This window comes from Pedobacter borealis DSM 19626 (assembly GCF_000708285.2).
GTDB classification, from domain to species: Bacteria; Bacteroidota; Bacteroidia; order Sphingobacteriales; family Sphingobacteriaceae; genus Pedobacter; species Pedobacter borealis.
On sequence record NZ_JAUG01000055.1, the window covers coordinates 1 to 46,564 of the forward strand.

Below are 46,564 nucleotides of genomic sequence, written 5' to 3' on the forward strand. Positions count from 1 at the left end.
TACAGGAGAGGAAACATTTAGTAGAGATGCTAAATGCCTCAGTCAGAATTCAGCAGCGGTCGTAGTACTGCATTTTCGGATGCAGAAAGGACCAAATGTTAGGATGGCAAAGGAAACAGGAAGTTTATGGCAGAGCGTTTACAGCGGAACCACATTAGAGAACTGCTTATATGAGGGTAGGACGGCATCCGAGAGTAAAATATAAGAGGAGCTGAGCCGAGCCGTGCAACCAATGTGCACAATGGCTGGGAAGGAGTTTTTTTTTAGTATTATGCTTGAAGAAATATTAGACATCCGAAACGTACAAAGCGCCTTTAGGCGGGTTACTGCCAAAAGGGTGCTGGTGGTATTGATGGTATGCAGACCGATGAACTTCGCGACTACCTGAATACGAGCTGGCAGAGATTACGGGCTAATATTTTAAAAGGCGATTACCGGCCAAACGCTGTGAGAAAGGTAGAGATACCCAAAAGCAGCGGTGGTATGGGGATGCTTGGCATCCCAACGGTCATTGACCGGTTGATCCAGCAGGCCATCTCTCAATGGCTGAGCCCCAAGTACGAGGGCGACTTTTCCTCTGATAGTTATGGTTTCCGGCCAGATCAGTGCTAAAGGCTCAGGAATACCTTAACACAGGCTATAGCTGGATTGTAGAACTTGACCTGGATAAATTCTTTGACCGGGTAAATCATGACAGACTTATGTACCTGATCTCATTAAAGATAAAAGATAAGCGGACCTTGAAGCTTATCGGTCTTTACCTGAATGCGGGAATCATGGAGGATGGATTGGTCAGCCCAAGAAGAGAAGGTATGGCACAAGGGGGTCCATTAAGCCCGTTATTATCAAATGTGATCCTTCACGAACTTGATGCGAAGCTCGAAGAGCGTGGGCATCGGTTCGTACGTTATGCTGATGATTGCAGTATCTATTTAAGAAGCAGGAAATCGGCACAGCGGGAAATGGCAAGTATTTCAGTATATCTGGAAGACGGGCTGAAACTGAAGGTTAACAGGATGAAGAGTAAGGTCAGCAGGCCGAGCCAAAGTAGTCTGCTTGGGTTTTCATTCTATGGTAGCAAAGAGGGATGGAAGATGCGAATTTCATCCAAATCTCTAAGAGCGCTCAAAGAGAAAATAAGGGAGCAGACCAAACGGAATCAGCCCGTTCCATTGTATCAACGGATATCAAAGCTTAAGGAAATCATTCATGGTTGGGTCAACTACTTCTCTATTGCAATTGCAAATGCAAAGGGATACATGGAAAAACTGGACGGGTTGATGAGAACCAGACTGCGGATTGTGTTGTGGAAACAATGGAAGGGTATAACGGGCAGAGCGAGGAACCTGATGAAGGTGGGGGTAGTGAAATCAAGGGCTTATCAGCTGGCTAATACCCGCAAGGGACATTGCAGGACTGCAAACAGCCCGACACTACGTACGACACTTGAGAAAAAGTTCTTTTTGAGGCTTGGGCTTGACGGATTTGGTCATTATTACTATTGGAAAACGACATACCAAACGAAGTTATTCTAGCAAACCGCTGTATACCGAACGGTACGTGCAGTGGTGTGAGGAGACAGCAGGGAAACTAATTTCCTGCTTCTTACTCGATTTCAGTTTGAAAGACCTTTTTAGCTTAACCTCGCTTTTCCCAGGAACCTTTCTCGCCAAGAATTTTTAAATTCGGGCCCATTCAAAAATGAAAAAATAAGGATTGAGGTTAAGCAAGAAGATTATAACCGTTATAAAATTGGATCGAAAGTTATTGTTACTTATCTGAAATTTAGCAAGAGGGCTATTGATATCGCAGACTTTTAAATTTGAGATCAATAAAAATGGGTTTTCTATTCTAGGCGATAAATGTTTTTCTGCTGATGGCAGCATCGCGGCATTTCGTTTTTTAAAATCTACGTATATTGAAAGATATCAGTCCAGTAATGTTACCAATACTTAAATTTTTTGTAAAATTTAATAAAAATGTAAAATGATTGTTTGGTTAGATTCCTTAATATTTGAAGAAAATTCTGTTAAATACAAAAATGGCACAAGATTCTTCTTAGATGAAGATAAATGTCATTAAAATAGCCCATTTTTAAATAAATCATCAATTTTAAATGGCATCTAAATTAATAATTATATATTTGCAGCCTTGAAAGTAAGCAATGTCTAATCCTATTAATCAGTGATTTGAATATTACTTTTAACAGAGCCATAGGAATAAGGCTTTTTTAATTTTTGAAGACAACCTAAACAACTTGAATGCTTAATTTAGTTCTCTTTGGCCCTCCAGGGGCGGGTAAAGGCACCCAATCTGAAAAGCTGATTGCAAAATATCAGTTGGTACACGTTTCAACAGGCGATCTTTTTAGAGCACACGTTAAAGGAGAAACCGAATTAGGAAAAAAAGTAAGTCAATTGTTAGCTGATGGAGAATTGGTTCCAGATGCCATTACAATTGCCATGCTTGAAGAAGAGGTAGATAAAAATCCTGATGCTAAAGGATTTGTGTTTGATGGATTTCCGCGTACCGTTCCACAAGCAATAGAGCTTGATCTATTTTTAGAGCGTAAAGGCAGTAAAATTGCTGGCGTTATTGCTTTGGATGTTGACCAGGACGAGTTAACAAAACGTATTGCCGAACGTCACAAAACCAGCGGCCGTCCTGATGACGACGCTGAAAAATTAAAAAAACGGATTTCAGAATACTTTGATAAAACCATCCACGTATTGCCTTATTATGAAGAGCAAGGAAAGTTGAATAAAGTAAACGGAATAGGTGAAATTGAAACGGTATATAGTGATCTTTGCGCTGTAATTGATCAGTATAAGGTATAAAGTTCAAATAGCGGATATAAAAGAGACGGTTTTAATTAATTCCCGATCCAATATTCAAAAACATAAAAAGAGTTATAATGTTAAAACGTTATAACTCTTTAATTTTAAAGGAATTGTTGTTTTCGACGTTCCAGTATTAACATTTCAATATTAAAATATGTCACAGGGTTCGAATTTCGTAGATTATGTAAAAATTTGTTGCCGTTCTGGTAAGGGCGGGGCGGGTTCGGCACATTTGCATCGTGATATTTTAACATCAATGGGTGGCCCCGATGGTGGTGATGGCGGTCGTGGTGGCCACATTATCGTTAAAGGCAGCATCCATATCTGGACATTATTGCACCTTAAATACCGTAAGCACATTATTGCTGAAGATGGTGGAGCAGGCGGTAGTTCCCATAAATTCGGTAAACAAGGTAAGGATGAAATCCTGGAGGTTCCGCTTGGTACCATTGCTAAGGATGCTGAAACCGGAGAAATCCTTTTCGAAATTACCAAAGATGGCGAGACTAAGATTTTAACAGCTGGTGGCCGTGGTGGTTTAGGGAATGCACACTTTAAAAATTCGGTTCAGCAAACACCACGTTTTGCACAACCGGGTGAGCAAGGGCAAGAGGTTTGGAACATTTTAGAATTAAAAGTTTTGGCCGATGTTGGCCTGGTTGGTTTTCCAAATGCAGGAAAATCTACATTACTTTCAGTAGTTTCGGCTGCTAAGCCGGAAATTGCCGATTATCCTTTTACTACCATTGTTCCTAACCTGGGTATTGTAAGTTACAGGGGTGGAAAATCTTTTGTAATGGCTGATATTCCTGGGATTATCGAAGGTGCGTCAAAAGGTAAAGGTTTAGGCTATCGTTTCTTACGCCACATTGAACGTAACTCGGTATTGTTATTCATGGTCCCGGCTGATACAAGCCGTTCAATTAAAGAAGAATACGAAATCCTTAAAAGCGAACTGGAATCTTACAATCCTGAATTAATGCAGAAACCGCATGTTTTAGCCATTACCAAATCAGATATGTTAGATGAAGAACTGATGGAAGAAATGAAACAGGATCTGCCAAATATTCCATCTATATTTATTTCGTCAGTAGCTGAAAAAAATATTTTAGAGCTGAAAGATATGCTTTGGAAAGCAATTGAAGGATAATATAAATAAGTTTTAATAAATAATTTTGGTGTGCAGAACATTGCTGCCATATTCTGCATTTACCAAAATTAAGCCGCCAATCAAAGTGCTATATCAAAAACTTACTTCGAATATGTTCTGTAGGTAGCATACAACTGTCTGTATGCCCAAATAATGCATAACGGTTGTTGGCGAATGCTTTATACAGGCAGTTTCTTATAAAACCAGGTATCAAATAACCCACGTTAGTTAACGGAGCCCACCAAGCATTTAAATTTTTTAGGATATAAGCTACTGCATTAGATTGGGTAAGAAACTCGTTGTTGCGTACCACAATAATGCTATTTAGTTTTATAAAATTAACCTGATGGACTTTACCCAGTTGCAATGCGGTTTTACTGTCAAGCGGAGCAAAACAAAACCTGTTTGCTTGATCATGAGTGATTATATAATTGATAAAACCATTGCAAAAATTACAGACACCATCAAATAGAATGATGTCTTTTGTTGTGTCTAAAATAGGTGCCATGGCATTTGGTGGTTAATAAAATAAATTGCTGGATAAGTAGCCATAAAAGCCCAGAAAAACGAATTCAAACCCATAATAAGTGCTGTAAAGAAATGGAATATAAATCCCCATATCAGAAATACTATGGCATATTGCCAGGGCAGAATAAGACATAATGGAAATATGGTTTCCATAATAATAACGTTCCAGCACAGAAAACGGTTTGCAGAAGGATATTTTTGCAATAAAAGACTTGCTTTTTTAGAGCCATATGTTTTGGTCGAGAATACATCTTTTATTGCTGTTCCTGAACGCCACTCAGCAGATACAAGTTTGGCAATACCCGCAACAGTATAAGAAAGACAGGCCTGTAGTCCGATAAACCATATACCAATATCTCTCAATTTACCAGTTGTAAAAGCAGGAAGATTGCATAGAATCAATGTGATAATAATGAGCATGCTCATCTGGTCTGAACCATCACTTCCATAATAAGTAACCAGTGATGCCACTAGTAAGCTGACTCCCAACAAACTGATCAGTACCCATCCTGTTGTACTCTGTAATGGAAAGAACAATAATCCAATAATAAGCAGGCACCTGATGATAAAAAGAGCAGCCAGGCCTGGTGCGCTGAACAGTTTAAAAAGAGGTTTGAAAAAAGACTTTTCATCCTGTTTGGTCCATTTTAGCTGCATTACATTCCAGGATAACAAACCATTAGGAGAAAATATCTGTACTTTCTTGAGATACTCCAGCGTAGAAATTAATAAACCTATACTCAATATAATAAGTACAGTTTGTGATATATCATTTAATAAAATCATGACTTTTTATATTTGATGAAAAACGGATAATAGAATTAATGATGGCGCAGTTTCTTTTTGATAACCTGATGATTCTGCAAGCATAAACTGCCGATAGCAATTTTGTGATTGTTTCTTGTATTGGCTAACCGCATGTAATACTATGATATAAGGCATAGAAAACATCAGTAAATTTAGGCTCCCTGCTTTTTCACGGTAGGAAGGGATGCTTGATACCAGGCTTTGTACTACGTCTGATAATATTTTTTTATCACGTTTTTCCGGATTCCAAAGCCATGACCATATTGTACGTTCTTCGGTAATTTCCATTTCCTGCCAATCGCTATAATCGATGTCGGTTATTTTATCCCGATACAGTAGATGGTAATCCCTTTTACCGGGGTGGGGAGCAAAGAATGTCCATAATGGAATCAGGTTAAAATAATCAATTTTATATCTGATAAATGAGGATATTTTAGTTTCCTTAAACTGACACAATATGGTTGCTAAAAACCAAAAGGCCAGAAAAAAAGTTACTACGAGCTCGTAAATAACTATAGGGTTTAATTTCAGCATCATAATTTCGAATTGTTGAGGAAAAGGAGGGTAGGTATACTTGCCCTCCTTTTCAAATTGTTAATTGAATTTTTTACGAAGTTCGATCAGCTTATCTAAAGATAAACCATCTTTGGCTTCTTTAGAAAGCGCACCAATTTCAGCTTCATTTAAAGCATTAGCAGCACCGATAGCCTCAATTACCTGAGTAACTACCGGGGTGGCTTGAATGGTTACCTTAACAGCTTGGAGCGCTGTACGGGCTATTGCAGCAATAAAAAGTGGTTCTGCTGAATTCGCTTCAACAATTTCGTTGTCGCCTTTTAAATTAGCGATTAATGCATCAAGAATTGCTAATTCTGATTTTGATAAACTTGACTTTGCCATTTTGTTTTCTTTTTGAGGTAAATAAAAAATTGTTTAGTGTGCCTTGTTTTGAAGCTTCGTTGCACAACATAAAGTTCGGTACACCATATTTTTTTTACCAGAGTGGTAATACTCATTTAAAATATTGAGTATTTCTACGTAGTTAGTAGGATAAAATGACCTTTTGGGTTTATGCTTAAAATAAGATAGATACTGATAGAAAGGCAAAAGAATGTTTTAGCCTTGTATTTAACTCAAGAAAGAGATTTGATACGGCTATATTACACCGTTTTTAATGGCAAACATTACCAGGCCCGCAGTATTGCGAACGCCTGTTTTTTCGATAATGCGCATTCTGATACCTTCAACTGAACGTGGACTCAAAAAAAGTTCTGTGCCAATTTCAGTCGCGGTTTTCTCATCACAGATCATTTTTAAAACATCCAGTTCGCGTTCTGAGAATTCTATATTCTGATCGAGCGAGGGCCTGCTAGAGCCTTTAATTGTTAATTTTTTTAATAATGCTTTGGTTACAATATCGTTAAAGTAGTAGCCGCTTTCGTGTACCGAATAAATAGCTTTCCTGATTTCTTTAGGATCTGTATTTTTTAATAGATAGCCGTTAGCTCCATTTTCCATTAAATGAATAATAAATTTAACCTCATCATACATGGTTAGAACAAGAATTTTAATATCCTCAGCATATTTTTTGCGGATTAATTTCATGGCTTCCATCCCATCCATTACAGGCATTTTCAGATCCATTAAAATAACGTCTGGCTGTACATCTTCGAGTTTGCACATCAGTTCTTCCCCGTTTGATGCCTCAAATATTACTTCCAGATTTTTATCACGGTTAAAGCCTACCCTTAAACCATCTCTAAAAATGCTATAATCATCTGCTATGGCTATCCTTATTTTGAGCATTATTATTTTAATTGAGCACTTAAAATTACTTAATATTTTATATTAATATACATGAATTGTCTATTAATACTATCTTATTTGTATTTATTATTTATTTTTTTTAGTTTTTAATTTTGTGTGCTATGAGTTTTATTATTACATTTTAATATAATTTATATTACATAATAAAGAGTTTAACTTGCGGGAATGGTAATTTTAATAAAATACCGACCCCCATACTGTGAAAAAACAAGGTCTGCTTTTAGCAGGATCATTCTATTTTGAATATTTTTTAGTCCTAATCCATCTTTTATAAAGCGCAGTTCTTCAAATTGATTTTGTGTAAGACCATTCCCGTTATGCGAAATGGTAAATACCAAATTACTATTAACACTCACAGATTGAATATGGATAAGGCTGGCTTTTGCATGTTTGGTTATGTTATGGATAAGCTCCTGGATGATCCTGTAAATACTGATGTCGTTCCGGCTTACCTTTATGCTGTAATCGTCTGTTAAACTTAAACTGATTTCGGCAACATTACTATGGCTGATTTTGCTACAGAAGTGTGAAATGGCCTCTTTTAAACCTAATTCTTGTAAAATGGTGGAGTGGAGGTTGTGCGAAATACCGCGGATTTTGTGAATTCCGTCGTCAAGCAAACTTTTCCCTTTTTGATACATTTCTTTACTTATTTTGTCGCAGCTATTGATGTCGGTTCCGTAGAAATACAAGCTGGCTGATCCTAAAATTGCACCAACCTCATCGTGTAATTCTTCAGCAATACGGTGCCGCTCAATTTCCTCGCTTCTTACTGCTGCTTCGATCAATTGATTTTTTTGTATATTCTGTAAGGTTTGTAGGTTAAGTTTGTATTGAAGTTTTTTGCGCTGCATGAATATAAAGATGAGCAGTAAACTGATAAATAACATAAGCATAGCAGCAATGCCAACCATTAATATCTGCATAATCTCATTATTTACCTGATTCATAAAATCCTTTCGCTATAAATAGGTTAAAAATGATGTAAGAGATATTGTGCACACTCCACAAGCTAATGGCAAAATTTTGAAAACGCAATGTAAGCTCGTTGTATAATAGAAAAATGAAAAAATTTAGGGTAACAAAAATGCCAAGTCCGGTGGTTATCCAAAAATCGCTGTTCGTAATTTTGGTAGCTGTGCTATCATTTATTTTGAATAAGTAATATTGCAGCGTATAGAACAAAAGAAAAAGGGCCTCGGTTGAGAGCAAACGGCTGCTTAATTTCCAATAATCAAAAAAGTTTTCGTAAAAAGTAAAATTGATGATGATGAAAACCGTAAAACAGATAGGGATAATTTTCTTTATGGTAACTAAAAAAACTTGGTTTAACTGAATAAAAAATGCACAGAACAGATAGAAACGGATAACCGAGTGTAGGTTGTAGAGGAAATTATTAGAATTGTATGCTGCAGGCATCATGCTCCTGAATTTCCAGATCAGATCTATTCCCAGGTTAATAATCAGCGCCGCCCATACATAAAAAACAACCAGCTTAAGGCTAGCCGGTTGTTTTTTTATTAGCAGTACAGATATAGGGATTAATAACGCCCAGACTTCAGACCAATCGATAATAAATTGGAATATTTTAAGCATTTGGGATAAGGGTGTTAATTAATCAATTTATTGTAGCTGGCGGAGATGGATTGGTAACAATTGGCGTCTCATCGTCGTAAATTAATTCAACATCTCCTGTGTCAATTCTTTTAAACCGTTTAACATTGTAAAAAACGTGTCCACGGTTAACATCCGGAACGAATACCAAATAATCAGGTTTATCGCCGTTAGCATCAGGATTGTTAATCAACAATAAGATATCGGCAAGTGAAATGATATTATTGCTTAGAATAATCGGACCGCTTAAATCTAAAGCACTATTGTTGTAAATTTCCAATCTGTCGAAATAACTGCTGTACTGGTTGCTTGGTGCCATGTAACCATAAGCAATCAATTGTAAAGGTTTAGCTGGCTGGTCAGTTTCTGGGAAAAAATAACAAAATGTGAAACGATCAATGCCTGGAGAGCTAAGGATTAATGCCTGGATGGAACTGATTTCGTACTTTAACCAGTAGAGTTTTTGTGTTTGTTTTTCTGTGAGCATGTTTTTATATCTAGATAAATATTATATAAAGATATACAATTGTATAAATAAAAACATTCTTAAAAAGTAATTTTTAAAATACTTTTATTGATCTTTTACATTTACTGATGTTTATACTGATTATAAATCAATAGTTGATCTGTATTTTGATTGCTGTTTATATTGTGCAATTATATAGCTGCCTGGAATTATAGGCGGTTCCATTATTATCAATTTTCAGCAATTAACGACACAAACGATTAACCGATTTGTGCAGGTTAAGCCCTCAAACGGTCTACAATTAAGCCAGTCCATTCTTTAAATAACAATTCCCATGTTACCAAAGCTGTAGCACTTGGGATGATGAAATCGCCAAATTCAAAGTCGGTATTTCCGATAAAATTGGCTGGAAAATATTCGATTTTATGCTTAGTCTGCCGATCAAAAATCAGCTTTGCCCTTGGGATGTGCCAGGCACTAGTAATCACTAAAATTTTAGCTTCAGGGTTGTTTTTCGCGATGAGTGCCAAACTGTTCCTGGCATTTTCGATGGTATTTCTACTTTGGTTTTCAATCAGGATTGCAGAATCAGGAATTCCGATCAGTTTTAAGTACTGAATGGCTAAATCAGCTTCTTTTATTTTTTGGTTTATTAAATTTGCGCTCCCACCACTAAGTAATATCTGCTTAATCTGTCCTTTTTTATAAAGCGCAATTGCTTGGAACAATCTATCTCCTGCCCAATTAAAAGCAATTTCATTATTACGTTTGTTTAAACCTGAAAAACCGCCAAGTACGATACCTACATCATATTTCTGCGGTTTGGGGTAGCCAGCTTGATAATCGTTCATCACTTTGCCTACGATAAAAGCATTAGTGAAAAAGAAAGAAAAGATTAATGTTACAATCAAATATCGTTTCCTTTTTTTAGGATTTTTAGATGCAATTGCAAAAATCAAAAGTACAAAAACCCATAATATCGGTTTAATAAGGAAAAGCAAAATTTTCGAGAGGATAAAAATCATATACAGGATATTATCCTGTAAAACTAAGAAATTACCCTAGCAATGCTGTCATTTCAGGCGGAGTGCAACGTAGAGAACCACGAAGTACTAAGCGAACCTAAATCCATCATAGATCTCTCCATTCCACTGCGCTTTATCCGATAGCTATCGGATCGAGATGACTACTTTTCTTTTATACATTTAAGTTTTTTATCCTTGTCCTTCTTGCACTTGACCGTTCTCATGTGCGTTTTCTAAAATTTCCTGAACATCCGATTTACGTTTCTTAACAACCTTATGTTTAAAATGTGGTACTTCATGTTCGATAATATCTTCTTCGATAGCTTCTACGCCAAAAACCTTCTCTTTTAAAAGATTGTATTTGTCTTGAAAACCATAACGTAGATTTTTAGCTCCTCCAACAATTTTTCCACGGGTACCTGCGCCGCTATCAGGAGCAAATAAAATACTAATTACCGCACCCGCCGCTAAACCAGCCACTAAAGCAAGTGCTATTTTTGCACTGTTATCCGATTCGTGCTTTAAATATTTTCCAATTAACTTTCTGTACTTCATGATCATATGATTTTATAATTGAACAATTCGCTTGATATAATGTTTGATGTTTTTTGCTTTGGAAAGCAATCAATAGCTTTTTGTTAAAGCTTCCGACTTCTCAATTCATTTTCAAAAAAAGACTAGACTATTACCTAAGTTTAAAGTTAAAGCACAATATTTGGGATACTAAAATCAATTACATGGTAAAAGCAACAATAAATAAAGAGCATTATGCATGTTCTGTAACCAATGGTTCTCATGATATTATAGTAGACGAGCCTTTAGAATTGGGTGGTACACATAAAGGCTTTGCCCCAAAAGGATTGTTAATGGCCTCTTTAGCGTCGTGTGTAGCCATTACCTTAAGAATGTATGCCGATAGAAAGGAATGGCCAATTGATAGAATTGAGGTAGAAGTAAATATTGATACCGAAAATGGGGAAACCATATTTTTTGAAGAAATTGTATGTACAGGAATACTTACCGAAGAACAAAAAATCAGATTGGAAGAAATTGCCGCAAAATGCCCGGTAAGTAAAATTTTAGCAGCCGGTCACGAAATCAGATCGAAGGTACTTTAATGGCAATGGTGCAAAACTCGTTTGTACAATGATAAAAAGCTTTAATATCTTTACCAATAAAAAAACCTTGGTGTGCTTTGCGCCTTGGTGGTTAAATAATAATCAATGCCTACCGAAATAAAATGCCCCAACTGTGCCCATGTTTTTCCGATGGAAGAAGCCATGGCCGAAGATTATAAGAAAGAGTTACGTGAGAAAGCGGCTGCTTATGCAAGGCAGAAAGATGAAGAATATCAACGTAAACTGCAGGTTTTTGAATCAGAAAAACAACAGCAATTGAAAGCTTTTGATGCCAAACTTGCTGAAGAGAAAACCAAGCTTAAGGATAATCTGGAGGAAAACCTGCGTAAAAGCATTTCGGCCGATTTTGAAACCAAATTGCAAATGCTGGAGGGTAACGCGAAAGATAATGCTGAAAAACTAAAGTTGGCCCGTGAAAAAGAACTGGAGTTTTTACGCCGCGAGGAAAGCCTTAAAGTAAAGGAAGAAGAAATGGAACTTGCATTTCAACGTAAAATGCAAGAACAGCGTAATGAGTTGGTAGAACAGATCCGTAAGCAAGAGGCAGAAAAAAATAGTATTAAAGATACCGAACACCAATTGCGTTTAAAGGAATTGGAAAAACAGCTCGACGACCAGAAAAAATTGGCTGAAGAAATGAAACGTAAGGCTGAGCAGGGCAGTATGCAATTGCAGGGCGAAGTTCAGGAACTGATTTTGGAAGAATTGCTTCGTACCAATTATCCTTTCGATTTAATTGAAGAAGTTGGCAAAGGCGTGCGTGGTGCAGATTGTGTACAGGTGGTACGGAACCAATTTGGGCAGGAATGCGGTAAAATTATTTATGAAAGCAAGCGTACCAAAGATTTTGGTGGCGATTGGATCGAAAAACTGAAGAAAGATATGCGCAGTATGGGTATTGATGTAGCGGTAATCGTAAGTCAATGTTACCCAAAAGGCATGGATTGTTTCGGACAGCGCGATGGGGTTTGGATCTGCTCTTTCGAAGAAGTAAATGCTGTAGCATACGTTTTGCGCGAAGGTATTTTACGTTTGGCCGGTGCAGTAAAATCGCAGGAAAACCGCGGCGAAAAAATGCATATGCTTTACGATTACTTAATGGGAGCAGAGTTTTCAGAACAATGGAAAGCCATTAGAGAAGGTTTTATGAGCATGAAACTATCCATACAACGCGAGCGTGATGCAATGGAACGCTTATGGAAAGCACGTGAAAAGCAATTAGAGAAAGTATTGTTAAATGCGACCCATATCCGCGGTTCGATAGAAGGCATTGCCGGTAGCGATAGTGTGCAGCTGAGCTTAACCGATGAAGATGATGATACTTTGTTTTTAGAATAACTTATATATTATCATCATTACCCTGATTTATACATCGAATCGTCATCCTGAACTCGTTTCAGGATCTATTTTAAATGGACCAACGTTGCTAATCGCCAGGTGTGAACTGCAAACTGCCAACTGATTTGGGCGTTACCCAATCCCGTGAAAAACCTATCGTGTGGACACATCTTTTGTTAATTCTATATTTGTTTTTAGTGAACATTCATTAAGGCGGTCGTCATGCTGAATTTATTTCAGCATCTTTCTAGCTACTAAAGGCATTTATTTGGAAAAAAACATTAATTACCCAAACATTGTCTTTTCCGCTCTTTGCCGCGGGGGCATGGTAGTTTTTCGCAGATCATGTTATTTTTATTTGTGCTCAAGAATGCTGGCGCATTTTGGAGCGCCAATTACCCAAAGCGCTTTGTCAATCCAGCAATGGGCCTTTTACACAATCCTTCACGCATCAAAAAAACAGCGGCACTTCGTTTAATCAGTTGTTGTTTGTGTTTTCTTTGGGCTGATTGAGCCCTCCGGGGTTTGTGTTCAATACTTATTAAAGCTTTAATCAACCTCTATGAACACAAAACCACTGCGTTTTAGGTTTGGCAATGCTATTTGTTCTCTCCTACAACTGTTTTTTTGATTTCTCCGGCCCTTGGGATTGACGGCGTTCTTCGGTCAAGACAAAGTGTTATTTGAGGAAGCTAGCAAAACGCCTAAAAATTCACCTCAAAAAGATGTGTCCACACGATAGGTATTTAACCGGTTATTGCTGGTGTGAAAGGGTTATATTGAGGTAGCCTCCTTGATGAATTTCCACTTCATAGGGATCATGGCCTGGAGCAACAAAAATTAAGGTATCTCCTTCCCGGGCTTTTATCTCATATTCCCCCCCTTTTCCGGATACAACTTTTCCACTTTTTCCTTTTACAGATACCTTTACACCCGAAAGGCCAGAAGCCTGAACATCTCTTATGATTCCCTGAATGACAAACACCTTGGCAGAGCTGCGCTTTTTGTACACCACAGGATCAGTCACATTGGAAATAACAGGCTTTAAAGCCGCTTTTACGCTTTCGCTACCATTACTTACGGCTATAGTTTTCGTTAGGTGTATATCCTGCGAAGAAGATCCGATCATTAAGTCGAATAAACCGGGTTCGACGGTTTTTACACCTTTTTTATTATAAAAGGCGAGTTCACTAACCGGAAGTGAAAAGTGTACTGTAGTTGTTCCGCCTGCTTTCACCAGTACTTTTTGAAAGCCCCTTAGCTGCTTAACAGGAGTGGCTATTGAGCTTACTTGATCCCTTACGTAAAGCTGAGCCACTTCCATTGCATCTAGCTTACCTGTATTCGAAATATTGGCGCTAACCTTAATCGTATCATTTACGGCGAACTTATCGCTGCTGACCTTTAAGTCGCCAAATTGAAATGAAGTATAACTTAATCCGAAACCAAAGGGCCAAAGCGAGCCTGGCGAAGAAAAGACATAATCCCTGCCCGGATGCGCTGAACTGCCTGATTTTTTGTAAAAACCCTTATCAGTAGGCAGATAATTATAAAAAACCGGTAGATTTCCGCTGCTCTGCGGGAAAGAAACCGGGAGTTTACCTGAAGGGACTACATTTCCAAAAAGAACATCCGCAATTGAGGCGCCTTCCTGTTCTCCTGCGTACCACTGTGTTAAAATTGCCGGAACATTTTCCTTTTCCCAGCTCATCACAAACGGCCTCCCGGTAACAAGTACAACAATTACAGGTTTTCCAGTGGCTTTTATCCCTTTTATCAATTCTTCTTGTGCTCCGGGTAGTGTAAGATCTGATAGGTCGAACCCTTCGCCACTGGTGCTGTTGCTATAGTCTCTTGCCAGAGAAGCGCTTTGCGATCCTACAAAAACAACAGCCACATCACTCTGGGCTGCCATTTGTACAGCTTCTTTAAAGCCAGTGGTATCGGTCGTAGTGAGATCGCAACCTTTAGCATAATTAACTTTCAGTTTCCCGTTAGTCAGGTTACGGATGCCAATCAATGGCGAAATTCCGTCTTTATTATTTCTGCTCCAGGTATAATCGCCAAATTGTACCTGATCGGCGTTTGGCCCTATAACTGCTATGGATTTTAGCGACCTGATGTCAAGGGGAAGGAGGTTATCCTGATTCTTGAGCAAGACCACACTTTCGTCTGCAATTTGCTTTGCGAGCAGCTGTGATTCTTTACTATGGATATATTTTTTAAAAGACGCATCGTATACTGGTTTCTCATCAAATAATCCCGAAGCAAATTTCACATATAAAATACGGCTAACTGCAGAATCTATGTAGCTGATATCGAATGTAGCATTATTTACCATTGGCGCAAGTTTCGAATAGAGCCGACCTGAGGCTTCCAGATCAAGACCGGCCTTTACCGCTTGAGCTGCAGCGTCTTTTTGATCAATGGCCGTTTTATGAAAATTATATAGCATTTCTACAGAACCCCAGTCTGAATACACATATCCTTTAAATTTCAGGGTATTTCTTAACAAATCCGTCAGAAAAAAAGAGGAACCAGTAACGGGCTCTCCATCATACGAACTATAGCAGTTCATGATAGAAAACGGAGCAGTTTCCTTAATTACCTTTTCAAAAGGAACCATATATAAATTGTACAAACTGTTCATTCCACCTGCTACAGATGCCAGATTAAGTCCCCCGGAGGGGCTGCCATGCGCAACAAAATGTTTAGGGGTGGTAATAATCCGGTGCTCATGGAAACCTTTTATATAAGCTATCCCCATTTGAGAAACCAAATAAGGATCTTCACCAAAAGTCTCCTCTACCCTACCCCAGCGCAGTTCGCGTGCCAGATCCAGATCAGGAGCAAGTACCTGTTTAATCCCTATTGCCCTGGCCTCCACACCAATCAAACTAGTCATTTTGTATGCAAACCCTGGATTGAAAGTGGCTGCCAAGGCAATAGATTGGGGATAAATGGTACTTCCGTCCTGAACAGCACCATGGAGTCCTTCCATAACCGGAATTAGCGGAATTCCAAGACGCGTTTCTTCGCGCATATACTTTTGCGCATCAAAAATCAGTTTTGCATATTGCTCGGCCGAATAAGGTAAACCTTCAATACAGCCATAACTGATTCCTTTGCTAAAATTAATAAGCATGCCCATATCCGGCTTTTTATCTGTATCAAAATCGTTCGAATGAATATGTTGCATCTGCGCCAGCTTTTCATCCAAGGTCATACGGCTTAGTAGATCTTCTACACGTTTATTTAGATCAAGTGCAACATTCTGGTAAGGCAATTGCTGCGCAAAGCAAAAAGCAGGAACAAAAAAAAGAATTAAAAGAAAATATTTAGTTAACATAAATTATATTTTTAATGACACAGTAAGACCAGGCAGATGTAACCTGGTACACTTGCAAAAATGTATTTATAGAAAAAGAAGCCAGGGAAAAAATTTCCGTATTTAGAATAAAATCTTCCTTTTTTCAATGCATGAATGTATTTTAGCGCTGAAGTTCAAGAAATTGGATCCGCTGTTTACGATTTCATGGGCTTATTTTTTTTATAATTGACGAAGGAATTATTTTAAATTGATGTGATCACTTATTTCAGTTCTACATCAATTACCTGAACCAGGGCAGTGCTTTGTGATGCGGGTAAAACAGTCAGGGCACCATTTTCCAGATTAAATTTAAGCTTTTTTCCACCGTCTAATAACGACACTTTTTTTACTTCATGCGGCGTTTTAAACACTACTTTCTCCTCATTTAGGGATTGTTTTTGTTCTTGTCCCAAAATAAACAGAAGCAGACTCCTTATCTTCAAGGGAGTGTGTTCCTTTAACAGACTTGCTATTCACTTTCATCCATTGTGCGAAATCGTCTAAGTGGCGGTACATATCTGCGGTAAGAATACCATTCTTTGTAGGACCAAAATTTAGTAACATATTGGTATTGGCTGCCCTGCATCTGATCAGGTTGTTCAATACCCGAACGGTTAATTTCCGCTGTTAACCTCTACCTCAGTTGTTATGGAGCCAACTTTTTTATGATCAGCTCCATATCCGTCATAATGAAGGCTCTGGTATGCCTTTCCATCGTTTGGTAACGGGGCTAAGATATCCATCTCCATACCAGCAGTTCGTAGACTGCCGGCAGGATTGCCCATATTAGGACATAGTAACCAAAATGCCGCCATTGTAAACTAGTTTTACCTTCCATTTTCTTGTGCTTAGATAAATTACTATTTCTTTAAAATTATTTAGCCTAGGGCATTAAAATTTCTGCCCACTAGGGGGCAATTTTTATTATTTTTACTGTGGCTACTGTTGTGTTTTCTGCTTTGATTTTTAATAAATATAAGCCTGAAGCGAATGACGATATATTTAATTGGGCATTATTTCCGGTTGTTTTTTGGCGTAAGAGTGTACTGCCATATAGATTAAGCACTTCAATTTCTGCTCCATTCTCGTAACCAGACAGGTTGATATTCACGAAATCTTTTACAGGATTCGGGTAGGCACGTACGATGTTATTTTCTTTTGCAGTTATTAAGTTTTCGCTAACGAGCCCATTATTAGCTCTTGTTCCTGGCGAAACTGCTAACATTGATCCGGGTTGCATCGAATTTCCTGAAGTTAACAATAATTGAGGGCGAAGTTCTGAACTAGCGGCTTCTTTCGAGTTAAACGATGCATCGGAGGTAGCGTTCATAACTGTTGAAACGATACGAAGCGACAACGTTTTATCTCCCGTAAACTCTGATAACGCTTGAGTGCTGATATTCCATTCAGCCCATCCGGAGCCTTTGCCGTTAATGGTTGCCAGTAAAGTACCTGATGCTGGTTTATTGGTCCAGTTAATGCCGGTTTCTGTCCAGGTATCTGAGGGTACATAGTACACCTGCCAGGTTGTACTGGCTACATTGGTATTAGCAGACGCTATATTTAATCTTAGGGTAGCATCGTCAAAATTATCCACACCGTTCAGATCAAATTTCAAGTACACCTCTCTGTTGTATCCTAAGCCATCTTTTTTTACTGTCAGTGTATTAGCGGTTCCAAAGTTGCTGTTTGCAGAACCACCATCACGCACATAGTCGTCTGCTATTGAAGTAATGGATGTATTAACAATCAGTGTTTGTTCTATTGGTGTAGCAGCATCATAAATATCATTACCTGATTGGGAAGCTGTAATGATACTGGCACCTTTTCCTATAATGCTTACCGTATTGCCACTTATTGTAGCTACTGCAGTGTTACTGCTAACATAACTAACTGGCAGGCCTGAGGAGGCTGTGGCGGTTAAATCGAAGGTGACATCACGGGTAGTTTTGGCAGGTAAAGCATTAAAAGTTATCGTTTGCGGGCTCAGCACACGGTTCAGTGAAATTTCTACTGGTAACCCATCTATCGTTGTAAACTGAATTTTGCTTTCCCCATTTGATGTACCGGTTATGCTGGCATTGGCGTTAGGCGTTGAAATTGCCCAATTTGTTCCTTTTATGGTAATGTTTATTTGTTTGTTTACTGATGGGGTATTCGCCCGCCAGGTAAATCCCAGATCAGGATTAGTAACTGCGATTTTAAGACTTTTTTGAGTTGAATCATATTTAGACATCACCAGGCAAGGATAATCGGCGCCAGTAAGGTTCCCTGCATTGTTCAATCCTGAAAGGGCACTGAAGAAAGCATATCCAAATACAGAATTTGAGTTGACTGTTGGCTTATACTCTACTATATGGGCAAGGCTATCTTTACGGTGTACGGTATAGGGTTTGTTACCTGCAGCTATCTGACCATCTAAATCGGCCATGTTTGAAGTAGTAGATTTAGGCATGCAAATATATTCGTAGCCTTTGCCTGACGGGGCTGTTCCATGGTCGATGTAACCAATGGTATAATTCCCTATCGGGTTGTTTGAAATCGTTTGCGCAGATAGCAGTTTGTCATGCTGTGGCGTTTGTTGGTCTGCTTTTGTTAACTTAATAGTACCACTACCAGAAAACACATAAAAACCTGTCCCAAAACCATCTAAAACCCAGTGGTTGGTAGTGCCTGCATAAGAGTTGCTGTAGTCACCCGTAGGCAATGCGCTGTTATCTACATTTACCAGTTCTTTGCCAGCTGTTGCCTTGCGTTGATATAAAGTTGTGAGCGTTGTATTTACCGCATCGTTGTTGCCAATATTAGAACCAAGACATACTAACATATTATCGAAGGCAAATACCGATTTTTTAAACATAAAACTTGGATTATGGCTTTCTGCGGAATACCTAGTCCCCCATCCCAGCCCTGTTCTTTCCCGAAAGTCCATCGCAAACATTCCATATGTACCATGAATTGCTTTTAGGTAGTCGCTGTTTTTATTTAAAAAGCTAAGGGATCCAGCAAATCTTTTTTGCTGTAATTCGTCCTGAGTATCTCTTTCGGCCTGCAGTTTATCCCATGGCAACCGGATACTAGTAGTACCGGGAATATAATTCCAGTTTCTTGTGGTTACATCATAGCCATTGCCTGTAGGGGCATCTCCGGCATAAATAATATCTATTGCACCATAACTCTGGTAACGTCCGAACCGATTGGCCACGTTTCCATCAGAGACGCCAAAGATCTCTGCACCAAGCATATTGTTGTTAAAACCTTTACAGGTGACTACCCAATTGTCTTTACGGTAAATGCCAGCCATGCTATGGTTAGACTGAAAATAGCCATTATTAAAAGGAGCTACAGTTGAGTTGCCTAATGGCCCATAGGGATCTGATGGCCAGGTTCTATTGTAGATTGTAGCCATAATTGGGTCTGAGTTTCCTGTGCCTAAAATACTTCCCCCGGCCACTGCCATGTTACGGAATGAATATTTGTTAATATTGGTGTAAAATATGTGAGGATTTCGTCCTGCCAATGATAAAGATCTCATCGTATTATCATTTCCAATCATCAGCTGTGCCATAACTGCATCTCTTAACCTAAGATAAGATTCAGTACTGATCTGAAAAGAGGTGGCCCGCAGATAATAAGTAATATCAGAAGCGGAATTTAAATTGTACATATAACCAGGATAAGATGCCCAGTGGTGGAAACCTGAGCCATCTGGTTTTATGCCGTCGTACGTTGCTTTGGTATAGATGCAGAAATGATCCATAAAGCGCTTAAAAGCTGTCATGTAACGATACCGCTCGTCAGCATCGTCTATCCATTTTACATATGCCATGGTAACCGCACCAGAGTTGCCAAGGTGATCAACATTAATGCCACCATCCACATAATTGGGCTCCCATATATGATCAAATGCATTTTGTTTATAGAGTACATTTTCAAACAAACTCTTTACCAATAGGTTACTCTTAATACCCGGTATGAGTATTGCTGGCTTTGCAAATACAGCATAATCGTATTCATTATAATCGATGGCCAAGGTTCCCTTACATATCTGGTCTGATACCAGCCATACGGTATTTAGCGCTTTATTGTAGGTGTCGGTATCTTCAGGATGAAACTTGAGTTGTTGCGCAAAGGTTTTTAGAAATGAAGTTTGGTTGTAATTTGTAACATTTCCGGTAATAGTATTTCCGTTAACTGTAATACCAAGGCCATTATAAGCAGTTATTGCAGTGTTAAGTGCAGTGGCACTTGGCGCAGAAGTGCCCAAATACGAATCTGAATAACGATTGTATATGGTTTCTATTTCTGTCTCTACAGTAGGGGTTGATGCGACAATTGGCAAATCAGGAGTTAAAGTGAAGGTGCAAATTTTGGTTAGCTCGCATTGTACCGTATTTGCGGAAGGATAACTTACCGTAGTTATAAAACTGTTTGGATTTTGAACCGTTTGAAAGCTTCCGGCAATGGTACCTCCGGTTGATTTGACAAAATTAAATAACGTACCACTTGGAGGAATATAAGCGTTAAGCGTATTCACTTTGAGGGTTGTTGAAGTACTTATATTGATATTTCCATTTACACTTAATTGATCGTATTGGCTAGAAACTGTTGCTCCTTTCGTTTGTACATTTAACATTGCGTTATTAGCCAATGAAAAAGTACCGTTGATCTGTAAAGTACCAGTATAAGTCGTTCCCGTTGCCGCACCAAAGTTAAGTAATGAATTTACCGCAATGTTGCCGTTAAAAGTGGTTGTTCCCTGGCTGTTCTTGATCAGGTTGTTTATCGCAAAATTGTTGATGGCGCTGATGTTAGCGGTTGTTGTTCCTGTTGAAAAATCATTATTGATGGTAAGGTAATTTAAGGCGGTAGCAACAGTGTCAAGATAAATTGTAGAAGCATTAACTCCACCCGAAATGGTAAGGCTGGAAGCCGCATTAGCTCTTATTAAGCGGGCCAAGTTTCCGCCGGTGATGGAAGATACCTGTAAATTATAACCGGCAAGATCTAAAATACAGTTCTGGTTATAAATAAGCGGGCTATACCACTTGCAATTGCCAGAAAGTGAATGATTTTTAGCAATCATTAGCCCAACACTGCTTGAATTGATTACACCGCCAGAAACCTGGTTAAGGTTTATACTTCTTAATCCATCCCCGCCAAGATACACGCCTCTGTTGCTGCTGGCATCGTGTAGCGCAGTGGTTCCTTTAACATCTCCATTTGCACTAAAAAAATTGCTTCCAGATACTGCCTGAACAGTTTTTATGGTTCCGTTCCAGGTAAGTAAGCCGTTAATGTTAAAGGAACTCGCTGAAGCATTGTTTGTGTGGATAATTTTCCCTCCAGAATTAATGGTTAAGGCCCCAATATTCATACTGGCAGTAATGGTTGCGATTCCGCCACTCAAAATTATAAGATTATCAGTTGCGGCAATAGCCACTGTGGTTAAACCTGTAATACCATCTGGATTGGTGGTCCAATTGTTATTAACAGTACCACTATTACCGGCAAGAGTAGCTGTAGCCGATCCTGTATAATAGTCTGTAGCAAGAACCATTTTACTGAAACTGCATATAAACAGCAATAACAGCAGCGTAAGTTTTATTTTCATACCTTGGTTTATTTGGTTAGAAATAGGTTTAGAATTGTATTGCCGAAGCAATTATGGTAGCTTTATATTTGGTGGCGGTTGGTTTTACCAACTAAATTGTTCCATCAATGTTATAATGAAGTTGTTTTTTTTGTAATGCCAGATCGGCAGGCGCTTTGTTCAGATCGGCCAGATCGATCTTCCCTACTGATCCTGTCAGGTCTTTCTTTTTAACGGTTCCGTAGCCTATTACCGCAACATCATTAAGGTCTGATATCTGTTCTGAAAGGATAACATCTAAAACACTTTTATTGTTAACCTGTATGAGCTTGCTACCGTAGCCTATATAACTGAAAATCAAGGCTATTGACAAAGGAATTGGAGCGGTGATCTGATACCGCCCGTTTGCATCGGTATTAACTACAGTTTGGCCGTCTTTTATTTTAACACTAACGCCAGCAAGCACTTGCGCTTTCGAGTCTTTGACCGCGCCCGATACTTTTAATGTTTTCGATTGAGCAAATGATGGAGTGTTTAATACGCCCCATGCTAATAATACGATGGACCATAGCATACACCTCTCCCACACTACACATTTATAATTTGTGTTTGACATAATGAATTCCTTTCTTCTGGTTTTATTTGGTTAGCTGTTTGATTGTTTTAAGACAGGTGCTTGATATCGGCATCGCACTATCTCTTTCTTTTCGGGCTACTGTTCCCGAAATGGTAATTTGCCTTCTCTATCTTCGTAGTAAATTTCTCTTCATTGCAAGGTTTTTAAAATTAAAGTAAAAGCTAAGTTTAAAATTTGATCCTGTCAATTGATCAGTAATATGTTTAGCTACGGGTTATATTTGGTTGGTCAGAACCAGAAATACACCCTCAAAGATGTATTTCATGATTAAGCATAAAACAAAAGAAGCTAAACAGAGAAGGAACCTGGTGTAAAATCCTCCCTTTTAAAGAGTAAAATCTTCCTTTTTTCCGTATTTAAAAATATACATCAAGCCTAAACAGGCTTATGACGCACTTTTTTTATTAAAAAATGAATAAGAACAGAAATAAAAGAAGCGAAACTAAAAAGTCCTATTTTAATAAATACTGTCGTTTAACGCAGCAAAGCTCCTGCAGGAGTTCAGGAAACCTGACCTAATCATCCTCCGAACTTCGCGGTTACGGATTTGGGTGCAGATACTGATATGGCGTAACCCCGTAAACTTTACGGAATTCTTTACTAAAATATTTAGGGTCACTGAATCCAACCATATAAGTCACCTCCGTAGGGTTATATTCGCCTTTTTGGAGTAACACCGCTGCACGTTTAAGCCGCTGGCTTTTAACAAAATCGGTTAGAGAAACATCAGTAAGCGCGTTAAATTTTTTGTAAAGTACAGATTTGCTCATACCGATCTCCAGGGTCAGCTGCATGAGGTCGAACTCCGGATTATCGAGGTTTTTATCAACGGCAACCATAATCTTGCCCAACAATTCTTCATCTTTTGTCGATGGGTTGTTTGCTGGCTCTAAAAGGAGCTGTTTACCGAACCTGGCCTGCATAGCCGCTCTCAGGGCCAACATATTCTGTATATTGAGCTGCAAGATCTGATCACTAAAAGGTTTGGTTATGTAGGCATCAGCGCCGTTCTGAAGACCGCTTACCTGATGGATACTGGCCGCCCTTGCCGTGAGCAGAATAATGGGAATATGTGAGGTCCTATTGTCCGTTTTCAGTTTCTTACAGAGTTCGAGTCCATCCATAACAGGCATCATCACATCACTGATAATCAGGTCCGGAATGATACGAACAGCTGTATCCCAGCCTTCCATTCCGTTGGAACAGGTCACTACATCATATTTTTTATCAAGTAGCCTTTGAATAAAGTTCCTTAGCTCTTCATTATCTTCTACCAATAAAACGGTATAGGTTTTGCCAATCGGTACACCTGCCGTCTGGTTATCATCCAATACTTCGATGATAGGTCTATGGTAAGAGGAATCCTGCTCCGCCCTGGTGTTTATATTTCCGTCTAATAGAAGGTCATCGCTCAAATGAGCTCTACCTAAAGGAAGTATGACCTTAAACGAGGTTTTATAGTGCTCGGTGTCAATGGCAACAGATTCTGCATGAATGTGTCCATGATGAAGCTCTACGATACTTTTCGAGAGCGCCAGTCCAATACCTGTCCCGATTGAATAATGTCTCGACTCATTTACCTGGTAAAAATTATCAAATATCCTATCCAGGTTTTCCATATTAATGCCCTTCCCATTATTGGTAACTATAATTTCAACCTGATCGCCTGTTTCACCTTTTCTGATTAATAAATTGATCTCCCCGCCTTCATCTGAAAATTTGAATGCATTTGATAATAAATTAAAGAATACCTTTTCGAGCTGGTCCTTATCAAAATATGCGAAGATCTTGTCTTCACTGCACTCAATAGTGTAATTTATATTTTTTTGACTGGCAAGGTTTTGAAATAGCAGAAAAATGTCACCTGCAAAGTCTACGATATTCTGCTCAAAAAAATAAAGAGGTAGTTTATCAGATTCCACTTTTCTGAAATCCAATAATTCGGTAACCAGTCTGAAAAGCCTATCGGTATTACGCCTGATGTTCTGTAAAGGTTTTCTGACCGCCTCATTTTCAGAGGTAAGATCAATCAATTTTTCAATCGGACCGATGATAAGCGTTAAAGGTGTTCGGATCTCATGGGAAACATTGGTAAAAAAATCAAGTTTCGTCTGGTAGAGCGCCTGTTGTTGTTCTGCTTCCCGATGTTCGAGATAAAGTTCGCGTTCCAGTTTCTCGCGGTTCTTAAAAAACCTAAATACATAATAGGAAACAGCAAAGAGCACGACACCATAGATCAGATAGGCCCACCAGGTCAGCCACAAGGGCGGCAGGATGTTGATGATCAGTTTAGCTGGTCTTACGCTCCATAATCCGTCATTATTTGACCCGTTAACCAAGAATGTATATTGTCCGGGGCGGAGATTGGAATAGGATGCAAAAGGAACTACGTCTTCGTTCCAGTTTTTATCAAATCCTTCCAGCTTATATTTATATCGGTTTTTTTCAGGTTTAATGTAATTTAAGGCTGAAAATCCAATGGTAAATACATTTTGTTCCGATGAAAATGTTATCTCACCGGTCAGCTCAATTGCTTTTTTTAACAGGCTATCTGGCCCCTTTATCCCGATAAGCTTGTCAAAAACTTTTAGAGAAGTGAGCATCACAGCCGGTCTTGAATCATTCTCCCTGATTTCTTCAGGGTAAAAACCGACCAGTCCATTGTACCCGCCAAAAAACAGCTGTCCTGCTCTATCCTTAAAACCAGATCCGATATTGAACACATTTCCCGGAAGTCCATCCTTTGTATTGTATAATTTAAATATCTGGTGCTCTTTGTCAAATTTAATCAGCCCACGTTCGGTACTTAACCATAAAAAGCCATAATCGTCTTCCAGAAGCGACAATATGTTATCCGAGGGTAATCCATCTTTTTGGGAAAATGTCCTAAAGGCATTTTTTTTGGGGTCATAGACACTCAGTCCCCCATGGTCTGTCCCAAACCAGATCGCACCCGTTTTATCTTCATAAAAACAATTCACAACACCATTGACAAGCCCTGGGGTCTTCCCTCCGATGAAAGATTTAAAGGTATTGGTAGCACTGTTCCAAAAATGTATGTTGTTAGATCCGATCCATATATTGTGCTTTGAATCTTCATACAATACCCTGATCAGCTCATTTTTTTTGATGTTATCCGTGTAAACAAGCTTAAATCTATTAGTCCCAGGATCAAAAAGATTCAGCCCCATTGAAGTAGCGACCCAAATCCCGCCTTTATTATCCTCAACAATACAGTTTACATCATCATAGCTTAATGACATTGGATCTGCGTCAAGATGACGATAACGGATGAAATCATTTGTTTCTGGCCGAAAGAGGTTTAAGCCCCCCTGATAGTTACCCACCCATACCCTTTGCGATCTGTCCACTAAAATAGTCTTGATGACATTGGAAGATAGACTATTGGGAGACTTGTCCGCATTCTTAAATATAGTAAACCGGCCTGTTTTCCGGTTGAAGTAATTTAAACCATCATTGGTGGCTATCCATAGATTGTTGATCCTATCTTCTGCTATTGCGCTGATTACATTATTACTAATGCTGTTTTTATATTTATCATTCTGATAAACCTGGAATGGGGTGGTGATGGCATGTACCACGTCTACACCACCAAAGTAAGTACCGATCCAGATAGAACCGCAATTATCTTCATAAATATCGAATACCGAATTTTCGCCCAGGCTCACCGGATCGGAAGAATCATGCTGATAGTTTTCAAATTTCATCTTTTCGGTATCAATCAACGAAATTCCTTCCTGGGTTCCGATCCACAGTTTTCCATTTCTATCTGCCGTAATTTTCTGGATATGATTGATGCCTACTGTATTTGGAGAATTTTCCGATTGGGAATAATGCCTAAAAAATTTTCCAGTCCCCTCATAAAGATTGAGACCGTTATGTTTGGTACCGATCCACAGTCTATTTTTTTTATCTTCAGCAATTGCTGTCACCACACTGCTACTAATGCTATTGGGATCAGCTGAGTGAGCAAAAATACTGCATTGATAGCGCCCATTTAGCTTTTCAAGGCGCACCAGACCACTGGTTGTACCTATCCAGAGATTGTCCAAGTGATCCTCAAAGATTGTTAATACTTTGTACGACTTTTTTATCGGAAGTTTGAGTCTTTTGAATTTATTATGAAATTTATCGGTTGAATATAGCAGTCCACTATCGGTCCCCAGCCAGAGCGTACCCTTACGGTCGTTATAAAGGTAATTAGATCTGTCCACATCAGAAAGCACATGTATAAATGTTCCACTCTTGGGGTCATACTTATCCAGGCTATGCAGGGATCCTACCCACATCACCTTGTTGTCATCGACCGCTAAAGTGGTTATATAGTTATTCGAAACAACACTTTTCTTACTTACCGTTGTGTTTTTAAATACTTTTATATTCTGTCCATCATATCGGTTCAGTCCATATCTTGTCCCGAACCACATAAAACCCTGCGGGTCTTTGATAATTGCCAGAACTGAATTTTGGGAAAGTCCATCTTCGATGTTCAGATGGTTAAAAATATAGGGTGTCTGTGCATGGCTATAGGTCGATAAAGCGCACAACAGTAAAATGTAAAAAAAATATTTGGTCTCGTTAATTGTGAACATCTGAATTGCTCTGCCCGGGATGAGGCACTATTTGTAACAAAAATATATAAACTTTCAATAAAAATGTCACTTTTCGTTTACAATAAAAAATATAGTTTATTTAAGTGCCAAGATAAATGGTTAGAATTATCGGGGAAATAGACAGCATTTATGTTACGATAGCGCATTTCCGTAATGTAGGATAAGTATAGGCTGTAAAAGTGCCCTCCCATAAAACGGTCTACACGTGTACATCTGCCTGTTTAAACTGCTGAAAAAGCACCGGTCGATCCTTATTGCTTACTTCTTCAATTTATTCCCCGTCTTTAACCGTTTTAACGGAAAAGAATTCCTCATAGCTGAAGTTGTAAATCTAAAAAAATCTGTTTTTCTCCTAATGTGTTTATTAAAGGAAGGTTTTGCTCTTTATAAGGAAGATTTTGCCCCGTTCCAAATGCCCATTTTTGTTCTTTTGATTGAAAAAAGATTTTAGGTATAGTCTCAGGCTTCCATAAAAATATGTATTTAGGCACTCATAATTGAAGAAATTATATGGATAAAAAAATGATCATGTCTTATATGTTGACACTATCAATGAGGAAATCGGGTATGCTTATACTTCTGATCTGCAAAAGTCTTTAGCGGTAATAGCTAAGATACGGTTTGATTTAATTGAAAATCAAGAGAATATGTTCGAAGTGAATAACGACCTGATAAATGGGTTTGGATATGTTGGCAAATACATATGCCTTTATTCGATAAACGAAGATGAAACCGAATCGAGTTCAATTCTTATTGATTGTACTTTTCCTAAATGCGAAGTTGAAGATAGGTTAACTGCACTTTGTCATCCCCCCTTTGTTGAATCATGTAATCGCTAATTATCGGGATTATGGTTCAAGAATCCTATCTTCTTTGAGGAAAGATTGAATTGTCGATTTGATTATCCTTTGCACTTTAAAATGTCCCGCTATCCTCGCTGTTATTTCAATTTACCACCGGTCTGTTGAGCTAAACGGAGCGCTTAACAGAGGCTAAATTAGATGAAATTGCCAAAAAGAAATACACCATTTCTCAACTGGAGCCTCTTCTGGATGATGCTATTTTTACATTCACTAGATTATTCCTGATTTTCACTAAATCTGCCATTAATGATAAAAGAAGGCTGATTGGTTCGATGTTCCCCGAAAAATTCGATTTTGAAACCCTACAACATCGAACCGCTTTGATGAGCGCAACGTTTCAGCGTATCTTCCTGATAAACAAAAAATTAGATAGCAAAAAAATGAGGCAAAAATCTTCGAAAAAATCTTTGCCCCACTAGGGGTCAGTGACGGTGCGTAATTCGAACCATTTTGTGGACGAATTGATTGAAATCGGGGGTTTTTCGAAAACTTTGAAAGAAAGCAATCAATAATATAATATTACTTTTTCAAGAATTCTACCAGCTCCTCACATTTCAGTTCTCTAACATCCTTACCGTTTAAAATGATGAAAAACTCTGTTCTTCTATTGAGTTGTTGATTCGCTTCATCGCAGGCTACACCATCAGCACAATTATTCACTAAATGATCTTCGCCATAAGCATGAACTACAATTCTTTCTGCATCAATCCCACTGGCCATCAAGTATTGTTTTGCATTTTTAGACCTACGTTCAGATAGCTCAATATTATATGCATTTGAGGCCCTACTATCACAGAAACTAGAAGCCACCAGCTCAAATTGAGGATTTGCCTTTAAGAATAGGGCTATTTTTTTCATCAAGGGTTTAGCATCTGTTCTAATTTCAGCTTTATCAAGATCATAATATATCTTTAAATCTGCGGCAAGCCTATGGAGTTCATCACATTTGTTAGCATCAACTTTAGAAATATTCGCCAAACTTTTTAATTGAATTCGCTGTAAGATGGTGGTATCTTCATCGATATCCATTGTAGAAATCTGTTGAGAGAAAAATGCATAGCCTGGCCTAGTTATAATCAAATCTACTACCGACCTTTTAGGAAGTTCTTTAATAAACTCACCCTTATTATCTGTATAAAATGAAGTTTTAACGCCGTTATCCGACAATTGAATTTGCGCATTAGCTATTGGCTGATGGCTTAGGTTATCAGTCAAAACGCCCTGCAGCTTAATCCTATATGGCTGAAATTGAAATCCATAAATATCATCCGTTCCCAAACGGTTAGATGAAAAAAATCCTTTATACCCGCTTTCACTTCTGATGAAAGAAAAATCATCACTGGATGAATTTACCGGGGCGCCTAAGTTTAATGGAACACCGACTATTTCGGCATTACGAATAGGGATTTCAAAAATATCCAATCCACCAAGCCCTGCATGCCCTGTAGACGAGAAAAACAAAGTACTGTCATTATACAAAGTAGGAAACATTTCATCACCTTCTGTATTCACTTTATTTCCTAAGTTAACAGGCTTGCCCCATTCATCTTTAAAATTTGCTCTGGTAGAAACGTAAAGGTCAACTCCTCCTTTTCCGCCAGGCATATCTGATGAAAAAATCAATATTGTACCCGCTTTATTCACTGCGGGGTGCCCAGTTGAATATTCATCATTATTGTATGGAAATGGTTTTAGATCATCCATACTAGGTGTCGAAGCCGTAAAAATCTTAAGTTTATCAACACCTGTTTTACTTAGGTTTAGCTTGCCCTTAAAGTAATTATTTCTGGTAAAAATTAAAGAGCCATCTGGCAAAACCGTCGCTGGCCCTTCGTGATATTTTGTATTTACAAAACCACTTAGCGGACTTGCCAAACCTTCTCCAGGGAATTTCATACCTTGACTTTCACTTGCTAAGGTTTGGTTTACTGAAAAAACATTGTTATCGTTACTAGTGTTGCGTGTATCATCGTCATTAACCTTATACGTTTGTTTGGCTTTTAAAGCTGACATTACCATACTGGTATCTACAGGTTTTATACTATCTAAGTTTTTAACAACATACAAATCGGAAAATGGACTTTGGTCCCAACCGAAAATATGCTTAGAGAGATTACCTATCTTTCTATTGCTCACAAATAGCAGTCCATTCTGGTAAAACATTGGTGCATATTCTGAAGCTACTGTATTTAAATTGGTATAATAAACTTGCCAGCGTCTCTTTTCTTTCATAAAGCTGGCATTACTACTATAGGCATTTGCAAAATCCAAGGCTCTTTGATCTGCGCCTGCCATTTTTAAATATTTTTTATACCATATTTCAGCATCTTTGTACTTTTCATTGTTAGCCAAAACCTCGGCATAGCTTAAAACCCATTCTGGTTTTAAAGGCGTTGTTTTACTTAATTTTTCATACCAGATCAATGCATTTTTATAATCTTTTGTTTTTCTATAGGAATTAGCCAATAATTCTTTGACCTCTATATGATCAGGGATTGTTATTGCTGCTTTTTCTAATAAGGAAATAGTAGCGGCGTATTTCATAGCATCATATTCTTTTTTAGCTTGCTTTAAATTTACAAGTGCCGCTTTTTCAGTTTGAGCAAGGGCACCAAAAGAACCAAAGCCGAATATAAATAACGTAAAAATGTATATGAACTGTTTCATAGCGCGCAATTAAAAATAACGTGGAGAGATTGTTTTTCCTTTTTCAAAGCCAAATTCGTAGCGGAGCATTATCTCGTGGCTACCTCTATTAAAGTTCACCAATTTAGTTATGCTCTTATCATAAGAATAACCAATTCTAACCTGCGGAGTTGCCTGTATTTCCATCATTACAGCAATATCAGCTTCAGTTCTGTATTGTACGCCAAATGAAATCACATCCTTGATCCACAAATTTGCATTTAGGTCTGCTTCTATTGGTGCACCTCTTACGCCCTTAATTAATATAGAGGGTTTTAAATTTAAATCGGCATCTAATGGAAAAACATACCCAGCAGCCAAGAAAACATGTAAAGATTGACCGGTAAACACATTATTATTAGTTACCGAAAAGTTCACTAATTTATTATTTAATAATTGAGGAGATGATAAACCGACATAAAAGCGATCTGCATTATAGTAAATACCGGTACCAATTGTAGCAAGGTTTTTATTGATGTTCTCTTGAAATGCCAAATCGACTGTACTACCAGTATTGAGCATTACCGAACTAAAATCAGCCCTGTATTGGCTTATCCCTGCTTGTAAACCAAAGGAAAGCGTACCTTTTTCCATTCTTATACGATAGGCATAACTTCCAAAAACACCACTGGTTTTAGTAACCCCGATTTTATCACTAAAAACTTGCAGCCCAAACCCTATCTTCTTGTTACGAGATGGTGCATCTACAGTAAAGGTTAGTGTTTCTGGTGCACCATCTATACCAACCCATTGTTTTCTGTACAGGGCAGTGGCCGATGTTACGTTTCTACTTCCCGCATATGCAGGATTAATGGCCAATGTATTAAACATATATTGAGAGTACATTGCTTCCTGCTGGGCATTTACAAATTGGGCAGCAAACATTAAAATCAGAATAATTATGATATGCTTTTTCATCGGTTATCGTTTAATAGTAATGTTGCCCACATATTTATCTTTTCCATCTAAAATAACTATATAGAAGTAAGTGCCTTCCGGCAAATCATCTCCTCCGACGCGAATACCTTCATTGCTCCTTCCATCCCAGTCGTTTTTATAGTCTACACTGCGGTATACCCTGTTACCCCATCTGTTGAACACTTCTAACGAAATTCGTTTCCCTTCTGTATTTTCAATTACAAATTTATCATTAACACCATCACCATTAGGAGAGAAACCACCTGGAATAAATTCTTGTGGAATGGTTAAGCTAACAATTGTTGGGAATGATGGTGTCACATCTCCAGCATTAGTTGGATCAGCTTTTAAACCATCGGTAGATTGGTCTGAAGTACTTATACCACTCGTAGACATTCCTGTTGCAATGGCCGTATTACTATAGGTGTTGCTCTTCACGCTCACATTAACCATCACTTCAATGGTTTCGGTTTTACCAACTGCTAAAGTATTTCCAGCTTGCAGTAATTCAGTGTTATTATCACCATTAAATGAAGGGTTTACAATGAATGCACCGTTTGCTTTAATCGACTTCATTCTAAACACATCTGTTTTAAAAGTTGCTTTCAAGTCGTCCTTAATACTGATATTTTGAAGCGGGTCTACACCAAAATTAATTACTGTAAATAAATAAGTGATGTCATAACTGCCATTAATTGTTTTCACAGTAGCAATAGCGGCCTTAGCCAATCCAATTTTAGGTTGGTCTGCAATTACAATTGTAACCGTAGCTACATTAGATACAGCTCCAAAACTATCTTTAAAGGTGTATTTAAAACTATCGGTACCATAGAAATTAAGATTTGGTGTATAAGTTACTATTCCCGTTATCGTGTTAATACTCACTACACCATTTGCTGGTTGTTGGGTAATCACAATACTGCTATTCACGATGGTAGCCATACCATATTTAATATCATTTGATAAAATGCTTAAGGCAACTGGCGTATTAAGATTTGTTTGTCCATTATCATCAACTGCTGTTGGCGGTCTGTTTACGGCAATGCTAACATTTGCCACATTAGAAATATTACCAGCTACATCCTTAACGGTATACCTAAAGTTGTCTTCACAGAAGAACCCTACATTTGGAGTATAGGTTACCAGACCAGTTACCGCATTTACGCTAAGTGTTCCGTTAACAACTTGTTGTGTAATTACCACAGTAGCAGGATTAATGTTAGCATCACCTTTCACATCATTGGCGAGTACATTAATGGTAACCAGCGTACCTGCATTAGTTACCGCAACATCGTTAACTGCGGTAGGGTGATTAACAGGCGTTACCGTTACATTAATGGTGACTGCTACCGTTCCACCCTTACTATCACTCACCGTTACCGTAAAGCTATCGGCACCAGTGTAATTGGCATCAGGTGTATAATTATAAGTTCCGTTTGCATTAATGACTACCGTACCATTTGCTGGTGTAGTAGTAACCGTATAGGTTAACGGATCGCCATCAACATCTGTTGCGGTTATAATCCCTGTTTTAGGGGTATCTTCACTTGTAGTAATTGCAGGGGAACTTGCTACCGGAGCATCGTTTACCGGAGTTACCGTAATTAAAGTGGTTACATTTGTTGTTCCACCATTTCCATCGCTTACCCTAACAACAAAATTATCAGGTCCATTGTAATCGGCATTTGGTGTGTAAATATAAGTTCCATTTGCATTCAGAACTAGCGTTCCTTTTGTTGGCAGTATGGTTATTGTAAAGGTAAGTGGATCTCCATCAGCATCGGTAGCTGTAATTCTTCCAGTTTTAGGCGTATCTTCTAAGGTTGATACTGCAGGCGAAGTTGCAACTGGAAGATCATTAACTGAAGTAATCGTGATCGAAATGGTTATTATAGTTGTTCCACCCTTGCCATCGGATACCGTTGCGGTAAAACTATCAGTACCGTTATAATTGGCATTCGGGGTATAAGTATAAGTTCCATCGGTATTAATTACAACTGTACCATTTGTTGGCGCAATGCTTAAGGTGTAGGTTAGTGCATCTCCTTCCACATCACTAGCTGTAATTACTCCATTTTTAGGCGTATCTTCTGTGGTTGTAATTGCAGGTGAAGTGGCAATTGGAACATCATTAACCGGGTTAACGGTAACAGGGATGGTAATGAGTAATACCCCTCCTTTTCCGTCACTTGCGCTTATGTCAAAACTATCAGAGCCATTGTAATCTGCATAAGGTGCATAAGTATAATTTCCATCAGCACTTAATGTTAATATTCCATGAGTTGGAGGCGTTATTAGGGTAAACGTTAATGGGTCGTTATCTGAATCTACGGCATTAATTAATCCATTTTGAGGGGTATCTTCTGATGTATTAATTTTAATCGGTATCGCAGAAGCGGTTGGCGGATCATTTACTGCTGCAATATTGATAGATAGCGATGCTGTTGCTGTTCCACCATTACCATCGCTTACGGTATAAGAAATAATTGGAACTGCACCATTGTAATTTGTTGCCGGAATGAATGTGAAACTACCATCGGCCAAAATGCTTATTGTTCCAACGGCTACTCCACCCTGACCGGTAATAGCAACAGGAGTTGTACCTACTGCTTGAGTGCCCGCCATACCCAAAATTGTAAAACTGATGATGTTCAGCGCATCTCCATCAACCTCAATATCATTAGCCAATAATCCGTTGGCAGCATTTCTCGTCAAGGTCTCATCTTCATTATTGTTAGCCGCATCATTGGTTGCTGTTGGGGCATCATTAACTGGGTTTACCGTAAGGATTAACGTTGCCGAAGCTAGCCCACCATTACCATCGCTAATATGGTAGGTAATGGTTGGTACCGTACCATTGTAATTTTGGGCAGGGGTAAAACTATAACTACCATCATCATTAATGGTGATGAAACCTACATTTGGAATTTCAAATAGCACATCTACTGGTTGTGTTCCAACAATTCCGTTTACTGTAAAACCAGTAACCGTCATGGTTTGTCCTTCTGCATCCGTATCATTTATCAATAGTCCATTGGTCGTAGACCTGGTTATTGTACCATCTTCCAGCAATGTTGCCGCATCATTGGTGGCAACTGGTGCATCATTAATTGCATTAATGGTTAAGGTAAGTGTTGCGGTAGCCGTTAATGTGCCATCACTTAAAGTATAAACAATTATAGGTACTGCCCCACTGTAGTTTGTTGTTGGTGCAAATACATAACTTCCATCTGCATTAATGGTAATGTTACCTACATTCGGAATTACAAATGGAGTTCCGATAATTGGCGTACCTGCTACCCCGGAAACCCAATAAGCGGTAATGGTATTTGCAGGTCCGTCTATATCTGTATCATTTGCCAAAAGTCCATTTGCCGCGGCAACAGTTAAAACAGCATCTTCATCAATATTTCCGGTGTCATTATTTGCAATAGGCGCATTGTTTACAGCAGTTACATTAATTGTTAAAGTGCCCGTTTGGGTAGAGTTTGGTTGAAACTGACCATCTGTTACCGTATAAGTAATAACGGGAACCGGACCATTGAAATAAGCAACCGGAGTAAATGAATAATTTCCATCGTTACCTATGTTAATAGTACCTATGTTTGGTATTACAAATGGTGTTCCTAAAGTTGGTGTCCCTGTGCCCGGGTTTCCGGAAATTGTGTATCCTGTTATCGAAAGTGAATGACCATCAACATCACTATCGTTAGCTAAAAGTCCGTTTGAAGCTGCTTTAACCAAAGCCGGATTTGCATCTTCCAAAATCGTCTCTACCTCATTGTTAACCAAAGGTTGGTCATTAACAGGTGTAATGGTAATGTTGGCATTAACTTCGGCAAAGGCATATAATGAGCCATCAGAACCATTCCATTTAAAGCTGGTAGTCCCATTAAAGTTACTATTTGGTTCAAAAGTGAGGTTAGCTATAGCTACAGCAGTAATTTCTTGATTTATGGTAACCGCTACTCCATTTAACTTCAAGGTTCCGTTAGCAGGTAAAGTAATGATCTGAATTTTTGCCAATGGATTATTGTCTACATCGCTAAATTGAGCACTAAAGTCGGTGGTGGCAAAAGTGTAAACAGCATCTTCTAAACCAGTTACAGCAACATTTGCGATTACTGGTTCGTCATTTACTGCGTTAATTGCAATAGCTAATGTACCTGTTGCGGCGGCATTAGCTGCTCCGCTTTGATCATTTACGGTGTAGGTAATGGTTGGCACAGTGCCATTTTTGTTGGCCTCTGGCACGAAAGTATAATTACCATTTTGGTAAATGGTAATAACGCCATAATTAGGGATGGTGAAAGTTCCAGGTGTCCCGTTTACGGGAACGGTATTGCCGTTAACTTCAAAGCTGGTGATGATTAAAGTTGTTCCTGCATCAACATCGGTATCATTCGCCAATAAATTTTTGGCAATGCCTGGAGAATCTTCATCAGTAGTTTCCGTTTCTCCTGCTACAACAGGCGCATCGTTTACAGGGTTTAGGGTAATGATTAGCGTTCCTGTTGTTTCTGCTGGAGTTGCCGCAGGATTTCTTGGTATTGGATTATCTAATAAGGTGTAGGTAATGGTAGGCACACTTCCGTTGTAATTTAATGCCGGCGTAAAGGTGTAACTTCCATCGGTATTGACTACAATTTGACCAACATTTGGTATAGTTGCTGTACTACCAGCTGTATAAACTGTTGGATTTCCGGCAATACTGAAATTTTTAACACTGATTGGGTCGCCGTCTGGATCAGAATCAGGAGTGCCATCACTAATAACATTTCCGGTTGCTGCTATATCTTCATTGGTAGATTTTGTATCATTTGTGGCTATTGGCGACTGATTATCAACCGATACCGTGATAGAAAGCGTAGCTGAAGCAGACAATACACCTCCAGTTACTGTATAAGTAATTAGTGGTACAACACCGCTATAGCCCGGCAAGGCCATAAATGTTAAACTACCATTAGCGTTTATGGTAATGGTTCCCACGCCTGCGATCACTACTGGATTACCTGGTGTTTGAGTGCCACTTACACCTGCAATAGTATAACCACTAATGGTAAGTGCTTGTCCATCTACATCAATATCATTTGATAATAAGCCTGGCGCAACAAGGGTTAATTGTTCGCCCTGTTTAACACTTGCGACATCATTACCTGCAATTGGCGCATCGTTTACTGGAGTAATCGCAATGTTTACGTTTCCATCTAAATCTGCATAGGTTGTACCATCAAAGCCATTCCATTTAAACGAGGTATTTCCATTAAAATTAGCAGTTGGCACAAAAGTGATGGAAGCCAAATCGGCAACATTTATTTCTTGGTTTACCGTAATGTTAGTACCTGATAGCTTTAGATCGCCATTTGCTGGTAAACTAACTATCTTAATTTTAGTAAGCGCATCGCCTTCAGCATCTGTAAACTTGCTTGTAAAATCAGCACTTGCAAAACTGATGGTTGTATCTTCAGCTCCTGTTTTAGGAACGTCGGCAACTGTTGGCGGATCATTTACCGGAGTAATTGTAATTGTTAAATTTGCTGATGAACTTCCTCCGTTACCGTCGCTTGTGGTATAGGTAATTACAGGAACTGCGCCATTGAAATTAGCCACAGGTACAAAAGCATAACTGCCATCTGTATTAATGGTAATACTGCCTACATTTGGGATTTCGAATGGTGTGCCTAAAGGTTGTGCTCCACCAATTCCAGCTACGGTAAAACTTGCAACCGTTAAAGTTGTTCCTGCATCAACATCACTATCATTTGCCAATAATCCGTTTATAGCTGTTCTGGTTAGTGTTGCGCCTTCTAAAATTGTGACTGCCACATCTGAGGAAACCGGATTATCATTTACAGGATTAACCGTTAATGTTAAAGTTGCCGTTGTACTTGATGAACCATCTGTAACCGTATAGTTAATTACTGGAACTGAACCATTAAAGTTGGCCACAGGCGTGAAAACATATCCGCCATTTGTGGCAATATTAATCGTGCCAACATTTGGAATGGTGACTGTCGTACCTAAAGCTTGTGTACCACTAATCCCAGCTATCGTATAGCCAGTAATATTTAAAACGTTTCCATCAGCATCGGTATCATTAGCCAATAAACCGGTAGTTGGCGAAGCTACAACTGTTAATGTATTATCTTCATCAACCGCATTGGCATCATCAACCGCGACAGGTGTATCATTAACAGGGATTATTGAAATGGTTAAGGTTGCCGTAGCTACACCACCATTTCCATCACTAATGGTATATGTAATTACAGGCACTGCTCCGCTGTAATCTGCGAGCGGCGTAAATGCATAAGTACCATTGGTGTTAATCGTAATTGATCCGACCCCAGGTATTGAAAATGGTGTTCCCATTGCTGGCGTACCACTTACACCTGCAATGCTGTAACCGGTAACTGTTAGCGTTGTTCCTGCATCAACATCACTATCATTTGGTAATAAATCTGAACCTACATTTAATGTATTATCTTCTATCACTGTGGCGATATCATTGATAGCAAGTGGCGTATCGTTAACAGGGTTGATGGTTATATTAACATTATCTGGATTAACGGCATAAGTTGTACCGCCAGAACCATTCCATTTAAAGCTTGCGGTACCGTTATAATTGGCAGCGGGCACAAAAGTGATGTTACCTAAATCTGCCAATACTATTTCTTGACCAGCGGTGATATTAACTCCACTTAGTTGAAGCAAACCGTTTGAAGGGAGCGTTACGATTTGGATCTTAGCTAATGAATTGCCATCAACGTCAGTAAAATTATTGGTAAAATCTGTCGCTGTAAAACCAATGGTGGTATCTTCATTTCCAGATTTTGAGATACTTGCTACTACTGGCGGATCGTTAACTGGTGTAACAGTAATATTTACATTCGCAGCTATAGAATAACCAGTTCCGTCATTTGCATTCCATCTAAAGGAAGTGTTCCCATTAAAATTATTGCCTGGCATAAATACCAAATCAGGGATGTCAACCGCTTGAATTTCTTGTCCTGTTGTAACTACTGTGCCATTTAGCAACAAAACACCTTGTTCTGTTGGCGGCAAATTACTAACCTGGATTTTACTTAATGGATCACTTTCCGGGTCTGAATAGTTATTGGTAAAATCATTTAAGGTAAAAGTAATCTGTACATCTTCTGCGGTTGTTTTGCTAATAGAAGAAGCTGTAGGTAAATCGTTAACCGGTATTAAAGTAATGTTTACATTGTTCGACGTGGCCGCATATTCAGTTCCATCAAAACCATTCCATTTAAACGTTACCGGTCCATTGTAATTGGCAACAGGTTCAAAAGTAAGCTGATCCAAATTGGCCAATGGAATTTCCTGATTTGCCGTAACTGCTACTCCATTAAGTTTTAAAATTCCCTGCGAAAGCGGAGGGAGTGTTTCAATCAGTACCTTGGTTAGGGTCTCTCCATCCGCATCGGTAAATTGACTGCTAAAGTCTGATGCCGAGAATGTTAATATTACATCTTCAGCTCCTGTTTTGCCTATAGCTGCAACAACTGGCGGATCATTTACGGCAGCAATTGAGATATTAATATTTGCTGGTGAAGCGGCATAATCTAGCCCATCACTTCCATTATAACTAAATGACAAATTACCATTAAAATTAGCGGTTGGTTCAAATGTAATCAACGCCAAATCCGCAACAGCTATTTCCTGATCGGTTATAACATTTAAGCCATTCAATTTTAACAGGCCCTGAGCTGGTGTAGGCAAAGTAATGATCCTAACTTTCTCCAAGTCACTGTCTACATCTGAAAATTGAGCAGTAAAATCAGCAGTTGTAAATGGAACAGTTGTATCTTCTGTACCTGTTTTGTTAATGTCTGCAACAACTGGTATATCATTAACTGGCTGAATGGTTAATGTAATCGTTTTGGTATCTGTTAAAGCCGAACCGCCTGTATTGCCTTGATCATCAATAGAAACAGACATTGGAACGGTACCATTTACATTTGCGGCAGGGAGATAAGTTACTTTGCTACCCGCTATAAAATTGTTTATTGCGGTGGTACTGCCGGTAATTGTAATACGATTTGTTCCGCTGTCTGCTATTGTAATTCCGCTTTCGCTTGTTGCTGTAATTGTTCCTTTTCCATTGGGCACAGCTAAGGTTACCACTACGCTTAAATTCCCTGCATCTTGATCTGCAAAACTTAGCCCGGTCAATGGCTTTGCGGTATCTTCTACATAAGTACCACTTGCTGGCGCCGTTACCACCGGCGCAATATTATAATCTTCACGCCAGTCTCTTTCGGCAGTACCAGGTGTATCAAAGTTGGGAAACGAAGCTGGAGTTTGTCCATTGGTTGGATTGAACACATTATCATCATTGTCAAATGCATCATCCAATCCATCTTTATCGGCATCTGTTCTGGCTGCTATAATATTTGCTTGGCCATTGTTATCGGTATCATAGGCTTCTAAGGTATCGGGCTCGTTATCATTGTCCGAATCTAGATCCAAATAATCTGGTTGATCGGTACCATCGGTATTTACGGGCGTAATCCCAGTAGTTCCATAGGCATCGTCAAGTCCATCGTGGTTAGCATCTACACCAGAAGGCGCAATATAATTAGCTGATGCCTGTGCTTCAATTTGATCCGGAATACCATCGCCGTCCGAATCGAGATCTAAGAAATTTGGAATGCCATCACCATCAATATCACCAACACCTTCAACAGAATCCAATATACCATCGTTATCTGAATCGATGTCTAAATAATTTGGAATACCATCACCGTCGGCATCTTTTACGGTTAGTGGTGTACCTGATGGATCTCCGGATAAACTTCCTGTATTGTTGTTAAAATCATCAACTAAATCGTTAATTCCGTCACTATCAAAATCGTTGGTAAAACCGAGGCCTGCTTTTCCATCGCCATCAGGATCTGAGCCGCCATTTTCTATTACATCATTAATGCCATCATTATCAGAATCAAGGTCTAAGAAATCTGGAATACCATCACCATCCTTATCTCCAGGTGTATATCCGCCATTTGCAGCCAAAGGAATCCCATTTGCATCTACTTTATTTCCAACCAGGCCTATTCCTGGCAATCCATTATTGTCTGGGTCAGAACCTCCTGCTTCAATTACATCTGGAATGCCATCACCATCTGAATCAAGGTCATGGTAATTTGGCAGGCCATCTCTACCGCCGGTATCCAATATTCCATCTACCGTATCTAATATCCCATCATTGTCGTCATCTAGATCTACCCCATCTGGAACACCATCTCTATCAAAATCTGTTGATGCCCTCCAATCTTTTTCGCCACCTGGAGCTTGGGTGTTTGGCATACTTGCTGGTGTTTGTCCGCCATTTGTAGCATACTGGACTACATTTGAATTTCCATTGTCATTATCAAAAATATCTGCCAAACCATCGTTATCAGCATCTGGTAGTACATCCATTATTCCGTCGGCCCCATTTGCACCAGTCTGATTATTTTTAACATCAACTTCTAGCGGACTTACTACGGCATTTTCCAACCAATCTCTAAAGCCATCATTTTCGGAATCCGTATCTACATAATCGGGTGCGCTACCACCATCAATATTCGAATAACCGGAAGCTACACCTCCATTATTTACATCATAAGCGTTATCTATCCCATCACCATCTGTATCTAAACCAGTTGGCGCGGCATATATAGTCGTTGGTAATCCTTCAATATTATCAATGATACCATCATTATCAGAATCTATATCTAAATAATTGGAAAGACCATCGAAATCACGATCCTGATTAAACAAACTACTAATGGCCACAAAATCCGGGTCGTTTAAATCAGACAGCCCATCTTTATCAGCGTCAACTATAGGTCCAGTTCCAATAACACCATCATTCTCTGCATCCGAAATATAAAAAGCGGCTTCGAAAGTATCAGGAATGCCATCGCCATCTGAATCAAGATCCTGGTAATTTGGCTTACCATCTTTGTCCTTATCTCCTATTACCAATGCAGTTCCTCCTACTGCCGGATCCAGAGAATCTAATAATCCATTTCCATTGGTATCTATGAATGTACCTATACCAAATCTTCCATCTTTATCGGGATCATTGGCCGGATTGCCATCAGCTTCTATGGCATCTACAATTCCGTCATTGTCAGAATCTACATCCAGGTAATTAGGAACACCATCGTGGTCAAAATCGCCCGTTCCCTCAATGGTATCTATGATGCCATCATTGTCGTCATCAAGGTCAATTGTATCTGGCACACCATCTCTATCTGTATCTATGGTTAGGTTAGCAACATTTGAAATAACTGCCGTACAGGCATTATCAGATTGGGTGATCAATGCCCTGTACCTATAACCTTCCATTGTTTGGTCTACATTGGTAATGGTTAATGAGGTAGTTGTAGTGCCGCTATAGACTGTATTGTTGGTAATATTGGTAAAGTTTGCGCCATTATCTGTACTTAATTGCCATTGGATTTGCCGTGTTCCTGTGCCTCCGGTAGCTGCCACAACTAGCGTAACATTACTTAAAGCACGCACATTCTGATCAACCGGCTGCGTTGTAATTGTGCTTGCCGTACCTACCGTAATTACAACCGGAGTTGTTGCTGCAGATTGGCAAGTTGCCGAACCTACGGTTGAAACGGTAGTTCTACGGTATTGTCTAGTTTGAGTTAAAACACCAGGAGAATAGCTTGCTGAGTTTGCACCAGAAATCACACTCCAATTTGTACCATCGGGAGAACTTTCCCATATATAAGATAATGTTCCATCACCAGTACCATTAGTTGTTGAGGTTATTGAGGCAGCAGCTGTATTGGCACAAATAGTTTGGTTAGCGGCAATAGTGCCTGCAGTTATGGCACTTTGAACGGTTACGTCAATATTAAAGGCATTACCAGCGCAGTTATCCAATACTGGGGTAACTACATACCTTACCACCGCATTTGCGGATGAGCTGTTTGCCAATGTCTGACTTATTGGACCAGCAACTGCAGTACTTTGATTGCTGAAACCAGTAACACCTGTGCCACTTGATAGACTAGCGGTCCAGGTATATTTAAGATTCGCAATGTTAGTTGTTGGTGCTACCGAAAATGAACTATTGCTACAGATGGCAGCAGGGTTGCTGGCCGATGCCGTAATTGTAGGGCCAATAACAACAGTAATGGTAAATGCGTTTCCTGGGCAACTTCCATTGGTTGGGGTTACGGTATAAGTTACCGTTGCGGTTGTTGTTCCGGTATTTGTTAAAGTTTGATTAACCGCTGTTGCAGCCGTTCCATTTGTAGCTCCAGTAACAGTTCCGCCAGTAACTGATGGTGAAGACCAGGTATAAGTTGTTCCTGCGGGAGCCTCTACTGGTCTAAAATTAAAATTTCCACTCGCGCATAAATTATAATTTTGGTTGGTAATAACTGGCCTTTGTGTTACACTTACCAGGAATGGAGAAGATGCAGCTTCAGCACATCCGCCACCAGTAACAATTGCTCTATAGGTGGTTGTTACATTTAAATTTGTATAATTTAAGGTATTGGTGGTGGTAGCAGGTGTGTAGGTAATCCAGTTCGTTCCTCCATCAGTAGAATATTCCCATCTTACTACCGATGCTGTTGTTCCGCCTAAGATTAATGCACCATTGCTTCCGCTACAAACACTTGCCGTACCTGTAATCGTACCAGTTGAGGTAACCGTAATGGTATGCGTAGCCGTTTTGGGAGAACATCCTGCTGCAGTAGCAGTTACCACTGCAGTTCCACTAAATAATGATGAAAAAGTTACCTCACCAGTTGTTGCATTAATAATAGCTTGCTGACTGTTGGTATTGATACTGTAAGTAATCCCAGTTGCATTAGTTGCAGTTGCGGTATAGGTTTGTGTACCTGGGCCTTGGCATCTGCTAGATGTTGTTCCTAAAGCGAAAACTGGTGCAGTAACAGTCCCATTAACCTGTATGGTTCCTATGGTGCTAACATTCGGACTACCACCAGTAGTTGTTACCGTATAGGTTTGTGCTCCTGTTGTAATTGCGGTTGGTGTTCCAGAAATGGTCAATTCCTTTGTACCACTGTTATAACTTGCCGTAACCCCGCTGGGCAAGCCCGTAACGCCCGCACCGGTAGCTGTTCCGCCAATTGAATAGGTAATATTGGTAATGGGTGTATTAATACACACCGTTTGTGCATCACTTGGTGGCGATGTTGAAGACGTTAGCGCAATAGAAGTAATCGGAACAACGGTTACAGAACTTACATCATTCGCTGTATTGCCATCAGTTTGCGTACCCGTAATTGTGGCAGTATTTGTATAATTGCCAGTTGCGTTTACCTTTGCAGTAACCTCTAATGTAGCTGAACCATTTGGCCCTAGAGAACCAATATTCCATAATCCTGTACTTCCACTATAAGAAGTTCCTGCAGAAGCTACACTGCTAATGAAGGTAAATCCAGAGGGTAATAAATCGTTAACCGAGACTCCTAATGCAGTACCTACCCCACTATTTGAGGCTGTTAAGGTAAAACGAACCGTACTGTTAATTGATGGATCCTGATCATCCACAGTTTTGGTAATGCTGCGCTCTACGTTACATAGCGCTACGGTTACTGGAACCGATTGCGCGCTTATTCCGCAACCTAGATTGGAGGTTAAGGTATAGGAACCAGATTCTGTGGGTATAAAGGTACTATTTGTTGCATCTGGTATGGCAATGCCGTTTAAATACCATTGAAAAGGTTCCATTGCATTGGCATCAGCAGCTAGCGAAGCAGAAGTACAATTAGGCTGTGTTAATATTGGAGTTACAGTCTGCTCTGGCATTGGGGTTATAAAGTTGGCCATAGACACCCCGATATTGGACTGAACTTGCACCATTACAGCATTCATCCTAATTGCGCTGGTAAAAGTTATTGCACCAGGAGACTTGATAAGGTCTTTAGTGTAGCTGATCAAATAAATTCCGGTACTCCCAATCTGCTTCCTGGCGCCAACCCCATCTATGGTTTCTAAATCTTGATCGGTATAATTTGTGGTTGCGCTGCCTGTTGTCGTAATATAAATTTTTTCTGTTGCACTTTTAGTAGTGATATACCCAAAATAGTCTATATCAGTTTCATTTAGTTGACGATATTTATACGTTTTTGCGATTAAACTTCCTCCACAATCAGATATGGGAGCTAGTGTTAACAAATCAACTTCGCAACCTACTGCAACGCCACTATAAGCCACAACATTCTTAGTAGCCGAGACTCTTGAAGTAGAATAGATTGTGCCGGTTTGTCCGCTTCCAGTTGATGCCCCACGAATACCATTATCAATGGTTACAAAACTACCAGCTGCAACAAGTGTATAGGAATTTGTTGATACCAAAGCCCCTGTTAAATTATAGTTTGTTACCGTAACCATTGTATTTGGCAAGGTTGCTATAATGGTAGTTTGTTCTGCCACATTATTTCCTTGGGTTCTTATCACCAAATAATCTGTACCCAGTGAAGTAACAGGCGGGATGGGGTTATATGCGCCATCCAAACAGGCAATAGGGCCATCAGCATTAGAAGATGCGTTCATTACTACTTGTGCAGAAGCCTCTACCAAAGATCCCATTCCTGCTTGAAACAAATAACCTTGCCCCTTATTTAAAGTAACTAATGCGGTACCATTTAATTTAACGGTAGTATTGTTTTCTATAGCCATTACACTATAAACAGGTCTTTTTACTGTGGCTCCAAAATTAATTGCCTGTTGGCCACTCAATGTATTTAAATCGCCATCACGATAATAACCCACCCTAAAGGTTGTTCCAATAGCTGCATCTCCGAAACTAAACAGCGACGCATTTCCAGTTATCTGTTGCGTAGTTGATGTTCTAACATTTCTAACATTTACAGTGATTGCGTTATTTCCCTCTACAATCATCCCCCTATCTGAAAGTATGGTATTTAAACCATTTAGAGGCACAAGATCTGGATTCCCTGTAAACCGATAAACCGCAGGTACAGTAGGTGTTGGAGTAAGCGTGGTTAACACCGTGCCATCACTTTTTTTAACCGTAACGGTTGTATTTAATGTGTTAGTGGTAACTACCAATTCATTTGCATTAGACCAATATTGCCAAAATGCTGGGGCTATATAATGTGTTTTATAATTTTGACCAAATGATTTTAGGGCAAAGATTAAGAAGATAGTTAGAAAGGTGAGTAGCTTTTTTTTCATAGAGTAATTTTATGGGAGGGATTTAGCTTAAATGATGCAATAATCCATCTATTTGAATCTAAAACACCGAATTATCTACAATTAAATTGCTCAAAAAAAAAACAATGCTCGATTCCTAGCATAAGAAAAAAACGAAAAAACGACAAGCATTAACAATAATGATGTCAAAACATCGCTATTAACTAAGAATAACGTGAACAGGTATGTGAAATATCCTATTAAAGAAGGAAAAAACAACATAGCAAATGTAATCATAATAATAATCAATCCCTATATTATATGTTAAAAGTTCGTCCGATATCTATTAACATCAGCCAGATACTTGTATTGTTCGTTGAATTTCTTTATTGACTAAATAAACCTTTACTGTCAGGGGATTTTTTTGTAACTTTTTTGCAAAAATAAAAAAAAGAAAAAACAATTCTACCACCTCTAACAAAATAATATTTTAAAATTTAGTTAAGCATAATTTAGCCTAGCAATCGCAACCTATAGATTTTGGACAAATATGCAAGCGACACCGTGGGTAACAAAGAATATAAGACCTATTTAGCCAAACAACTCACCGGGAGCAACAATAAGCTTACCAGGGCAAGAGAATTGTTATTGCTTGGAGATATAGATGGCAATGATTATAAGACATTGAAGCTGGAGTGTAAAGATAATGTCGTTAGAACGGAGGCAAAATTAGATGAAATTGCCAAAAAAATACACCATTTCGCAAGTAGAACCTATTTTTGATGATGCCATTTTCACTCATAACCTGAGTTCGATAATTATTTGCTGAAAATTATATCTTATTTACGCCTAATCCCGCTTTATCGTCCTGCTGAATTTATTTCAGCATCTTTTTAGCGTGAAAGACCCTGAAATAAATTCAGGGTGACGACCGTCTTAACAGAAAACTTGATTAAAACGCCACAAAATG

At 39.0% G+C, this 46,564-nt stretch carries 27 protein-coding genes; 7 read left to right on the plus strand and 20 right to left on the minus strand.

What is annotated here, in order from left to right; all coding sequences use genetic code 11:
- The 4 genes from AW17_RS24670 to obgE form a co-directional block, all read left to right on the plus strand.
- A partial coding sequence (locus AW17_RS24670) for a hypothetical protein (protein WP_036670065.1) occupies positions 1-205 on the plus strand: 205 nt, incomplete at its 5' end.
- A 400-nt stretch (positions 206-605) separates the two neighbouring features.
- Complete coding sequence (locus AW17_RS14825) at positions 606-1,535, plus strand: reverse transcriptase domain-containing protein (RefSeq protein ID WP_209444262.1); 930 nt, start codon at positions 606-608, stop codon at positions 1,533-1,535.
- 726 nt (positions 1,536-2,261) lie between these two features.
- Complete coding sequence (locus tag AW17_RS14830) at positions 2,262-2,837, plus strand: adenylate kinase (protein WP_029277721.1); 576 nt, start codon at positions 2,262-2,264, stop codon at positions 2,835-2,837.
- A 157-nt stretch (positions 2,838-2,994) separates the two neighbouring features.
- Positions 2,995-3,990 carry a GTPase ObgE gene (obgE, locus tag AW17_RS14835; protein ID WP_029277724.1) on the plus strand — a complete coding sequence of 332 codons (996 nt, stop codon included), beginning with the start codon at positions 2,995-2,997 and terminating at the stop codon, positions 3,988-3,990.
- Between the two features lie 88 nt (positions 3,991-4,078).
- On the opposite strand, the gene AW17_RS14840 is transcribed toward obgE, so the two are convergent.
- The 10 genes from AW17_RS14840 to AW17_RS14885 form a co-directional block, all read right to left on the minus strand.
- Positions 4,079-4,498 (minus strand): thiol-disulfide oxidoreductase DCC family protein, encoded by a 420-nt coding sequence (locus AW17_RS14840; RefSeq protein ID WP_029277725.1) that lies wholly within the window; start codon positions 4,496-4,498, stop codon positions 4,079-4,081.
- Complete coding sequence (locus AW17_RS14845; RefSeq protein WP_029277727.1) at positions 4,483-5,304, minus strand: hypothetical protein; 822 nt, start codon at positions 5,302-5,304, stop codon at positions 4,483-4,485. Before AW17_RS14845 ends, AW17_RS14840 begins: the two co-directional genes overlap by 16 nt.
- Before the next feature lie 6 nt (positions 5,305-5,310).
- Positions 5,311-5,862, minus strand: a complete 552-nt coding sequence (locus tag AW17_RS14850) for a hypothetical protein (RefSeq protein ID WP_029277729.1) — start codon at positions 5,860-5,862, stop codon at positions 5,311-5,313.
- Between the two features lie 57 nt (positions 5,863-5,919).
- On the minus strand, positions 5,920-6,225 hold the full coding sequence (locus AW17_RS14855; RefSeq protein ID WP_029277731.1) for a hypothetical protein: 306 nt from the start codon (positions 6,223-6,225) through the stop codon (positions 5,920-5,922).
- Positions 6,226-6,480: 255 nt separating this feature from the next.
- Positions 6,481-7,131, minus strand: coding sequence for a response regulator transcription factor (locus AW17_RS14860; protein ID WP_029277733.1), 651 nt, complete (start codon positions 7,129-7,131; stop codon positions 6,481-6,483).
- 173 nt (positions 7,132-7,304) lie between these two features.
- On the minus strand, positions 7,305-8,102 hold the full coding sequence (locus tag AW17_RS14865) for a sensor histidine kinase (protein ID WP_029277735.1): 798 nt from the start codon (positions 8,100-8,102) through the stop codon (positions 7,305-7,307).
- The gene (locus AW17_RS14870; protein ID WP_029277737.1) at positions 8,086-8,748 is read right to left on the minus strand and encodes a hypothetical protein; all 663 of its coding nucleotides are present in this window, start codon (positions 8,746-8,748) and stop codon (positions 8,086-8,088) included. The genes AW17_RS14865 and AW17_RS14870 overlap by 17 nt, the downstream gene beginning before the upstream one ends.
- A 22-nt stretch (positions 8,749-8,770) precedes the next feature.
- A complete protein-coding gene (locus AW17_RS14875; RefSeq protein ID WP_029277739.1) occupies positions 8,771-9,253 on the minus strand; it encodes a hypothetical protein in 483 nt (160 codons plus the stop codon).
- A gap of 257 nt (positions 9,254-9,510) precedes the next feature.
- The gene (locus tag AW17_RS14880) at positions 9,511-10,143 is read right to left on the minus strand and encodes a YdcF family protein (RefSeq protein WP_167343685.1); all 633 of its coding nucleotides are present in this window, start codon (positions 10,141-10,143) and stop codon (positions 9,511-9,513) included.
- Positions 10,144-10,446: 303 nt separating this feature from the next.
- Complete coding sequence (locus AW17_RS14885; RefSeq protein WP_051691869.1) at positions 10,447-10,812, minus strand: YtxH domain-containing protein; 366 nt, start codon at positions 10,810-10,812, stop codon at positions 10,447-10,449.
- Positions 10,813-10,994: 182 nt separating this feature from the next.
- On the opposite strand from AW17_RS14885, the gene AW17_RS14890 reads away from it, so the two are divergent.
- On the plus strand, positions 10,995-11,375 hold the full coding sequence (locus tag AW17_RS14890; protein ID WP_029277745.1) for an OsmC family protein: 381 nt from the start codon (positions 10,995-10,997) through the stop codon (positions 11,373-11,375).
- A gap of 105 nt (positions 11,376-11,480) precedes the next feature.
- Positions 11,481-12,734 (plus strand): DUF2130 domain-containing protein, encoded by a 1,254-nt coding sequence (locus AW17_RS14895; protein WP_029277747.1) that lies wholly within the window; start codon positions 11,481-11,483, stop codon positions 12,732-12,734.
- Between the two features lie 754 nt (positions 12,735-13,488).
- Here AW17_RS14895 and AW17_RS14900 read toward each other — a convergent pair.
- From AW17_RS14900 to AW17_RS24240, 10 genes are all read right to left on the minus strand, one after another.
- Complete coding sequence (locus tag AW17_RS14900) at positions 13,489-16,083, minus strand: glycoside hydrolase family 3 N-terminal domain-containing protein (protein WP_029277749.1); 2,595 nt, start codon at positions 16,081-16,083, stop codon at positions 13,489-13,491.
- 242 nt (positions 16,084-16,325) lie between these two features.
- Positions 16,326-16,547: a hypothetical protein gene (locus AW17_RS24230; RefSeq protein ID WP_036670068.1), complete on the minus strand. Its 222-nt coding sequence runs from the start codon at positions 16,545-16,547 to the stop codon at positions 16,326-16,328.
- A complete protein-coding gene (locus AW17_RS25400; RefSeq protein ID WP_083488725.1) occupies positions 16,486-16,707 on the minus strand; it encodes an alpha-L-fucosidase in 222 nt (73 codons plus the stop codon). The genes AW17_RS24230 and AW17_RS25400 overlap by 62 nt, the downstream gene beginning before the upstream one ends.
- Positions 16,708-16,834: 127 nt before the next feature.
- The gene (locus AW17_RS25405; protein ID WP_157280322.1) at positions 16,835-16,942 is read right to left on the minus strand and encodes a hypothetical protein; all 108 of its coding nucleotides are present in this window, start codon (positions 16,940-16,942) and stop codon (positions 16,835-16,837) included.
- A 69-nt stretch (positions 16,943-17,011) separates the two neighbouring features.
- Positions 17,012-21,718: a CBM96 family carbohydrate-binding protein gene (locus AW17_RS14910; protein ID WP_029277753.1), complete on the minus strand. Its 4,707-nt coding sequence runs from the start codon at positions 21,716-21,718 to the stop codon at positions 17,012-17,014.
- A 91-nt stretch (positions 21,719-21,809) separates the two neighbouring features.
- The gene (locus tag AW17_RS14915; protein ID WP_083488726.1) at positions 21,810-22,313 is read right to left on the minus strand and encodes a carboxypeptidase-like regulatory domain-containing protein; all 504 of its coding nucleotides are present in this window, start codon (positions 22,311-22,313) and stop codon (positions 21,810-21,812) included.
- 560 nt (positions 22,314-22,873) lie between these two features.
- Complete coding sequence (locus AW17_RS14920) at positions 22,874-26,947, minus strand: hybrid sensor histidine kinase/response regulator transcription factor (protein ID WP_029277757.1); 4,074 nt, start codon at positions 26,945-26,947, stop codon at positions 22,874-22,876.
- Between the two features lie 1,403 nt (positions 26,948-28,350).
- The gene (locus tag AW17_RS14930) at positions 28,351-30,498 is read right to left on the minus strand and encodes an OmpA family protein (RefSeq protein WP_051691870.1); all 2,148 of its coding nucleotides are present in this window, start codon (positions 30,496-30,498) and stop codon (positions 28,351-28,353) included.
- A 9-nt stretch (positions 30,499-30,507) separates the two neighbouring features.
- The gene (locus tag AW17_RS14935) at positions 30,508-31,434 is read right to left on the minus strand and encodes a PorP/SprF family type IX secretion system membrane protein (RefSeq protein ID WP_029277761.1); all 927 of its coding nucleotides are present in this window, start codon (positions 31,432-31,434) and stop codon (positions 30,508-30,510) included.
- 3 nt (positions 31,435-31,437) lie between these two features.
- Complete coding sequence (locus AW17_RS24240; protein ID WP_029277763.1) at positions 31,438-45,636, minus strand: tandem-95 repeat protein; 14,199 nt, start codon at positions 45,634-45,636, stop codon at positions 31,438-31,440.
- Between the two features lie 498 nt (positions 45,637-46,134).
- On the opposite strand from AW17_RS24240, the gene AW17_RS14945 reads away from it, so the two are divergent.
- On the plus strand, positions 46,135-46,377 hold the full coding sequence (locus AW17_RS14945) for a hypothetical protein (RefSeq protein ID WP_029277765.1): 243 nt from the start codon (positions 46,135-46,137) through the stop codon (positions 46,375-46,377).
- Positions 46,378-46,564 lie beyond the last annotated feature (187 nt).

Coding starts and splice junctions, on each gene's coding strand:
- AW17_RS14855 (WP_029277731.1), bottom strand. CDS start 6,225: ATGGCAAAGTCAAGTTTATCAAAATCAGAATTAGCAATTCTTGATGCA.
- AW17_RS14850 (WP_029277729.1), bottom strand. CDS start 5,862: ATGATGCTGAAATTAAACCCTATAGTTATTTACGAGCTCGTAGTAACT.
- AW17_RS25405 (WP_157280322.1), bottom strand. CDS start 16,942: ATGGAAGGTAAAACTAGTTTACAATGGCGGCATTTTGGTTACTATGTC.
- AW17_RS14885 (WP_051691869.1), bottom strand. CDS start 10,812: ATGAAGTACAGAAAGTTAATTGGAAAATATTTAAAGCACGAATCGGAT.
- AW17_RS24240 (WP_029277763.1), bottom strand. CDS start 45,636: ATGAAAAAAAAGCTACTCACCTTTCTAACTATCTTCTTAATCTTTGCC.
- AW17_RS14930 (WP_051691870.1), bottom strand. CDS start 30,498: ATGAAACAGTTCATATACATTTTTACGTTATTTATATTCGGCTTTGGT.
- AW17_RS14830 (WP_029277721.1), top strand. CDS start 2,262: ATGCTTAATTTAGTTCTCTTTGGCCCTCCAGGGGCGGGTAAAGGCACC.
- AW17_RS14860 (WP_029277733.1), bottom strand. CDS start 7,131: ATGCTCAAAATAAGGATAGCCATAGCAGATGATTATAGCATTTTTAGA.
- AW17_RS14865 (WP_029277735.1), bottom strand. CDS start 8,102: ATGAATCAGGTAAATAATGAGATTATGCAGATATTAATGGTTGGCATT.
- AW17_RS14870 (WP_029277737.1), bottom strand. CDS start 8,748: ATGCTTAAAATATTCCAATTTATTATCGATTGGTCTGAAGTCTGGGCG.
- AW17_RS14910 (WP_029277753.1), bottom strand. CDS start 21,718: ATGAAAATAAAACTTACGCTGCTGTTATTGCTGTTTATATGCAGTTTC.
- AW17_RS14920 (WP_029277757.1), bottom strand. CDS start 26,947: ATGTTCACAATTAACGAGACCAAATATTTTTTTTACATTTTACTGTTG.
- AW17_RS14890 (WP_029277745.1), top strand. CDS start 10,995: ATGGTAAAAGCAACAATAAATAAAGAGCATTATGCATGTTCTGTAACC.
- AW17_RS14935 (WP_029277761.1), bottom strand. CDS start 31,434: ATGAAAAAGCATATCATAATTATTCTGATTTTAATGTTTGCTGCCCAA.
- AW17_RS14915 (WP_083488726.1), bottom strand. CDS start 22,313: ATGTCAAACACAAATTATAAATGTGTAGTGTGGGAGAGGTGTATGCTA.
- AW17_RS14875 (WP_029277739.1), bottom strand. CDS start 9,253: ATGCTCACAGAAAAACAAACACAAAAACTCTACTGGTTAAAGTACGAA.
- AW17_RS14840 (WP_029277725.1), bottom strand. CDS start 4,498: ATGGCACCTATTTTAGACACAACAAAAGACATCATTCTATTTGATGGT.
- obgE (WP_029277724.1), top strand. CDS start 2,995: ATGTCACAGGGTTCGAATTTCGTAGATTATGTAAAAATTTGTTGCCGT.
- AW17_RS14845 (WP_029277727.1), bottom strand. CDS start 5,304: ATGATTTTATTAAATGATATATCACAAACTGTACTTATTATATTGAGT.
- AW17_RS14895 (WP_029277747.1), top strand. CDS start 11,481: ATGCCTACCGAAATAAAATGCCCCAACTGTGCCCATGTTTTTCCGATG.
- AW17_RS14900 (WP_029277749.1), bottom strand. CDS start 16,083: ATGTTAACTAAATATTTTCTTTTAATTCTTTTTTTTGTTCCTGCTTTT.